The 57,671-nt window shown below is 67.4% G+C and carries 42 protein-coding genes, 1 pseudogene and 1 riboswitch (2 of these 44 cut by a window edge); of the genes and pseudogenes, 21 read left to right on the top strand and 22 right to left on the bottom strand.

Annotated elements, in window-relative coordinates; all coding sequences use genetic code 11:
- On the top strand, positions 1–450 hold the 3' portion of the coding sequence (locus ADE01S_RS05325) for a TetR/AcrR family transcriptional regulator (protein WP_062680427.1). Its footprint begins 180 nt before the window's first position; only the last 450 of its 630 coding nucleotides appear in the window; its start codon lies beyond the left edge, outside the window; it ends in the stop codon at positions 448–450.
- A gap of 14 nt (positions 451–464) precedes the next feature.
- Here ADE01S_RS05325 and ADE01S_RS05330 read toward each other — a convergent pair whose 3' ends face one another.
- The gene (locus ADE01S_RS05330; protein ID WP_306303200.1) at positions 465–662 is read right to left on the bottom strand and encodes a DUF2798 domain-containing protein; all 198 of its coding nucleotides are present in this window, start codon (positions 660–662) and stop codon (positions 465–467) included.
- A 64-nt stretch (positions 663–726) separates the two neighbouring features.
- On the bottom strand, positions 727–1,605 hold the full coding sequence (locus ADE01S_RS05335; RefSeq protein WP_062680429.1) for an NmrA family NAD(P)-binding protein: 879 nt from the start codon (positions 1,603–1,605) through the stop codon (positions 727–729).
- Between the two features lie 125 nt (positions 1,606–1,730).
- Here ADE01S_RS05335 and ADE01S_RS05340 point away from each other — a divergent pair, with 125 nt between their 5' ends.
- Positions 1,731–2,624 carry a LysR family transcriptional regulator gene (locus ADE01S_RS05340; protein ID WP_062680430.1) on the top strand — a complete coding sequence of 298 codons (894 nt, stop codon included), beginning with the start codon at positions 1,731–1,733 and terminating at the stop codon, positions 2,622–2,624.
- Positions 2,625–2,663: 39 nt separating this feature from the next.
- On the opposite strand, the gene ADE01S_RS05345 is transcribed toward ADE01S_RS05340, so the two are convergent.
- The gene (locus ADE01S_RS05345) at positions 2,664–3,581 is read right to left on the bottom strand and encodes a LysR family transcriptional regulator (protein WP_062680431.1); all 918 of its coding nucleotides are present in this window, start codon (positions 3,579–3,581) and stop codon (positions 2,664–2,666) included.
- A gap of 154 nt (positions 3,582–3,735) precedes the next feature.
- Between ADE01S_RS05345 and ADE01S_RS05350 the strand changes: the two genes are divergently transcribed.
- Entirely contained in the window at positions 3,736–6,318 is a 2,583-nt protein-coding gene (locus tag ADE01S_RS05350) for a penicillin G acylase (protein ID WP_062680432.1), read from the top strand.
- Here ADE01S_RS05350 and cydC read toward each other — a convergent pair.
- Positions 6,290–9,901 carry a thiol reductant ABC exporter subunit CydC gene (gene cydC / locus ADE01S_RS05355; protein ID WP_062680433.1) on the bottom strand — a complete coding sequence of 1,204 codons (3,612 nt, stop codon included), beginning with the start codon at positions 9,899–9,901 and terminating at the stop codon, positions 6,290–6,292. The two genes, ADE01S_RS05350 and cydC, sit on opposite strands and share 29 nt — an antisense overlap.
- A 92-nt stretch (positions 9,902–9,993) precedes the next feature.
- Here cydC and ADE01S_RS05360 point away from each other — a divergent pair, with 92 nt between their 5' ends.
- From ADE01S_RS05360 to ADE01S_RS05375, 4 genes are all read left to right on the top strand, one after another.
- The gene (locus tag ADE01S_RS05360) at positions 9,994–10,956 is read left to right on the top strand and encodes a LysR substrate-binding domain-containing protein (protein WP_062680434.1); all 963 of its coding nucleotides are present in this window, start codon (positions 9,994–9,996) and stop codon (positions 10,954–10,956) included.
- Positions 10,957–11,398: 442 nt separating this feature from the next.
- Complete coding sequence (locus ADE01S_RS05365; RefSeq protein ID WP_062680435.1) at positions 11,399–17,722, top strand: coiled-coil domain-containing protein; 6,324 nt, start codon at positions 11,399–11,401, stop codon at positions 17,720–17,722.
- An 11-nt stretch (positions 17,723–17,733) separates the two neighbouring features.
- Positions 17,734–22,659 (top strand): hypothetical protein, encoded by a 4,926-nt coding sequence (locus ADE01S_RS05370; protein WP_062680436.1) that lies wholly within the window; start codon positions 17,734–17,736, stop codon positions 22,657–22,659.
- Positions 22,660–22,694: 35 nt separating this feature from the next.
- The gene (locus tag ADE01S_RS05375; RefSeq protein ID WP_062680437.1) at positions 22,695–23,273 is read left to right on the top strand and encodes a hypothetical protein; all 579 of its coding nucleotides are present in this window, start codon (positions 22,695–22,697) and stop codon (positions 23,271–23,273) included.
- An 8-nt stretch (positions 23,274–23,281) separates the two neighbouring features.
- On the opposite strand, the gene ADE01S_RS05380 is transcribed toward ADE01S_RS05375, so the two are convergent.
- The gene (locus tag ADE01S_RS05380) at positions 23,282–24,247 is read right to left on the bottom strand and encodes a LysR family transcriptional regulator (RefSeq protein ID WP_062680438.1); all 966 of its coding nucleotides are present in this window, start codon (positions 24,245–24,247) and stop codon (positions 23,282–23,284) included.
- A gap of 113 nt (positions 24,248–24,360) precedes the next feature.
- On the opposite strand from ADE01S_RS05380, the gene ADE01S_RS05385 reads away from it, so the two are divergent.
- The 3 genes from ADE01S_RS05385 to ADE01S_RS05395 are packed head-to-tail and all read left to right on the top strand — an operon-like array spanning position 24,361 to position 27,018.
- A complete protein-coding gene (locus ADE01S_RS05385; protein ID WP_062680439.1) occupies positions 24,361–25,341 on the top strand; it encodes a Bug family tripartite tricarboxylate transporter substrate binding protein in 981 nt (326 codons plus the stop codon).
- 9 nt (positions 25,342–25,350) lie between these two features.
- A complete protein-coding gene (locus ADE01S_RS05390; RefSeq protein ID WP_082775709.1) occupies positions 25,351–26,583 on the top strand; it encodes a CaiB/BaiF CoA transferase family protein in 1,233 nt (410 codons plus the stop codon).
- A 12-nt stretch (positions 26,584–26,595) separates the two neighbouring features.
- On the top strand, positions 26,596–27,018 hold the full coding sequence (locus ADE01S_RS05395) for a MaoC/PaaZ C-terminal domain-containing protein (RefSeq protein ID WP_082775710.1): 423 nt from the start codon (positions 26,596–26,598) through the stop codon (positions 27,016–27,018).
- A gap of 12 nt (positions 27,019–27,030) precedes the next feature.
- On the opposite strand, the gene ADE01S_RS05400 is transcribed toward ADE01S_RS05395, so the two are convergent.
- The 11 genes and pseudogenes from ADE01S_RS05400 to ADE01S_RS05450 form a co-directional block, all read right to left on the bottom strand.
- Positions 27,031–27,759 carry a GntR family transcriptional regulator gene (locus ADE01S_RS05400; RefSeq protein WP_062680442.1) on the bottom strand — a complete coding sequence of 243 codons (729 nt, stop codon included), beginning with the start codon at positions 27,757–27,759 and terminating at the stop codon, positions 27,031–27,033.
- A complete protein-coding gene (locus ADE01S_RS05405) occupies positions 27,756–29,285 on the bottom strand; it encodes an AMP-binding protein (RefSeq protein ID WP_062680443.1) in 1,530 nt (509 codons plus the stop codon). The genes ADE01S_RS05400 and ADE01S_RS05405 overlap by 4 nt, the downstream gene beginning before the upstream one ends.
- A gap of 29 nt (positions 29,286–29,314) precedes the next feature.
- Positions 29,315–30,553, bottom strand: a complete 1,239-nt coding sequence (locus tag ADE01S_RS05410; protein WP_062680444.1) for a thiolase family protein — start codon at positions 30,551–30,553, stop codon at positions 29,315–29,317.
- Positions 30,550–31,257, bottom strand: a complete 708-nt coding sequence (locus ADE01S_RS05415; RefSeq protein WP_062680445.1) for an ABC transporter ATP-binding protein — start codon at positions 31,255–31,257, stop codon at positions 30,550–30,552. The genes ADE01S_RS05410 and ADE01S_RS05415 overlap by 4 nt, the downstream gene beginning before the upstream one ends.
- Positions 31,254–32,009 carry an ABC transporter ATP-binding protein gene (locus ADE01S_RS05420; RefSeq protein ID WP_062680446.1) on the bottom strand — a complete coding sequence of 252 codons (756 nt, stop codon included), beginning with the start codon at positions 32,007–32,009 and terminating at the stop codon, positions 31,254–31,256. The genes ADE01S_RS05415 and ADE01S_RS05420 overlap by 4 nt, the downstream gene beginning before the upstream one ends.
- Positions 32,006–33,025 (bottom strand): branched-chain amino acid ABC transporter permease, encoded by a 1,020-nt coding sequence (locus tag ADE01S_RS05425; RefSeq protein ID WP_062680447.1) that lies wholly within the window; start codon positions 33,023–33,025, stop codon positions 32,006–32,008. The genes ADE01S_RS05420 and ADE01S_RS05425 overlap by 4 nt, the downstream gene beginning before the upstream one ends.
- The gene (locus ADE01S_RS05430) at positions 33,022–33,879 is read right to left on the bottom strand and encodes a branched-chain amino acid ABC transporter permease (protein WP_062680448.1); all 858 of its coding nucleotides are present in this window, start codon (positions 33,877–33,879) and stop codon (positions 33,022–33,024) included. The genes ADE01S_RS05425 and ADE01S_RS05430 overlap by 4 nt, the downstream gene beginning before the upstream one ends.
- A gap of 86 nt (positions 33,880–33,965) precedes the next feature.
- Positions 33,966–35,147 carry an ABC transporter substrate-binding protein gene (locus ADE01S_RS05435; RefSeq protein ID WP_087881377.1) on the bottom strand — a complete coding sequence of 394 codons (1,182 nt, stop codon included), beginning with the start codon at positions 35,145–35,147 and terminating at the stop codon, positions 33,966–33,968.
- Positions 35,148–35,361: 214 nt separating this feature from the next.
- Positions 35,362–35,583: pseudogene (locus ADE01S_RS05440) on the bottom strand (ATP-binding protein); the annotation flags it as partial.
- Between the two features lie 50 nt (positions 35,584–35,633).
- Positions 35,634–36,437 carry an N-formylglutamate deformylase gene (hutG, locus tag ADE01S_RS05445; protein ID WP_062680450.1) on the bottom strand — a complete coding sequence of 268 codons (804 nt, stop codon included), beginning with the start codon at positions 36,435–36,437 and terminating at the stop codon, positions 35,634–35,636.
- 105 nt (positions 36,438–36,542) lie between these two features.
- The gene (locus ADE01S_RS05450) at positions 36,543–37,499 is read right to left on the bottom strand and encodes a LysR family transcriptional regulator (protein WP_082775711.1); all 957 of its coding nucleotides are present in this window, start codon (positions 37,497–37,499) and stop codon (positions 36,543–36,545) included.
- Between the two features lie 105 nt (positions 37,500–37,604).
- Here ADE01S_RS05450 and ADE01S_RS05455 point away from each other — a divergent pair, with 105 nt between their 5' ends.
- The gene (locus ADE01S_RS05455) at positions 37,605–38,828 is read left to right on the top strand and encodes an MFS transporter (protein ID WP_062680451.1); all 1,224 of its coding nucleotides are present in this window, start codon (positions 37,605–37,607) and stop codon (positions 38,826–38,828) included.
- On the opposite strand, the gene ADE01S_RS05460 is transcribed toward ADE01S_RS05455, so the two are convergent.
- Entirely contained in the window at positions 38,825–39,463 is a 639-nt protein-coding gene (locus ADE01S_RS05460; RefSeq protein WP_062680452.1) for a TetR/AcrR family transcriptional regulator, read from the bottom strand. The genes ADE01S_RS05455 and ADE01S_RS05460 overlap by 4 nt on opposite strands.
- 146 nt (positions 39,464–39,609) lie before the next feature.
- Between ADE01S_RS05460 and ADE01S_RS05465 the strand changes: the two genes are divergently transcribed.
- Genes ADE01S_RS05465 through ADE01S_RS05475 form a run of 3 tightly spaced genes read left to right on the top strand, consistent with a single transcriptional unit; the run spans position 39,610 to position 43,227 of the window.
- The gene (locus ADE01S_RS05465; RefSeq protein ID WP_062680453.1) at positions 39,610–40,293 is read left to right on the top strand and encodes a MarC family NAAT transporter; all 684 of its coding nucleotides are present in this window, start codon (positions 39,610–39,612) and stop codon (positions 40,291–40,293) included.
- Positions 40,280–41,314, top strand: a complete 1,035-nt coding sequence (locus ADE01S_RS05470; RefSeq protein WP_062680454.1) for an Lnb N-terminal periplasmic domain-containing protein — start codon at positions 40,280–40,282, stop codon at positions 41,312–41,314. Before ADE01S_RS05465 ends, ADE01S_RS05470 begins: the two co-directional genes overlap by 14 nt.
- Entirely contained in the window at positions 41,311–43,227 is a 1,917-nt protein-coding gene (locus ADE01S_RS05475) for an esterase/lipase family protein (RefSeq protein WP_062680455.1), read from the top strand. The genes ADE01S_RS05470 and ADE01S_RS05475 overlap by 4 nt, the downstream gene beginning before the upstream one ends.
- A 128-nt stretch (positions 43,228–43,355) precedes the next feature.
- Here ADE01S_RS05475 and ADE01S_RS05480 read toward each other — a convergent pair whose 3' ends face one another.
- Positions 43,356–44,642, bottom strand: a complete 1,287-nt coding sequence (locus ADE01S_RS05480) for an LLM class flavin-dependent oxidoreductase (protein WP_062680456.1) — start codon at positions 44,640–44,642, stop codon at positions 43,356–43,358.
- 189 nt (positions 44,643–44,831) lie between these two features.
- A riboswitch (TPP riboswitch) is annotated at positions 44,832–44,937 on the top strand.
- A gap of 105 nt (positions 44,938–45,042) precedes the next feature.
- On the opposite strand from ADE01S_RS05480, the gene ADE01S_RS05485 reads away from it, so the two are divergent.
- On the top strand, positions 45,043–46,494 hold the full coding sequence (locus ADE01S_RS05485; RefSeq protein ID WP_062680457.1) for a sodium:solute symporter family protein: 1,452 nt from the start codon (positions 45,043–45,045) through the stop codon (positions 46,492–46,494).
- A 67-nt stretch (positions 46,495–46,561) separates the two neighbouring features.
- On the opposite strand, the gene ADE01S_RS05490 is transcribed toward ADE01S_RS05485, so the two are convergent.
- Positions 46,562–46,990: a VOC family protein gene (locus tag ADE01S_RS05490; protein WP_062680458.1), complete on the bottom strand. Its 429-nt coding sequence runs from the start codon at positions 46,988–46,990 to the stop codon at positions 46,562–46,564.
- A 141-nt stretch (positions 46,991–47,131) separates the two neighbouring features.
- Here ADE01S_RS05490 and ADE01S_RS05495 point away from each other — a divergent pair, with 141 nt between their 5' ends.
- The 3 genes from ADE01S_RS05495 (at position 47,132) to ADE01S_RS05505 (ending at position 51,108) form a co-directional block, all read left to right on the top strand.
- Positions 47,132–47,926 (top strand): hypothetical protein, encoded by a 795-nt coding sequence (locus tag ADE01S_RS05495; protein WP_131828724.1) that lies wholly within the window; start codon positions 47,132–47,134, stop codon positions 47,924–47,926.
- Between the two features lie 97 nt (positions 47,927–48,023).
- Positions 48,024–48,803 carry a M15 family metallopeptidase gene (locus ADE01S_RS05500; RefSeq protein ID WP_075873280.1) on the top strand — a complete coding sequence of 260 codons (780 nt, stop codon included), beginning with the start codon at positions 48,024–48,026 and terminating at the stop codon, positions 48,801–48,803.
- Positions 48,804–48,891: 88 nt separating this feature from the next.
- Positions 48,892–51,108, top strand: a complete 2,217-nt coding sequence (locus ADE01S_RS05505) for an Ig-like domain-containing domain (RefSeq protein ID WP_062680461.1) — start codon at positions 48,892–48,894, stop codon at positions 51,106–51,108.
- On the opposite strand, the gene ADE01S_RS05510 is transcribed toward ADE01S_RS05505, so the two are convergent.
- From ADE01S_RS05510 to hisD, 3 genes are read right to left on the bottom strand one after another with little or no spacing between them, the layout of a single operon-like run.
- Entirely contained in the window at positions 51,105–52,199 is a 1,095-nt protein-coding gene (locus tag ADE01S_RS05510) for a LacI family DNA-binding transcriptional regulator (RefSeq protein ID WP_082775716.1), read from the bottom strand. The genes ADE01S_RS05505 and ADE01S_RS05510 overlap by 4 nt on opposite strands.
- A complete protein-coding gene (locus tag ADE01S_RS05515) occupies positions 52,196–52,963 on the bottom strand; it encodes an SDR family NAD(P)-dependent oxidoreductase (RefSeq protein WP_062680462.1) in 768 nt (255 codons plus the stop codon). Before ADE01S_RS05515 ends, ADE01S_RS05510 begins: the two co-directional genes overlap by 4 nt.
- The gene (gene hisD / locus ADE01S_RS05520) at positions 52,960–54,279 is read right to left on the bottom strand and encodes a histidinol dehydrogenase (protein WP_062680463.1); all 1,320 of its coding nucleotides are present in this window, start codon (positions 54,277–54,279) and stop codon (positions 52,960–52,962) included. The genes ADE01S_RS05515 and hisD overlap by 4 nt, the downstream gene beginning before the upstream one ends.
- 334 nt (positions 54,280–54,613) lie before the next feature.
- Here hisD and ADE01S_RS05525 point away from each other — a divergent pair, with 334 nt between their 5' ends.
- The 3 genes from ADE01S_RS05525 to ADE01S_RS05535 all read left to right on the top strand — a co-directional run.
- Positions 54,614–55,912, top strand: a complete 1,299-nt coding sequence (locus tag ADE01S_RS05525) for an aminotransferase family protein (RefSeq protein WP_242663396.1) — start codon at positions 54,614–54,616, stop codon at positions 55,910–55,912.
- 124 nt (positions 55,913–56,036) lie between these two features.
- Positions 56,037–57,257, top strand: a complete 1,221-nt coding sequence (locus ADE01S_RS05530; protein ID WP_062680465.1) for an ABC transporter substrate-binding protein — start codon at positions 56,037–56,039, stop codon at positions 57,255–57,257.
- Between the two features lie 62 nt (positions 57,258–57,319).
- A protein-coding gene (locus ADE01S_RS05535; RefSeq protein WP_082775713.1) for a branched-chain amino acid ABC transporter permease crosses the window boundary here: on the top strand, positions 57,320–57,671 show its beginning. Its footprint extends 509 nt past the window's final position; only the first 352 of its 861 coding nucleotides appear in the window; it begins with the start codon at positions 57,320–57,322; its stop codon lies beyond the right edge, outside the window.

Below are 57,671 nucleotides of genomic sequence, written 5' to 3' on the forward strand. Positions count from 1 at the left end.
ACCTTCGGTTGCAAGGAGGAGATTTTTCGGGAGGCGGTCGAACTCTACGACCGCGTCGAGGGGAAGGCGACGTCGCAGAGCCTCAAGAAAGCCGGCACGGCCCGGGAGGCCGTCGAATCCATGCTGCGATCGAACGCGCGGGCCTATGTGGTCGAGGAGGGGCCGCGCGGCTGCATGATCGTGTTGTCGTCGTTGCTGGGCGCGCCCGAGAACGACAGCGTGCGCGCGTTTCTGGCCGACAACCGATTGCAGGGAGAAGCGACGCTGAGAGCGCGCTTGGCCCAAGGCATGGCGGAAGGCGATCTTGCCGCGTCGGCGGATCTCGATCAGCTTGCCGCTTTCTATACCACCGTTCTCGAAGGGCTCTCCATCCAGGCCCGCGACGGCGCGTCCATCGAGAAGCTCAATATCATCATCGACGCCGCCATGCTCGCCTGGCCCGCGGGTTAGCGGCAAGCCAGGCCCTAGGGCTGGACGACCATCCAGGCGACGATCCGGCGCACGATGGGCAGCAGGAGCAGCAGGCTGGGAAAGGCGACGATCCAGGAGGCGCCCCAGGCGCTGGGCCAGTTGAGGACGAATTCAGGGCCCAGGCCGACGCTCGTGGCGGTCGCCACCGCCGACACGATGGCCGACATGAAGACGGACAACACCAAGGGCATCAGGTAGCGGGCAGAGCCCTGAGGCAGTTTTCTAAGGACCGATCTGGATGGATGCGCGGGCATTTCAATGCTCCCCGTGGCGGTGGATGGGGCTTTTTTCGGCGATCAGGTCTTTGACGTAGTCGCGCAGCGAGCGCGGTTCCCGGCCCAGCGCGGCGCGCAGCGTCAGGCTGTTTCCGCCCAAGCCGTATGCGCGGTAGTGGTCGAGCACCTTCGACAACAGGGCCAATTGCGGGCCGCTGTAGGGAAGGCGCGCATTGGCCGCCCACTCGCTGACGTCGGGCTCCAGCGCCGCGACCGGATATCCCAGCGCTTCCGACAAGGCGGCCGCGATGTCCAGGCGGCTGTACATGCCGGCGCACAGTTCCAGGGTCGCGTAGGCCAGCCTGTCTTCAGCGAGGGCGATTGCGGCGACTTCCGCCACGTCCCGGTAGTCCACGCGAGCGATGCTTGCCTGCTTCGGGAAGGGCTCCGCGAAGCAGGCGCGGTCCCGGATCGACGGCCAGGCCAAGCCTATGTTCTGCATGAAGTTGGCGGGGTGCAGGATGGTGTATTCCAGCCGCGACGAGTAAAGGGCGTCCTCTACCGGGATCTTGCTGGCGTGGTTGGCCAGGCGCGTGTTCGTCGGCTGGATCACCGACGAGAAGACGAACTTCCGGACACCGTTGCGCTTGGCCGCGTCGACCAGGGCGACGCCCATCGCCGCTTCGTCGGCGGTGAACGCGGGGCCGATATGGAAGATGCCGTCCACGCCCCGCGTTGCCTGGGCAAGGCTGTCGGGATCGCGCAGGTCTCCGATGGCGATTTCGGTTGCGCCGAGCGCGCGGGCGGCGGCGGCGCGAGCGTCGTCGCGCGCGAGCGCCCGGACCGCGACTTTGCGTCGCAGCAATTCAGGAACGACCAGGCTGGCGAATTTGCCGGTCGCCCCGACGACCAAAACCATGCGTTGAGTGCTGCCCACGGGTTTCTCCTCTATGCGGATGAACGAATGAGGGCAGTGTAATTTCTCACTATTGGTGAAACAATGCGTGTGAAAATCCAATCTAAATCACGAAATTCGAGAGAATAATGAGCCGCCTCGAAGACCTGGAAGCCTTTATTCATATTGCCGAAACGGGAAGCCTGACGAAGGCTGCGCGCCTGCTCGATCGCTCGCTGCAGGCCGTCAGCCGTTCGCTTGCGTCGCTGGAAGAGGACGTCGGCGTTCAACTGGTCCACCGCAGCACGCGACATTGCGCGCTCAGCGAAGCTGGCGAGACCTTTTTTCGGCGGGTGAAGCCGGCGATCACGGAGATAGGCGAGGCGCGGCTTGAGGTCGCCGATCGCCGCAACGCGCCGTCAGGCATATTGCGCGTGGGAGCCCCGATACTGTTCGGCCCCGACTTCCTGGTTCCTATCATCGCGGACTACATGCGCGCCTATCCGCAGGTCGAGGTCGATCTGCAACTGACGGATTCGTTTACGGACCTGTCCGGCGAAGGGCTCGACCTGGTGGTGCGTATCGCCGACTTGCCGGATTCGGGCTTGCAGGGAAGGCGGCTGGGCGCGCTGCGGCGGGTCGTATTCGGCGCGCCTTCCTATTTCAGGCAGCATGGCCGCCCCGCGCATCCGACGGAATTGCGCCAGCATGCGTGCATCGTCCGGACCGTGGATCATCGCTCGGGTCCATGGGTTTTCCAGATTGGCGGGAAGCGGCGCACGATAGGCGTTCGCGGCCCGTTCCGAACCAATACGATGGCGGCGATCTACAGCGCCGTCAGCGCCGGGCTGGGTATCGGCTACTCGCCGATGTGGCAGATCCGGCATCTGCTGGAGACGGGGCAGGTGGAGACCATTCTTGAGGATTTCGAACCCAAGCCCGTGCCCATCCATGCGCTGTGGCAGGAGAACAGGCTGCCGCCTGCCAAGGTGCGCGCTTTCGTCGACTGCCTGGCGGCGGGGTTGAAGCTCGATCAGCTCTAGCCGTGACGCGGGCCGGCCGCGTTCGCTTCCGAGCCTGGCCTACGCCCGGAACGACGCGAACCCATCCCAGCATTCCCGCGTGAAGTCGTACAGCGCGTCCTGCGCCGTCAAGGGAGTGCGCCCCGCCAGCCGGGCCAGCGCGTAGTGGCCCTGGCGCTGCGGGTCGGGCGCGATCGGCACTTCGATCAGGTGCCCGGCCTCCTGCTGCCGGCGGGTGACGCAGATCACGCCCAGCAGCAGGGCGTCCGAGCGCAGCGTCAGTTCGACCAGCGCATCCAGGTTCTCGCAGCGGTGGGTGACCATCTGTTCGGGCGCGCCGCCCGGCCCCAGCGTTTCCGCCAGGCGCAGCGAGACTTCGGGGCTGAGCGTGCTGGAGGCCACGGGGTAGCGGCGGATCTGTTCGATGCCGGGGCGCTTGTGGGCCAGGATGGGATGGCCCTTGCGGCAGACCAGGCCGGCCCGCAATGGGGGCAGGGGGCGGGTTTCCAGGTCGGCCGCGTCGTACAGCATGCGGGCGTCGCAGACCATGGCATCCACGCGTTCGGTGCGCAGCATGTCCAGCAGGGCCGCGGTGGCGCCCAGTTCCACGCCGACGCGCACTTGCGGGTGGCGTTCGGCCATGTGGGCCAGGAAGGGCGAGAGCAGCAGGGAGGCGGGCGTGGGGCTCAGGCCGATGCAGAGCGTGCCCGATTCGCCGCTGTGCAGGGTCTTGAGCTCGCGTTGCAGTTCCGCTTCCTCGAAGCGCATGCGGCGCGCGCGTTCCGCCACGCAGGCGCCGTAGGGCGTCAGGCGCACGCGCCGCGTGCCGCGGTCCAGCAGGGGCAGGCCAAGTTCGGCTTCCAGCGCCTGGATGCTGCGGCTGAGCGCGGGCTGCGAGAGGTTGACCGCGTCCGCCGCGCGCGAATACGTGCCATGTTCCACCACGGCGAGCAGGTGCTTGAGTTTCTGGAAATCCATGTTTCCGATGCATAAATACTATGAAATAAATGCATTGGAATTATAAATGGGCTGTTCGTATCATGGTCCGCAGACGGGGCCCGCAAGAGGCGCCGCAACCCGTGCCCGGGACTCGCACCGCGGCGCGGCACGTCAAATACGGAGACAGATTCGAATGAAGCAGCACTTGTTGTCGGCCGCCATCCTGGCGGCCTGCGCGGCCATGGGCGCTCAAGCCCAAGCCCAGGAAATCCAGCAGAAATCCCAGCAGCAGGCCGAGGCCGCGGCGCGCCCGGCAGGCGCCGTCGGCGGCCAGGTCACGATACGGCGCGACGGCTATGGCATGCCGCATGTGTATGCCAACACGGTCTACGGCATCTTCTATGGCTACGGCTACGCCGTGGCGCAGGACCGCCTGTTCCAGATGGAGATGGCGCGGCGCAGCACCCAGGGCCGCGTGGCCGAGGTGCTGGGCCAGTCCATGGTGGCGTTCGACAAGTCCATCCGCGGGAATTTCTCGCCCGAGCGCATCCAGCGCCAGCTGGCCGCGCAGCCGGCGTCCGACCGCCAGATACTGGACGGCTACGCGGCGGGCATGAACGCCTGGATCGCCCGGGTGCGCGCCGAGCCCGGCAGCCTGATGCCCAAGGAATTCAACGACCTGGGGTTCAAGCCGGGCGACTGGACGGCCTACGACGTGGCGATGGTGTTCGTGGGCACCATGGCCAACCGCTTTTCGGATGCCAACAGCGAGATCGACAACCTGGCGCTGCTGACCGCGTTGAAGGATCGCCACGGCGAGGAGCGCGCCATGCAGATCTTCAACCAGTTGCGCTGGATGACCGACAGCCGCGCGCCCGTGACGGTGCCGGAGGAAGAGGGGCGCTACCAGCCCGAGGGCGGGCGGCCGCCGGCCCGGCTGTCCTACGCCTTGCCGCGCTACGACGGCACGCCGCCCATGCTGGAGCGCGTGGCGCGCGATGCGCGCACCCGCGGCGTGGTGGACGAATCTCCGGCCGATGCGCGCAAGCTGCTGCTGGCGCAGTTCGCGGAATCGGGCCAGCCCGGCATCGCCGGGTTCCCCACCACCAGCAACATGTGGATCGTGGGCCGCGAGCACGCCAAGGACGCGCGCTCCATCCTGCTGAACGGGCCGCAGTTCGGCTGGTGGAATCCGGCCTACACCTATGGCATCGGCCTGCATGGCGCGGGCTTCGACGTGGTCGGCAACACGCCGTTCGCCTATCCCAGCATCCTGTTCGGCCACAACGCGCACGTAACCTGGGGCTCCACCGCGGGCTTCGGCGACGACGTGGACATCTATGCCGAAAAGCTGGATCCCGCCGACCGCACCCGCTACTTCCACGACGGGGCCTGGAAAACGATGGAGAAGCGCACGGAGCTCATCGAGGTCAAGGATGCCGAGCCCGTGATGATGGACGTGTACCGCACGGTGCACGGCATCGTCACCAAGTTCGACGAGAAGCAGGGCGTGGCCTACGCCAAGGCGCGCGCGTGGGAAGGCTACGAACTGCAATCGCTGATGGCCTGGACGCACAAGGCGCAGTCGCGCGACTGGAATGAATGGAAGCGGCAGGCGGCGCGCCACGCGCTGACCATCAACTGGTACTACGCGGACGACCGGGGCAACATCGGCTATGCGCACACGGGCTTCTATCCCAAGCGCCGCCCGGGCCACGATCCGCGCCTGCCGGTGCCGGGCACCGGCGAGATGGACTGGGACGGCATGCTGCCGTTCTCGACCAATCCGCAGGTCTACAACCCGCGCCAGGGCTTCATCGCCAACTGGAACAACCAGCCCATGCGCGGCTATCCGTCCACCGACCTGTTCGCCATCGTGTGGGGACAGGCCGACCGCTACGCCGAGATCGAGACGCGCCTGAAGGCCATGACGGCCGATGGCGGCAAGGTCAGCGCGCAGCAGATGTGGGACCTGATCCGAACCACCAGCTACGCCGACGTGAACCGCCGCCATTTCCTGCCCTTCCTGCAGCAGGCGGTGCAAGGTTTGCCGGCCGACGATGCCCGCGCGCGGATGGTGGCGGGGCTGGCGTCCTGGGACGGCATGGGCACCAGCGAGAAGCAGCCCGGCTTTTACGACAACGCCGGCCCGGCCGTGATGGACGCCTGGCTGCGCGCCATGCTCAAGCGCACGCTGGCCGACGAGATGCCGGCCGATTTTTTCAAGTGGTACAGCGCCACCGGCTACCCCACGCCGGCCGCGCCTGCTACGGGCTCGGTCAACCTGACGGTGGGCACCAAGGTGCTGTACAACGCGCTGGCCGGGCGGAACGCCGGCGTGCCGCAGCAATACGACTTCTTCAACGGCCAGCCGCCCCAGGCCGTGACGCTGGCGGCGCTGGACGACGCGCTGGCCGCCTTGCGCGAGGCCTACGGCCAGGATCCCGCCGGCTGGCGCGTGCCCGCGCCGCCGATGGTGTTCGCGCCCAAGAACTTCCTGGGCGTGCCGCAGGCCGACGCCAAGGCGGTGCTGAGCGCGCCGGCCACGCAGAACCGCGGAACCGAGAACAACATGACGGTGTTCGACGCCCGCGGCGTGCGCGCGGTGGACGTGGTGGCGCCGGGGCAGAGCGGTTTCGTGGCCCCGGACGGCACGGCGTCGCCCCACGCCCGAGACCAGTTCGACCTGTATGCCTCCTTCGGCAGCAAGCGGGTCTGGTTCACGGAGGCGGAAGTGCGGGCCAACGCTAAGTCGGTAGAGACGCTGCGCTACTGATCGCGTAGCCGCCCTGGTGGCTGGCCAGGCGCGCATAGACCCCTTGCCGCTTCAGCAACTGGTCGTGCGTGCCGGCCTCGGCCAGCGTGCCGCGGTCCAGCACCAGGATCAGATCGGCATCGCGTATCGTCGACAGGCGGTGCGCGATGACCAGCGTGGTGCGGTGGCGCATCAGCACGTCCAGCGCGCCGCGCACCTGCATCTCGGACAGGGTGTCCAGGTGCGAGGTGGCCTCGTCCAGGATCAGCACCGGCGCATTCTTCAGGAAGGCGCGCGCGATGGAGATGCGCTGGCGCTGGCCGCCGGAGAGCTGCATGCCGCGCTCGCCCACGCGGGTGGCCATGCCTTCGGGCAGGGCGCGCACGAAGTCCACCAGGGCGGCCTGCTCCAGGGCGCGCGCCAGTTCCTCGGGGCTGGCCTCGGGCCGGGCCAGGCGGATATTGCCTTCCAGCGTGTCGTTGAACAGATAGGTGTCCTGCGTGACGAGGGCCACGCGCTCGCGCAGGCCGTCGAGCTGCAGCTGGCGCACGTCCACGCCATCCAGTTTCACCGCGCCCGAGCGCGGATCCCAGAAGCGCAGCAGCAGGCTGGCCACGGTGCTCTTGCCCGCGCCCGACGCGCCCACCACGGCGACCGTGGCGCCGGCCGGCACCTTGAAGCTCAGGTCGCGCAAGGTGTCCTCGCGCTTGCCCGGATAGGCGAAGCTGACGTGCTCGAACGCCAGAGAAAGGCCATTCGCGGCGACGGGCGCGGCCAGCGGGCCGTCGGTGACGGGCTCGGGCTCGTTGGCCACCACGTGCAGGCGGCGGGTGGCGGCGATGGTGTCCGCCAGCTGCCGGCTGACCTGGGAGATTTCCGATACCGGCAGGAAGGTGGCCAGCGCGATCAGCACCAGCAGCGGCAACATGCTGGCCGACAGCGCGCCGGCCGAGACCTGCAGCGCGCCCACCACCGCCACGGCCAGGCCGCCCAGGCCCATCGCCACTTCGAACCAGGCCGTCTGGCTGGACAGGTCGCGCAGGATGGCAAGGCGGCGGACGCGGTAGCGGTCGGCCACTTCCAGGAACTGGTCGCGGCGCCGGCCCGTCGCCTGGAAGGCGGTCAGGTCGGCCAGGCCCTGGATGGTGTCGGTGGCGTGCGCGCTCATTTCTCCGAGGGCCTGCCGGGCCTTGTCGCCCAGCGCGTCGACCTTGCGGCGCCCGCGCACCGGAGACACCAGCGCATAGGCCAGGAAGGGCAGCAGCGCCAGCGCCACGGGCCAGCTGTACACGCCCAGGAAGCCCAGCACCGATAGCGGCACCAGCACCGACACGATGGCCGGCGCGATGGTGTGCGCGTAGAAATACTCCACCATCTCCACGTCCTGCGTGGCCAGCGCCACCAGGTCCCCGGAGCGGCGCTGCAACAGGTAGGCCGGCGCCAGCCGCTCCAGCTTGTCGTAGAGCTTGACCCGCATGTCGGCCAGCAGCTGGTAGGCCATCGCATGGGCCAGCCAGGATTCCAGCCAGTGGAACAGCGCGGCCAGGGGCGCGGTGATCAGCAGGCCGACGACCAGCGCGGACACGTCGCGTCCGTCGCGGATGGCGGCCACGATCAGCGCGCTGAAGACGCCCACGCCGATGAAGGCGGCGACGCGCGCCACGCCCAGCAGGATGGTGGCCGCCAAGGTGCCGCGCCACGGGCGCACCACCGACAGCAGCGTGCCCAGGGTGCCGCGCCAGCCGACCTGGGCCGCGTCGTCGTCCAGCGCCCGCAGCGCCGCCGGACCCTGCGCGCCGGAGCCGCCCTCGGGCGCGGCATCGTTCGGTTCGGGGGCGGCCGACGCGGCCGCCGGGGCCTGGCCCGCGGCCGGGTTCCGGTGCGCTTCCGCCTGTTCGCGCATCAGGCGGTAATACAGGCCGCCCTGCTCCATCAGCGCGGCATGCGCGCCGGCTTCCACGACCCGGCCCTGGTCCAGGACCAGGCAGCGGTCGGCGCCGATCACGCTGGCCAGGCGGTGGGCCAGGATCAGCGTGCTGCGGCCAGCCATCAGCCGGTCGAGCGCCTGCTGGATGAGCGCTTCGTTTTCGGTGTCCACCGAGGACAGCGCTTCGTCCAGGATCAGGATGGGGGCGTCGCGCAGCAGGGCGCGCGCGATGGCCACGCGCTGGCGCTGGCCGCCGGACAGTTGCAGGCCGCGCTCGCCGATGCGGGTGGCGTAGCCGTCGGGCAGCGCCATGATGAAGTCGTCGATGTTGGCCGCGCGGGCCGCGGCCCGCACCTGCTCGGCCGTGGCGTCCGGGCGGCCCAGGCGCAGGTTGTCGTCGATGGTGCCATGGAACAGCGTGATGTCCTGGCTGACGAGCGCGATGTGCGACAGCAGGGCCTGCGTATCCAGTTCGTTCACGTCGCGGCCGCCGACGCGGATGCTGCCGGCCTGCGGCACGCATTCGCGCAGCAGCAGGCGCACGATGGTGGACTTGCCCGCGCCGCTGGGGCCCACCACGCCGACCCGTTCGCCCGCCGCGATGCGGAAGGTCAGGCCCTGGTGGGCGGGGCGTTCGGGCGTGTAGGAGAACGCCACGCCGTCGAATTCGATGGTGGGGGCCAGCCGCGCCGGGGCGTCGCCCGCGGCCCGCGGCGCGGGCGTGAGCGGTTGCGCGTCCATCAGGGCATGGATGCTGACGGCCGCCGATTGGCCCAGCATGCCCCGGTGCAGCACCGAGCGCAGGTCGCGCAGCGGGCGGAAGATTTCGGTGCCGGCCATCAGCACGATCAGCAGCGCCTCCACGCTCATGTCGCCGGCGGCCACGCGCCAGGCGCCGAGCGTCAGGGCCAGCGCCGCGCCCAGGGCCACGCCCAGGTCGCTGATGCCGCGCGTCAGCAGGCTGACCGACAGCACCCAGAAGGTGTTGTCCGACAGGCTGCGGGCGCGGGCGGCCAACCGTTGGCCCCAGGCCTTGCCCTGGCCGTAGGACTTCAGCGTGGGCAGGCCCTGCACCGCGTCGAGGAAGTCTTCGCCGAAGTCGTTCAGCGAACGCGTGCGCGCCAGGCTGGCGCGCCGGTCCAGCATGTGCACGGCCATGGGGCCGAACAACGCGAACAGCGCGGCCGCCAGGAAGACCAGCGCGGTCGGCACGTCCCAGAACGCGATCACGGCGAAGATGGCGAAGGGCGCCGCCGCCGCGATGGCGACCTGGGGCAGGTATTGGCCGAAGAAAGTCTGCAATTGCTCGACGCCGTCCACCACCGTCAGCATCACGCCGCCCGTGCGCTGGTTGGCGAACCAGGCCGGCCCCAGGCTGACGATGCGGTCATAGAGCCGGCCGCGCAGCGCCTGCTGCACCTCGGCCGAGCAGCGGTTGGCCTGCACGGTGCGCCAGTGGTCGAAGCCCGCCCGCAGCAGCACCATGGCCGCCGCGCACAGCGCGGGCGTCAGCCAGTCCTGCCACGGCGCGCCCTCGAAGACCCGGGCCAGCAACTGCCCCAGGAACACATAGCGCGCGATGCCGGCCGCCAGCGCCAGCAGCCCCAGGAAAATACCGCCCGCCATGCCGGCGCGCAGGCCCTCGGTCAGCCGCCAAAGCCGTGAATCGAAATACATTGCAATCTCCTTCCAGAGCTTGCATGGTCCCCGATCCGGAGCGCGGGCGAAAGCGATAGTTTTTCAATCGGGGGTTGAGATAAACTCAACCCATGGCCGACCTTCCCAACCACACTCCGCCGCTCGCCGCGCTGCGCGCCTTCGAGGCCGTGGCCCGCCTGGGCAGCCTGAGCCGCGACGCCGCCGAACTCAACGTTACCAAGAGCGCCGTCAGCCACCAGTTGCGGGCGCTGGAGGCCGACCTGGGCGCCACGCTGCTGCGCCGCGGAGGCACGGCGCGCCGCGCGGAGCCCACCGGCGCGGGCGCCGATCTGCTGGCGTCGGTGCAACAGGCCTTGACCCTGCTGGAAACCGCCTGCCGCAATGTGCGGGCAACGGCCCGCGGCAAGCGGCGCTATACCCTGAACGTCTCCGCCAACCCCTCGCTGGCCGCCCTGTGGCTGGCGCCGCGCATCGGCCGGTTCATCGAACTGCATCCCGACATCGACATCCAGGTCTACCTGCATGCCAGCCAGGATCCGGCCTGGAAGAGCCAGGACATCGACCTGGCCTTTCTGCACGTGCGCGCCATGGGGCCGCACAACGCGGAGCCGGGCGACATCCCGCTCATGACCGAGACGGTGGTGCCGGTGTGCAGCCCGGCGCTGGTCGCGCCGTCCGAGCGCGCCGACCCGCGGGTGTTCACGCGCCACCGTTGGCTGGAGGAGAAGCACATCGACAGCCCCGAGACCGACTGGCGCAACTGGAGCCCGCGCCTCGGGCTGGCGGAGGCGGACTGGCAGGAGCCGATGGTGTTGAGCGGCATGAGCACGGTGGCGGCCGCCGCCGCGGCCGGCGTGGGCATCGCGCTGGGCCGGGCGCCGCTGATCGACGAGGAACTGGCCAGCGGCCGGCTGGTGCCCCTGGTGCCGCAGTTGCGAATGGCGGGGTCCTGGGGGTATGTGATGAGGATCCAGCCGAATCGGCCGATGGATGCATCGCTGCCGGCGTTGGTGGAGTTTTTGCTGGAGGAAGGCAAAAGCAGGGGGGCTTGGCAGGCCGGCGCAACGAGCTGATCTCACCCAGCCCGCGGCCTTGCGGTTTGCTACCGGGGGCGTATTCCCCAAGCAGGGGGCGTAGATACATCAGCCGATTGAGTCTTGTCCCGGCGGCCTTTAGATTTCTGAATTACGATTCGTAAGCGTCCGACGCTGGTGCAGGGGGACGAAGTTTCCGTACAAGGTTCAAGTCGTTATCTGGTCGTTGTTTCTGCTCCCCGGAGAAGTGCAATGAATACTCGGAATACATCGCGGCTGGCCAGTGTTTCTCCCTGCGACTTGAAGCGCAAGCCTCCCGGGCTTGCTGCCCGCACAACGGACGGGCCGCGGTTCTGCTTGGCAAGCCTCGGCACTTCCTGATCTTCCGAATTCGGTTGGAATCCCTTCCATCCGTAGTCGGGAAGCACGGCGTTGCTTCCCGTTCCCAGCCGCAGCCTGGCGAAAAAATCGGGGGATCGCAATGCGCATCGATCTGTCGCTCCTGAAGGGCAATTCCGAACGCGACGCAACGCTGGCAAACCTTGATGTGGCCCTGCTGCGGGAGCAGCGGGAATTCAGCGGTCGGTTTGCCGGTGTCGCGGGCATCGAACCCACGGATGCGCCCGCGTTCGAGCTCGACGGACGCTGGATAGATTACATTGCGCTGGCGCCGGGCGCCGCCCGCTTTGATTTGAAGGTGCCGGCGCCGCTGAAGTTCGAAGGCGTAACCGAGCTTGAGCTTCGATTGTCCTATGCGAAAAGCGCGGGTACCTGGACGGTGGAGTTCCTGTCCGTGGCTTGGTTGAAGTACGGCTACAAAGCCGTAGCGGGTCTGGGCCAGTGGCTGCAGGACGCACAGCGGCATGGGGTTCCCGTTCTGAAGTTGGACGATCAACGTGGTTTTCCCATCGACGAATGGGGGCTTGCGGTCGAGCCGATGAAATGGGCGAAAGCCAGCGAAGCGTACGCGCACGTCATGAACGCCGGCATCTTCGCGGACGCGCGGCAGCGCCACAGCCTGGTGATCGTCCCGGAATCGAACACCCCCTTTATGAAGTTGGCTGCGCCGGGGCTGAACCTCATGGGCCTGCAAGGCGCGGCGCTCGGGTCTCGCGCATCGAACTGGCGGATTGCTCCACTTGCCCTGTCATTCCCGCTGCACCGCGGCGACAGCCCCGCGACATGGCGCGGCCTGGTGTCCTGGGCGCCGGTGCAGACCGAAGAGAACCGGGACGACGACGACCGGCTGAAGATTGCCCCGATCCTGGACCAGCTCTGGAACCGGCCCGTTGAACGCGCGCTGCTCGGCGCCCGCATCGAGCAGGCGGCGCAGCCTGTCGTGCCGCTGCCCCTGTTGACGATCACCGAAACCAAGGCTGGGGACAGCCGCGAGAAGCAGGCGCCCCTGCTGCTCATCGAGGCGCAGCGCGACGCGTCGTCCAACCGGCCGGGAGCCCCCCGCCTGCGGCGAGTGTTTCTGTCGGGTTCAGGGGCGATAACGCTGCGCGCGGATTTCCACCTGCAAGCGAAGTCGGCCAACGAGGCGGAGCCGGTCTGGGCCTCCAACAAGGCGATGATCAGGTTCGAGGGCAATGTCCAAAACCTGCTGCCCTTGATCCCGACCGACGTGACCGGGGCCGGCGCAACGAGGGAGCGCCTGCTCGCGGCGCTTGATGCCGCGCTTGGCCCGGTGGAAGGCTCCGATGGCGATGATCCGCTCCTCGTCTGGCGGGCGGACGGGTCCGTGACGACGCCCGCCGCCACCGACGGCTGGATCGTCTGGGGTTCGCTGCAGTTTCAGGTGCCGGCGGGCGGGATCGGGGCGGAGTTGGAGTGTCGAGTGCGCGGCACGTGGAACGCGCAGGAGTGCGATGCCTACCCGGAAGTGATTCTTGATCTCTTCGGTTGCAGGATACGGCCATCGGCCAATGCCGACTCGGCGGATCGCGACCTGTACGCGGCTTTCGGGGTGCAAAGCGGGTTGGAGGACGAATTGCAGCGCGATTCCGACGTGTTGCGTTTTGCACGCCGCGAGGAGCAGGAATCGCGCCTTTGCGACATTCGCATCCGGCATCGCACTGATCGCGGCCGATTGGCCGTGAGCCGTGTGGAGGTGCGCGCGAGGGACGGTTCGCGCTTCGGCGACGAGTCCGTGGTGCTGCAGCTACGGCCGTTTTCCGTGGCGGTGGTGCAGCCCGTCGACATCGATGCCGAAGCGGGAGACCTGATCGCCGTCTGGTCCAGCAACGACCCCGAAGGCGTGCAATGGCGCGTGCCCGACGCCACCGCTGCGATCACCCTGCCTGCGCAGGCGGTAGGCGAGACGATGGAACGCGGCGCGCGCTTCTGGAAACCCGGCGCTACGAACCAGACGTGGATCGATCCTGCATCACCGATTCCATACCGCTTCTCGCCGCCTACGCAACTCGTCGTCCGGCCTTCCGTGCGCGAGCGGCGCTATAACAAGTCGCCGGCGAATTTCTCGGCGCTCCTGGCCGATGCGAAGGTCGAGTCTTTCGTCACCGAGACTATGTACCCGATCCAGGCGAGCTTCCAGGTCTCGAAGCTGGGGCTGCCGGATATCCGCATACGTGAAACGGGATCGATGTTGGGCCGCCCGGCGGAGAACCTGCCGCCGCGGATGGATCTGCAAGAGGATCTGAAGGACAAGAAGGCCGAGGACCGCTGGTTCAAGAGCATGTTCGCATCCGAAGTCGCCGCCTACGCGGCGACGCTGGGTCTGCCTCGGGATGAAATCATCGGCCTGCGAGGCCGGCAGGCGGCGGCGAAAGCGAGCTTTGCCGCGCGGCTCGCTCAATATCATGTCTACGATCCGTGGGCCGTGGATGGGCGCCTGGGGCTTGCCGAGGGCCTGTCGTTCCGCCTGCGCGACACGACATACGGCGCGCCGCCGCTGCTCAGCCCCTTGCCGCACTGGAAGGTCGAGAACCGGGTGCAGACGCCGCTCGCCAACGAGGATCTGCTGCCCGGACAGAAGCAGGAGATCCATGTCGAGAACCCGACGCGCAGCCCGCGCTTTCTTGGCGAGGGCGGCAAGTGGGCGGACAAAGACGATCCGGACGGCGCGTTCGTGGGCGGCGTTGTCCACACCATGGAGTTTCCGTCCGAGCTGGTTGCGGTTCTGCGCAACCCTATTGGGACGAAAGGTCGCATCGACAGCCTTGCGTTCACCGCGCTGGGCGCCAACGCCCACATGGTCGTGGCCTTCGACGAGGGCCGCACGATCTTCGTGGGCGAGACCTTGCATGGGCAGCTGGCCCGGCTCATCAAGATAAGGATCGGGCGCGTCGCGGTCCTGTGGAACCGCGCGCGCCACGTGATCGTCTACGAGCGCAGCGCCGTGCCTGGTATGCAGTTCGTGGATGAGCAGGAAATCAACGGCAGCGCGACCTCGCGAGGGTGGCCGATACTGCGCAAGGCAGAAGAGTACGTCGAACCGATAGAGCGAGTGCGCGCCTTTGCCGACGAAGCCCAGGTGAAGGACAACCGCGCGGGTTTTATCCGCGCAAGCGAGTTCATCACCCCGCGCGTCTACGTCAACGGCGCCTGGGGCCGGGATATCGGCCACGGCTATGAAATTCCGCTGTGGAACGAGGCGGACGAGAGCGGCTTCTATCCCAAGCCCGCGCTTGCGCTGCAGGCGCATGCCGGTGGCGCGGAGATGGTGCGCTGCCTGCTCGATGAGCCGCAGCATTTGTACTTTTATTCGAACACCGAGCCGGGCAAGGGCGACGACACCGATGCATGGGCGTCCTATCGCGGCGTGGACCAGCCGCTTTCCACCCCACGCCTGAAGGTGGTGACGACGGTGCCCGGCAATTACCCGGATTCGGAAAAGCAGAACAGGATCATCGATGCCCGGCACTTGCCCGCGCCCCGCCTGGGAGGGCTGCGTCGGCCGCGGTTCGACATGAAGGTGGTGCCGGACGGCAAGGTCGATCTGCAACATGCGCGCGGCGAGACCGAAATGCTCGCCGTGATGGACATGGTCACGGTAATGCGCAGCGTCGCCGACGCTGCCGACGCGGAGTGCCTTGAAGGCGTGCCGTCGGGCGAAGGCGAATCAAGTTGGGCGACGGACCTCGACGAGATCAAGCTGCATTCCAATCTTGCCGGCCAGGTCGCCGCCGCGCAGGCGCTGCGCGCCAAGGCACAAGCCTTCATCGAGCAGGCCTGCGAGCGGATCGCGGCCCGCGCCGCATGCGACACCGTCAAGGAAGAACTCGAAAATCGAATCAGCGAGCTTTTTAGCCAGGCCCGCGAGGACCTTGACGCCAGCATGAGGAACCTGCCGGCGCCGCGGGCGCCGACGGGGCTGCTGACCCGTGCCGTGGACGAACTGGAGCGCGAGCTGGTCGGCCTGGAAAGGTCGATGCGCGCGCCGTTCGACAAGATGCTGGCCGACCTGGAGGCGCTGAGAGCGCGCGCGCGGGGCGATGTGGATGAGGTCCAGGTCGCCGTCGCTCAATTCGACAGTGACGTGCTGATCGCCAAGTCGGTCATCGGTGTCGCCCAGAAGGCGGCCAAGGAATGGACCAAACGTCTGAAAGGAGTCGTTTCGACCACGCAGGGCGACGTGGAAGCGCTGCTCGTCCAGGCGAAGCAAGAGGTGGACGAGCTTATCAAGGTTGCGCAGCCAGGTGCCAAAGCCCCGGATATCCAGGTGGTTGTGGACATCTGCGACAAAGCGCTGGCGAGCCTGCGACAGCTGGAGCATCACCGGGTGTACGGCAATGTGCTGGCCCGTTGCGCCGATGCGATTTCCGGTGTGCGCGCCTCGTTCCGCCTGTCGCTGACCGACCAAGCCTGGGCCGAGTTGCAAGGTGGGCTCGCGAGCGCGGCGCAGGGGCTTTCCGAATTGCTGCAAACAGTCATCAATGTTGCGAAGATTGCCGCAAGCCTCGCGCAAGTCATTCTGGACAGGCTGGACGCGATCTCGGCCGAAATCCTGCAGTCGCTGGACGAATCCGCGGAAAAGCTGCGCAAGTCCACTGCGGCAAGCCTGGCTGCCGTGCTTCAGGAAATCAACATCGGGGTCGAGAGGATCCACGCTAATGCCGGGCTTGCCGTCGAGAACGAGCGCGACGATCTGCTTAGGCAGTGGCGTATCCAGGTCGTCATGCCGCAGATGCTGGCTCTGCGAGGGGAGGTGGAAAAGATCGAAGCAGGTTTCGCGGCGGCGATGGCGCCCGTGCTGGCGTTCGCGAAGTTGGCCGCGGAATTGTTGAATGCGGTCGTGTCCAAAGCGGATGACTGGCTGGCGAAGGCCGAGAGGGATCTTCAGAATTTCGTGAAAGCTCTCAACTGTGCGGAGATCGAGGAACTGCGCGCCGAAGTCCATCGTCAGCTCCAGGCCGTCGAGGAACAGATGCGGGATCGCATCACCGGGCTTGCCACGTCGCTCATCGACGAGTCCACCCAGGCGAGATTCCGCGACCTGGAAACCCGGATAAGGGAAAAAATAGCGGAAAGCCAACCCATCGCGGACGACGTCGCCAAGGGAATGAAACTGGTGAAGGCGATCGGGGAGCTGCCGCAGTTGCCGACGCTTACCTTCAACGCGGAACGGGCCGAGTACGTATTCAGCGACCTGCGCCAGCAGATCGAGACCTCGCCCTTTGCCGCCAAACTGCGCGAGATAGACGGTGGCCTGAAGGAGTTGGGCCTGAGCATACCGACCCAGGAGTTGCTGGACCAGATCGTGCCCAACAGCCTGAAGAACGTCGATTTCAACAAGGTGTTCAGGAACCTGGGGGGGATGGACTTTGCGGACTTCTTCAAGCGCTTCCGGCTGCCGGAAATCCACAAGGACCAGCTGCGGGTGACGCACGGCGTGGACAAGCGCACCCGTACGGCATGGGTGAGCACCCGCGTCGACGTGCAATTCAACGAGGAGAAGTCGCTCTTTGAGGTGGCGGGCCTTGCGGTCACGCTCGCCAAGATGGACATGAAGGCTGCCAGCGACCTGAGCGTGGGGCTGGACGGCGAGCAGAGTTCCAGGACCGAGGCGAAGCTCAAGGGCGACTGGGGCCTGCTTTTCTCGGGGGCGCGGCTGGCTACGTTCCGCGATGTGACGGTGCGTTATGACGGTGCCGCGTTCGGATTCGACATCGAGCCGAAAAAGGTGGAGCTGCACCCGGCGCTCAAGTTCGTCGACGAGTTCGCCAAGCGCTTTGCGCCCAAGCTGCCGCCAGCCGTCGAGCTGCTGCGCGACGAGCGCGGTATCCCCATGGGCGCGAAGGCGCAGATGCGCACCGAAGTCGAACTGCCGCCGCTCGGCATCGTCGAGATCGGGCCGATGCTGATCCGTTCGGGCATGTCGCTGAGGCTGACGCCCGCCGGCAAGTTCCAGATGGAGGCGAACGTCTCGGTGGGCTCGCGCGACGCGCCCGTATGGGTGCAAGTGGGTTATCTGGGCGGCGGCATGTGGCTGGAAGCCCAGGCCAACTACGACGAGAAGGTGCGCTACGAGGCGAACGTGGGCCTTGCGCTGGGGAGCGTGAGGGCGGTCAATATCGCGGGGGTGGCGCGTGGCTCGTTCGCCTTCCTGCTTTATGCCTACGCATCGATTTCGGACCAGAACGGAGGCTCGTTCCGGGCCGGCCTGCAGGTGGCCGGCAATGCGCGCATCCTGGGCACCGCCAATGCGTCGGTGCTGTTGCTGCTGGAGGCTGTCCACGACGGCGGCAAGACCGAAGGCCGCGGCGTGCTGGACGTTTCGATAGAAATCTGCTGGTGCTACACGCTGCATGTGCGCAAAGACGTCAACCATAAGATCGACTGAGGCGGGGGGCTATGGACAAGTACGGATGGATTGTTGCGTTGGAACGGGCGCCGCATCTGGACGAGGCGCCGAACAAGATCTTTACGGTCAACCTGGTGCGGCCGTGGTGCGACGAGGAGGTCCCGGCCGAGCCGCGCGGTCCAGGAAAGCCGGGGGCCTTGGACATGACGGGTGATCTGTGGCTGCCTTGGCGCTGGGAAACGCCGATAGACTGGGCGGTCTACGGCCGCTTCGACGATGCGGGGAAGCCGGTCTGGAAGAAGATCGACGCGGCCTCCGTAAAGCTCCCCGAAGCGTCTGCGGGCCTGAAGCAGCACGATGACACCGTCGACGCGATTGATCAAGAAATCCGGAAGGCTACCGCCAACACGCAATACCCTTTCTCGCAGTTGCCGGAAGATTTGCAGACGACCGAGGCGCGCAGCCTCGTGCACGTGCTCGCGCCGCTCACGCACTGGCCCGCGCGACTGTCCGGCGGGGTGCTTCGCCTCACCTGGCTGATGAGCTGCCCGAGCGACGCGTTCGAGAACTGCCAATCGGCGGTCTGCTTTCCGCAGTTCAAAATGCGGCCGGGCACGCTGGTGGCCGGCGCAACACAGGAACCCGACGCCGCGACGCTGGACGACTTCGGCACGTTCTCCGGTAAGCAGGCCGTGAGAGTCGATTATCTGGACCAGCATGTGTCGTTCCTTGCGCTTGCGGCCGACCTTTCGGTAGCGGACAGCTTGCCGGCAGAGGGTAAGCTGCAGCTGGCGCAAGGCTCCGTGTCGCGTAGCGCCCTGGCGGCGTATTTCGTGGAAAACCTGCTGCCTCTGCCCATATTGCGCACCTGGATCGAGAAGGCCTCCGATGCGGGCCCGCTTGCGACCGCGAACGCCCAGTCCTCGCTGGTGCGCGCGCTGTGGGCCGCGTTGGGGTTCGGCCGGGAATACGTGGACGGCACGGCGCGCACGAACATCGTCGAGTTCCTGGTCGATGGGGCTGCGCTTGCCGATGCAAGAACGCTGCGCAGCGCCATCGAACGGGAGGTTGAAAAAATCGATTCCGCGGCTGCGATGGCCCGTTTTCGCGGCGCGGTCGAACAGCTCGCCGCGGCGCCGCTATCCCGCGCATGGGCGGTAGAGCAGCAGAGCACCTGGAAGCTGGTTCAGGAGATGCTGGAGTCGTTCGACACGGCTCCACTGCCGGCGCCGGTGTTTCGCGCCAACTGGATTCAGATCGCGGCCGTGCTCACTTCGGAAGAGGGCCTGCGCGCCGTGATGGGACCCTGGCTGGCCCGCATTCTCGACGGCCTGTTCGTGACGACCGAGGAGCGGAACGCCTGGACGCCGGTAGGGAAGAAGCTCGAACGCGTCGGGGAGTTCCGCGCAGATCTGCTGCTGCGGGCGTGGCCGTACACGGGTCGGCCCGCGCACTGGGAGGCGGCTGGCGAGCTTGCGCGGAAAATGGACGAGGCAGCCACGAAGGAACTGGCGAGAACCACGCTGGAGGCGGCCGGCGCGGTGCTAGGAGGCACTTGGCCAGGGCTCGAAAGCGAACTGGACGCGGCAGTGACCAAGAGGATTCAGCGGTTCGTCCAGCAAGTCGTGGGCGCGTCGAATGCCGATAGGCCGCGCCCGCGCGATCGTGGCCTCAAGCTCGACTTCAGCGCATTGGACGCCAGCAGCGGTCCGGACTCGGATCACAGGCTGCGAGGTTACGCCATCGGTCTGTGTTCCGGCCACATCGCGCGAGGCGGAGGCAAATGGATGGCGGACGACAAGCGCGCCCAATGGCTCACGGATACAGCGGTACAAGTCAGGCAGGCCTGGGCGGAAGACGAAGGCGGCGGAATCGCATGGATGCATGAAGCGGTAGGCGCGACTTCCGCCAACGGTGAAAAGCTGGTTTCCGTGGAATTCGAGGGCACGCCCGTAGCCACGACGCTCGCGGCGGGCGACCAGATTAGCTATGACGATGGCGACCCCGACGGTTTCAAGCAGATCGATTTCGGCTGGAACGACCAGGACAGGCCCCTGCCGCTGCTCGGCTACGGCCTGTACTACGCGGCCTGGGCGACTCCATTGGACAACGTGGGCGCCGTCATCGACGAAAAGATGCGCGGCCGGCACGTGACCGAGCTGAAACCGGCTGGGGAGGTCCAGGCCGCCCACGCGCAGACGCTGCAGTACCTGTCGTCGGAGGCGCCGGGTGCGCCCGATTGCTCGATGCTGGACGAAAATCTCTATGCGTTGTCGGAGGAAACCCAGGCGCATGCCTGGCAGGCGTGGGACATCGCGAAAGCCGCCGACGCGGCCGCGGCTAGCGGGTCGGTTCGCGTTCCCGTCCTTGCGAAAGTGGCGCTGCTTGCCAAACCGCAAATGTTGTCGGATGGGGCCGTCGATCATGTGCTGTTTCCCGAAGCCGAGAGCGAGTGCCGTTTCACGGTGAGGCCGCACGGTACGCATTCGGCCTTCATCAAGCGTTGGCTCGCGACAGATCGGCTGCTGGTGGAGAACGGCGAGGTTCCGTCGGATATGGAGTTGGGCAAGGACGCGGAAGCGATAGCCACGTTTGCCGCCACGTTTCGCGAGCGGCCTGGCGCGCGAACGCAGCGAGCCACGCCCTACCATCCCGCGGTTCGCGCCATTGGCATAGCGCTGGTCCTGCACGGCAAGACGGTACATCGGGAGATCGTCGAGATCGAGCGGGTGAAACGGGACGCGGGCGGCGTACTGGCGGCAGCGCAAGGGACGGCGTGCGTCGAGGTTAGGGTCGTCGCCGTCGACTCGGGCTCGCCCAGGCTAAAGGCGTACCAAAGGTCCGTCACGCTCGATCTGCCGCGCGGCGCGTTCGCCTGCCTGCGGTTCTACGCGCTTGTCGATGACCGGCATTTCACGTCCGGATCGTCGGACCAGCGGTATGCGGAGGGTCTGCGGAATACGACGGAAGCCGGATTCGCTGGCTTTCGTGCATTCTCGCCCTCGGAGCGGTGGTTCGAAACGCTTCCCGAGTGGCCGACCAATGGCCTGCCCGGGGACCCGGTCGTCCTGGGGCTGACGCCGCCCGCCGAAAGCGCGGCGGGCCTGGTGTCTCCGAATCTGCTGGTGGCGGACATCCAGTTTCCGACCGCAACCGGATGGGCGCAGTGGATCAAGGGCGCGTATCTGCAACGGCATGAGTGGCACTGGACAGGCTACCCCGTGGAGTTTCCGGACGCCGCAAGCGAGTTGCCGGCATGGATTCCCAGCCTGGCCGGTGTAGAGTCCTTTCGCGAGGCCATCGAAGCGACGTTTACCACGTCTTTCGACGGCGCAGAATGGAGACTTGGCATCGCTGCCTCGGGCAAGGTCGCGGTTCATCGCTGGCCGCTCGCCGCGGGCGCGCGGCCAGCGCGCTACGTCGCCTACCTGGCGCGCCCGATGCTGCGCTTTCGGCCTTGGCTGAATCCGAAGCTGGGCGAGCAAGGGCCGTACGCGGTCGAGCGGGACATTTACGCGCGCGGCGCGCTCGTTCCCGGGCGTCTGCGGGAGGGACCGTTCGAGCGGCTTGCCACGCCGTCCTTGCGCGAAGGCATCCCGCTTACCGCAACCTATGGCGATACTTTTCGGCGGCGCCAGAACGGAGCGATGCTGGTGTTTGACGACGTGATCCGCCGCACCGACGATCTGGCGCACGTGGGCGGGTTGGGGGATTCCATCGAGATCGACCTGGTCGAAACCCGGTTCGCGGACGTATCGGAGATGGGCAATAACCCGATCTTCCATGGCGTAGGGGGGCAACCGTCGAATTGGGGCTTGTCGGTGGATGGCGCTTTCGGCCTGACCTTCGATACCGGCCCGAATCCGAAGGTGGCGCAAACGGCCATCATCGTGCGTCCGGTGAACGCCGGCGGCCGCTGGGTAATGGCGATGGTGCGTGCGCGGCGTTTCATCCTGCCGGAGACGGAACTCGGGACGATGCTGCGCGCGGGAGGCACGGGGCATCTTGCGATGATTCCGACACGTGTTGCGGGAAAGGACATGGTGCCGCTTGACTTCGTGGTCGACGTGGATGCGCCCCTGCAGCGGCCGTTGCGGCTTTTCGTGGAGAGCCCCGCCCCCAAGGATCTTGAGATCGCAGTGCCGGCGACGGCGCCGTCGGGCGCGAAGTACCGCTACCTGGTGACCTGGCACAAGGGACGGTGGAAGAAGGAGGACGACCCGAAGGACGACGCGACTGACGACGGCCAGACCTGGCGCTGCCAGGTCATGCTGCAAACGCGCCGCGATGCACGGCTTGTCTGGGAAACGCAGCCGGGCACGGTGAGTTGTTTCCAGAATCGGGGCAGCACACTGAAGCCCGGTTCGTCCATCGAGCGCTGGTATCTGGCCGCTGGCCCGGAAGCCAAGGATCCGGAAGTCCGCCGTATTCGCATCAGCGACTACACGGACCCGCGCTGGCTTACTTTCATCGGCTCGTTTGGCAATGAAATGCCGGCCATGGCGGACGACTGCCGTTTCGTCGTGAGAGACGGAAAATTGGATAAGCTGGAAGCGGCGCCGGACAGCAAGGCGCAGTTGCCGACGCTGCGAAACCGCGATGCCTCGCTGACCGGCGATGAGCCCACGTTCCACCTGGCGCTGGTTTTCCGGGAAGTGCCGGATGCGGTGCGGCTGCGCACGGAAAAAGGCACCGGCGAGCTGGTTGCATGCTACTTCGTGGATAGCGGGAAGAAGCCCGTCTTTCTGCCGCGCACCGCGAAGGACAAGGAGCCCGCAAGCTTCAAGGATTGCTATGCGCACATTCTCGCGTTGCAGCGCAGCAATTCGCTGACGAGCCTGGAAAAGGAGGAACTCAAGGCCGGCACCCTGTCAGGCTTGCTGGAGTGTGCCTTCCCGCCGCAAGGCGACACCGCGAAAGAGTGCATTCTGCGTTTCTTGCCCGAACACATCGGGCCAATTCCGATCCGGAATTGAATTTCACCCGTCATTGCTTCGTCTGGAGAAACGTCATGGCCTGGTATGAAGATCAGCCCCTGGTGACCGAAGGCATAGATACGAGCACAGTGATCAATATGCTGCAGGTGTGGCTGCCGATTCAGTTCCGCACGCCCACGGCGTATCCCCCACACCAGGGAAAGCTCTATGCAGAACTCACCGCGCAGCAAAAGCAGCTGTTGGGCAAGTCGACGGAGGAGGTCGTTTTCGCCACGCACACCCTGACCGCCGGCAATCGGGATGCGCTTAGAAGCGCACTGACGAATGTCGCCAACTTCGATGCGGGCGTGTTCTCGGCCGGCGTCGGCGCGGGCATGAAGATCGTACTGCCCTCGGGCTGGGTGGCGAGCGCGGTGAGTCTGGCCGTGAAAACGCTGGTGGGCTATCTGCTGCGTAACGATGAGACCAAGGAGAAAGTGTCGTACCTTTCGGCCAATCTGGCGCAAGGCGGGCTGCTGCGTGAGTGCTGGCATACGGTGGACATGGGCGCCGGCAACGTATTCTTTCACCGCGTGATTCAGTACGAGGTGAATTCAGGCACCGAACTGCGGCAGTTCGTTCTGTACTCGACCAGGTATGCGCTGAAACCGTAGTTCCGCCATTACTCCCCGAACAGCGTCTCCACGCTCTCCCGGACCAGCCCGAACAGCTCCACCGCCAGCGCCGACGGATCGGCGTCGCGCAGCCGAAAAATGGCCACCGGCGGCAACGGAATCCGCGGCCGCACTTCCAGCAGCGATAGGTTCAAGCGCTGCGCCAGATAGGCTGCGGAGTCCGACCGCAGCAGGCCGATGAAACCGGGCTGTTCGGCGACCACGGCGCCGATGAAGGGCGGGCTGGATTCGACGGTGGCGGGCGGGACGGGCAGCTTTTTCTTCAGCAGGGCGGCGCGCAGCGCGCTGCGCACCAGGGAGTCTTTGGACGGCATGACCCAGGAGTGCGGCAGCAGCTCTTCGAGGGCCACGGGCCGGCCAGCCAGGCCCATGTCGCGGTGCGCGATGAAGCGCACTTCGTCGGGATAGAGCACTTCGACGTGGAGCAGGGCGGCTTCTTCGTCGCTCAGGTTGCGGCTGGGCAGGCTGCCGATGACGAAGTCCAGTTCGCCGGCCATCAGCATGTCGAAGAGGCGGTTCGCGATGCCGTCGATGATTTCCACGTGGGCCTGCTGATGCCGGGCCGCGATCAGCGCGACGGGGCGCGACAGCAGCGACATGCCGGTGTATGACGGGGCGCCGGCGCGCAGTGTGCGGATGGGACTGCGTCGCAGTTCGGCCAGCTCGGATTCGAGGCGCGCCAGTTTGTTGACGATGAGGCGGGCGTCGTGCACCAGCGACTGGCCGAACGCGGTCAGGGAAACCCCGTCGCGGTGGCGTTCGAAGACGGCGGCGCCCAGGGTGTCTTCCATTTCGCGGGCCATTTTGCTGATGGCGGGCTGGGACAGCGCCATGCGGTCGGCCAGCTGGCGAAACGAGAGTCCTTCGGAAACGCCCTTGATCAGTTCGAATTGCTTGAGGCGCAGGCGGCTGAGAAGTTTGCCGCTGCCTGCCGCGGCCGTAGCGAGCGCCATGACTTATCCAAAAGTTATCACTTGGTGATTTTATTTCAGTTATCAGTTAATGGGACGGTGCTTATCCTATGGCTGGCAATCAAAGAAAAGCGACAAGGACACCGGAGGAGACCATGCAATCCTGGAACCTGTTTACGCGGCTGGCTGCAATGCTGATGTTGAGCGCGTTTTGCGGCGGCGCGCAGGCCGCGGCCGCCTGGCCGGCGCAGCCGATTACGATCATCGTGCCGTTTCCGCCGGGCGGGGCTACCGACGTGATGGCCCGCTTGTTTGCGCCTCGCATCGAGGCGGCCCTTGGCCAGCCTGTGGTGGTGGAGAACAAATCGGGCGCCGGTGGCACCATAGGAACCCAGCAGGTGGCCCGCGCCCGCAACGATGGCTATACGCTGCTGTGGGGTACGGTGGCCACGCACGGCATTGGGCCGAATATCTACAAGAAACTCTCGTACGACGCCGTCGCCGATTTCGAGCCGGTGGTGCATGTAGTAGACCAGCCTTATGTACTGGTGGCGCATCCGTCCAGGAAGATCTCGTCGGTGGCCGAGCTGCGCAGGCAGGCGCAGGCGCGGCCGGGGCAGATTCCGGTGGCTTCGGCCGGCGTCGGCACGGCGGCGGACATGCTGTTGCGCAAGTTCCAGGCCGACACCGGCTTGTCGTTGCTGGGCGTGCCCTACAAGGGGGCGGGACCGGCGATGGCGGATCTGCTGGGGGGCCAGGTGGACCTGGCTTTCGATGTGATTCTGACCACGGCGCCGTACATCGCGGCGGGCAAGCTGGTGCCGCTGGCGGTGACTAGCGCCCAGCGCTCGCGGACGCTGCCGCAGGTGCCGACCATGGCTGAGGCCGGCGTCGAGGGCTTTGTGGCCGCGGGCTGGAACGGCCTGTTCGCGCCGCGCGGCACGTCGGCGCCGGTGGTCGACAAGATCAACGCCGCCGTGAACCGGGCGCTGCAGGATCCGCAGATCAATCAGCGCCTGCAGTCGGAAGGGTCGATTCCGGTGGGCGGGACGCCGGCGCAATTCTCGCGTTTCATCAAGACGGAGATCCAATCCTGGGGCGAGGTCGCGCGGCAAGCCAATGTTTCGTTGGATTGAGGGGAGATCATGAGTGTCGAGAAGTCGATGGGTGCGCAGACCGACCCATGCCGCGGAACGGGGCCGCTGAGCGGGGTGCGGGTGCTGGATATTTCCACCGTGGTGGCGGGGCCGTTCTCATGTACGCTGATGGCTGACCTGGGCGCGGAGGTGCTGAAGGTTGAGATGCCGGGCGAGGGCGACCACATACGGCAACTGCCGCCGCACAAGAATGGCGTGGCGCTATGGTCGAAAGTGGCCAATCGCAACAAGCGCGGCGTCACGCTGGACCTGCGCCAGCCCGACGGCATTGAGCTCCTGGAGCGGCTGCTGCCGCAGTACGACGTCCTGGTGGAGAATTTCCGCCCCGGCACGCTGGACCGTTGGGGCCTGGGCCTGGCGCGGCTGCGCGCCCTGCGCCCGGACTTGATCGTGCTGCGGGTCACGGGTTTCGGCCAGACCGGGCCATACCGCTCGCGGCCGGGCTTCGCGCGGATTTTCGAGGCGATGTCGGGCTTCGTGAACCTTTGCGGAGAGCAGGATGGGCCGCCGCTGTATCCCGGCTTTCCGGTATCGGACGCGCTGACCGGCGTGTTCGGCGCCTACGCCGTCGCGGCCGCGCTGTTGCACCGGGAAAAGCACGGCGAAGGGCAGGAGATCGACCTGTCGGCCACCGAGGCCATGCTGCGCGTGCTGGACTTCATGCCCATCGAGTACGACCAGCTCGGGGTGGTGCGCACTCGGCAGGGCAATCTCAACGCGTACTCTGCGCCCAGCAGCGTCTACAAGACCCGCGACGACAAGTGGGTGGTGCTGGCGGTCAGCGCGCCCACGGTGTTCCGGCGGCTGGCGATCGCCATTGGCCGCGTCGACCTGCTGGAAGATCCCATGTACAGCAGCAACACCGCGCGCATTCGCAACCGCGAGGGGATCGAAGGCATCATGGAGAACTGGTTCGGTGCGCATACGCTGGCCGAGGCGTCCGACATCCTGATGCGCCACGAAGTCAGCTTCAGTCCCATCTATGACATGGCCGATATCGCCGCCGATCCGCATTTCAGCGCGCGTGAAGTGCTGGTGCGCATCCAGGACGAGGAGTTGGGAGAAGTGAGCATGCAGAACGTGGTGCCGCGGTTTTCCGCGACGCCGGGGCGCATCTGGCGCGCCGGGCCCGGTATCGGCCAGCACAACGACGAGGTCTACGGCGAATTGGGCCTGTCAGCGGCGCAGCAGGCGGCGCTGCGCTCGCGCAACATCATCTAGGAGCAGTCCAGCATGACTGGCTTATCGTTGCCCTTGCAGTTTCGCGGCGGCTTCACGCTGCCGGATGCGCGGCACGGCGCATATCTGCAGGCGGTGGGCGGCGGGCACCCCGTTCACAGCTCGCGCGAACTGGCCCTGCGGGCCGGCTTCACCGATGTGCCGCTGGCCGGCATCCATGTGCTGGGCGCGGCCATGGCCGCTTTCACCGCGCAGTTCGCCGACAATCCCGTTCAGCTGCTCAAGGTGGAAACCAAGTTCCTGCGGCCGGCGTACCCCGGCGAATCGTTCGAGCTGGCATTGGAACGGCTGGACAGCGAGGCTGTGGCGGGCACGTCGTTTGTCGCCGGTCGCTACCGAGGCTATTGCAGCAACGCGCAGGCGCACCAAGTGCTGATGCTGGATTTCAAGATACGGGTGGCGCCGGCCCAGGACTGACCGGCGCGCCGCTCAGTCCGAGCCCCCCTTGCCGCGGGGCGGGGAACTGATGGTGACCGCCGACGTCACGATCAGCTCCATCAGGATGTCCCGCGCCAGGTTCTCGGCGTAGTCGTTGCGGGCTTCGGCCGTGGCGATCGCGCGCTCCACCGAGCCTTCCACGATGGCGTTGATCTGCTGGATGTGCAGTTCGCAGATCTGCACCAGGTCGGGGTGGCGCTTCTGGTGGAAGTACAGGAAGCGGCGCGCCAGGGTCTGGAGCATGGCGTGGAACTCGGCCGCGTAGCTGTTGCGCGAGGCGGCGCCGATCTGGCTGGTCAGCGTGAAGTGCAGGCGCATGTACATGCGCATGTCGTTGACGGCCTTCAGCGCTTCCAGCTCCCGGGCCAGGCGCGCCAGTTCGGCGCGCTCGCCGTCGTCGGCCCATTGGGCGGCCTGGGCGACGATCAGCCGCTCTATCTCCCGCCTGGCCTGGATGATCTTCAGCTGGCCCTGGTAGTCGATCTCCGAAATGAAGATGCCCTGGCGCGGGGCGATCTCCACCAGCCGCTGGAACGCCAGCTTCTGCAGCGCGTCGCGCACCGGCGAGCGGCCGATGCCCACGCGCTCGCTCAGCGTGGTCTCGGACCATTGGCTGCCGGGGGGCAACTCCCCGGTGACGATCATTTCCTCCAGGGCGCAATAGGCCTTTTCGGTCTGGCTGACGGCGGTGCGGCCGAAGAGGGGGGCGGACGAGTTCATGGAGTCGGGAGCGCGCGTTGTTGAAGTTCGCGTTTTAACACTTTGCCCGTGCTGTTTTTCGGCAGCTCGTCCAGGAAGACGTAGCGCTTGGGGCGCTTGAAGCGGGCGATCGACGCCAGGCAAAGCCGGTCCAGGTCTTCGGCCCGCGCTTGCGCGCCGGGCTTGAGCACCACGAAGGCCAGCACCGATTCGCCCCATTCCGGGTCGGGCGAGCCCACCACCGAGACTTCCTGGACGGCGTCGTGGCGCATCAGCGCTTCCTCCACCTCCCGGGGATAGATGTTGGTGCCGCCGCTGATGATGACGTCCTTGGAGCGGTCCTTCAGGTGCAGCAGGCCGCGGGCGTCCAGGATGCCGATGTCGCCGGTATGGAGCCAGCCGCCGGCCAGGGTGTCGGCGGTGGCGCGCGGGTTGTTCCAGTAGCCCAGCATCACCGTCGGCCCCTTGACCGTCACTTCGCCCAGCTCTCCCGGCGCCGCCGGCAGGCCGCCGCCGTCGCGCACTTCCACCTCCATCGAGGCCTGCACGTAGCCCACCGAGCCCAGCAGCGCGTCGTCGTTCCGGGCGACGGCCTCGGCCACCTGGGCCGCCGAGAGCGCGGAGATCGACATGGGGCTTTCCCCCTGGCCGTAGATCTGCGCCACGCGCGGCCCGAAGCAGGCGACCGCGGCCTTGATGTCCTCGACATAGAAGGGCGCGCCGCCCACGATCAGGGCGCGCAGGCCCGGCGGCGGCCCCCCGGCCCGGTCGGCCTGGCGGACCATGCGCTGGACGATGGTGGGGGAGGCGAACAGGCTGACCCTGTCGTAGTGCGTGAGCAGGGCGGCCAGCTCGTCTTCGTCCAGCCCGCCGCTGTCCGGGACGATCTGCAGCCCGCCGTGCAGCCAGTAGGGGATGCTGTAGAGGCCGCCGCCATGCGAGAGCGGCGCCACGTGGACCATGGCGTCGCCGGGCGCCACGGCCTGCACGTCGGCGTAGAAGTTCAGGCACATGCCCACCAGGTTGGCGTGGCTGAGCATGACGCCCTTGGGTTTGCCCGTGGTGCCGCTGGTGTAGAAGAGCCAGGCCAGTTCCTGCGGCGGGCGCCGCTCCAGCGGCAGCGCGGGGCCGGCCGCGCCCGCGGCGTAGGCGGCGGACTCCACGTCCTCCACGCGCACGGATTCCAGGTCGCGGGCGACCGGCGCGAGCGCTTCGCACACTTCGCCTTGGGAGAGGCACAGGCGCGCGTCGCTGTCGCGCAGGATGTACTCCAGTTCCCTGGGGTGCAGCTTGGCATTGACGGGCACGGCGCACAGGCCGGCGTGCCAGATGGCAAGCATGGATTCGATGTAGGAAGGATGGTTGCGCAGCGCCAGCATGACGCGTTGTCCGGGCTCCAGGCCCATGGGGCCGCGCAGCCAGCCGGCCAGGGCCTCGACCCGGGCCTGAAGCCTGGCATAGGTAAGCGGGGGCCGGGTGCCCGCGGCCAGCGCGGGAAGGTCGGCGTGCATGAGGGCGCTGCGGTGAAAGAGAGAGCTGAGATGCATGGCGGTCTCTGGATGGGAAGGGGCGCGGTTCAACGGCCGAGCAGGGTGATGCAGGTGACCGCTTCTTCCACGCCGTTGAATCCGCCGCCGTTCTCGGCGATGGCGAAACGCGCGCCTTCGACCTGGCGGCCGCCCGCCTCGCCGCGCAGCTGGGTCACCATTTCATGGACCTGGGCCAGGCCCGTGGCGCCGATGGGATGACCGCGCGACAGCAGGCCGCCGGACACGTTGATGGGGATGCGCCCGCCCAGGCTGGTGGCGCCGGATTCCGCCATCGGCCCGCCTTCGCCGAAGGCGCAAAAGCCCAGCGCCTCGGTCTGCTGGATTTCCGCGAACGCGGTGGCGTCGTGGACTTCCGCCAGCGACATGTCCTTCGGGCCGACGCCGGCGCGCTCATAGGCTTCCAGCGCCGCAAGGTGGCACAGGTGGCGCTCGTACCGGTCGGCGGGGCGGTCGGTCGCGGTGCGCAGCACGCTGGCGTACAGGCGAACCGCCCGCGACTGCCGCAGCCGCTTGAGGCCCTGGGCGTTGCAGACGATGGCGGCGGCGGCGCCGTCGCTGATGGGCGCGCACATGGGCAGCGTCAGCGGCCAGGAGACGGGCCGCGCGGCCAGCGCCTCGTCTATCGTCAGCGGGTACTGGAACTGGGCCAGCGGATTGCGCGTGGAATGCATGTGGTTCTTGGCCGCCACGGCCGCGAGCTGGCGTTGCGTGGTGCCGAAGGTCTTCATGTGCAGCCGGGCCAGGCTGGCATAGATGTCCATGAACACGCTGCGCTTGCCGGGCTCTTCGAAGCCGGGCGGGGGCGTCACGTCGGGGGCCAGCGCCATCAGGCGCGCCATCTGCGCCGGCGCGTCGTGCACGTCCCAGGCGCCGTCGAAGACCGCGAAGCTCTTGGCCTTGTCCTCCGAAAATAGCTTGTCCACGCCCACGGCCAGGCAGATGTCGCCCGCGCCCGAGGCCACGTACAGGTGCGCGGCGTTGAGCGCCGTGCTGGAGCTGGCGCAGGCGTTCTCCACGTTGGTGACGGGAATGCCGGCGATGCCCATGGCTTTCAGCGCGACCTGGCCGGCCACCATGTATTGCCCTTCGATGGACCCCTGGCCGGCGGTGGCGAAATACGCGGCCTGCAGGCCGGCGGCGTCGCAGCCCGCGTCGGCCAGCGCCTGGGTAACGGCGTCGCGCACCAGGTCCTTGACGGACTTGCCGGGCTGCTTGTCGAAGCGGGTGATGCCCACGCCCGCGATGTAGGTGGTCGGATTGCTCATGATTGGATACCGGTGGTGAGTATGGATTCGATGACGTGGCGGTCGGCCTCGACGTCGGCGGCCGATCCGCTCCAGGCGACTTCGCCGTGGTCCAGCACGTACTGGCGATGCGCGAGGCGGGCGGGCACTTTCAGGTTCTGTTCGACCAGCACGATGCCGGTGCCCTGGCGGTGCACTTCCGCGAACACCTCGATCAGGTCGTTGACGATGCGCGGCGCCAGGCCCTCGGTGGGCTCGTCCAGCAACAGGACGCGGGGGTTGCCCAGCAGGGCGCGCGCGATCGACAGCATCTGCTGTTCGCCGCCCGACAGCTGGTCGCCGTCGAAGCCGATGCGTTCCTGCAGGCGGGGAAAGACCTCCAGCACCCGCTCCGCGGTCCAGTAGCCCGGCCGGTGCGCGAGCGCGCCCATTTTCAGGTTCTCGCGCACGGTCAGGTTGGGAAAGATGCGGCGGGTGTCGGGCACCAGCGCGATGCCGTCGCGGCTGATCTGCTCGACGGCGCGGCGCGTGGCGTCCTGGCCGGCCACGAGGCGGCCTCCGGAGGACAGCGGCAGCAGCCCGATCAGGGTCTTCAGCACGGTGGATTTGCCGGCGCCGTTGCGCCCGACGATGGCGACGATCTCGTCCTGGGCGGCGCGCAGCGTGATGTCCTTGAGCGCCAGCGCCTGGCCGTAGTGCACGCTGGCGTGCTGCAGTTCGATCATGCCGCCACCTCTTCGCCCAGGTACACGGCGCGCACGGTGGCGTCGTCCCGGATCGCCTCGGGCGGGCCTTCCGCCACCTTGCGGCCGTTGGACAGCACGACGATGTGTTCCGAAAGCGCCATGACGACGTCCATATTGTGTTCGATCAGCAGCACGGTGCGGCCGGCGGCCGCATGCCGGATCAGCCGGGTGGCCGCGCCGATCTCGTGGTGGCCGACGCCGGCCAGGGGTTCGTCCAGCAGCAGGATGCGGGGATTCGGCAACAGGGTCAGGCCCAATTCCAGCGCGCGCTGCAGGCCGTAGGACAGGGTGCCGGCGACGGCGTCGCGCCAGGGCGCGAGGTCGGTCAGCTCCAGCATGCCGTCGATGGTGGCGGCCAGCCGGCGGTCGTAGCGCGGCGCCAGCCAGAAAGGCAGCAGCCGAGAGTGGCTGATCTGCGCCGCGATCCTCAGGTTCTCCAGCACCGTCATTTCCGGGAAGATCTTGGTGATCTGGAAACTGCGGCCGATGCCGTGGCGGGCGCGTTCGTAGGCGCGCAGCCGCGAGATGTCGGTGCCGTGGCACAGGATGCTGCCGCCGTGGCCGGGAAGATGCCCGGCCAGCACGTTGAGCAGGGTGGTCTTGCCCGCGCCGTTCGGCCCGATCAGGCCGTAGACGCGGCCGGTCTCGAAGGCGTAGCTGAAGTCCTCGATGGCGCGCAGCGCCCCGAACGTCACGCTGACCTTGTCGCACTGCAAAGCGATGTCGTTCATGACAGGCTCCCTTCGCGCGGCGCCAGCGGCGCGGCGGGCGCGGACGCGTCCTCGTCCCCGGCCGGCGCGGCCGATCGTTCCCGGCCCCAGCGGGCCTGCACGGCGCCCAGCACCCCTTGCGGGAAGTACAGCGTGGCCAGGATGAAGACCAGCCCCAGGATGCCGTACCAATAGGGCGTCCAGCCGCTGAGCCATTCCTTCAGCGCTTCGAACAGCAGCACGCCGGCCACGGGGCCCCAGAGCGTGCCGGCGCCGCCCAGCAGGGTCATGATGATCACGTCGCCGGAGGTGGTCCAGTGCAGCATCTGCGGGTTCATGTACATGAGGACGGCGGCCAGCAGGCCGCCGGCCAGGCCGCCGACGGCGCCGGAAACGAGGAAGGTGATCTGCTTGAGGCGCTGCACGTTGTAGCCCAGCTGGCTGGCGCGGATCTCGTTCTGGCGCACGCCGGCCACCGCGCGGCCGAAGGGCGAGGCGCGCAGCATCGCCATCAGGGCCATCACCAGCGCGAACACCACCGCTACGTACCAGTAGAAATTCACGGTATCGAAGAAATCGATGCCGCCGAGTTCGGGGCGGCCGATGCCGGGCAGGCCGTCGGCGCCGCCGGTCCATTCGCGCAGCTTGCTGTCGGCCAGGATGTACATGAGCTGCGACAGGGCCAGCGTGACCAGCGCGAAGAAGATCCCCGAGACGCGCAGCGCGAATACGCTGAAGATCCAGGCGCAGGCCGCGCCGGCCACGATGGCGAGCCCCAGCCCGGCCTCGAACGGCAGGCCGTAGCGCTGCGTGGCCAGGGCCAGGGCGTAGCCGCCCGAGCCCAGGAAGGCGGCGTGCCCGAAGGACACCATGCCCAGCAGGCCGAAGACGAGGTCGAAGCCCACGGCGAAGATCGACCACACCATGATGAGGATGGTGAGGTTGAGCAGGAAATCGTTGCGGGTGAAGAAGGGCACCGCCACCACCACGGCGGCGGCGCACGCGGCGATCACGGCATTTTGGCGGGAAGTCTTCATGCCAGCCTCGCTTGACGGGAAAACAGTCCTTGCGGACGCGTGAGCAGGGTGGCGATCAGCATGGCGAAGGTGAGGATGTCGACCCAGCTGGGCATGAAGGTGTAGCCCACCGCGCGGACCATGCCGATGAGCAGCGATGCCGCCACCACGCCCCGGATATTGCCCAGCCCGCCCAGGATGACGACGATGAAGCAATCGATGATGGTGTTGGTGGCCATGCCCAGTTCGATTGGGAACAGCGGGGCGGAAATGGCGCCCGCCAGGCCGGCCAGCGCCGCGCCCACGCCGAACACGGCGCTGCGGATGGTGGCGGCCGGCAGGCCCAGGATGCGCACCATCTCGCCGTCGCTGCTGGCGGCGCGGACCAGCATGCCGAAGGTGCTTTTCTCCAGCACGAAGAAGAGCGCGGCGGAAACCAGCAGGCCGAAGGCGATCACGAACAGCCGGTAGACGGGGATGGTGCTGCCGGCCAGCTCGACGGTGCCCGCCAGCGGCGCCGGCATCGGCGTTTCCTGGTAGCCCAGGCCCCAGACGATCTTGACCGCTTCGCTGATGACGAGGATGAAGCCGAAGGTCAGGATCAGCTGGTAGAAGTGGGGGCGGGCGTAGAGCGGGCGCAGGGCCAGGCGCTCCATCGCGACGCCGACCAGGCCGACGCCGACCGTCGCCACGGCCAGGCCGGCCACGAAGGAGCCGGTGCGCAATTGGATGTCGAAGGCGAGATAGGCGCCCAGCATGTACAGCGCGCCGTGGGCGAAATTGATGACGCCCAGCATGCCGAAGATTAGCGTAAGGCCGGACGCCAGCAGGAACAGCAGCATTCCCAGGCTCAGGCCGATGATCACGGTGGACATGGCAGATATCCGTCAGGCGGCGCGCGGGCGCGCCGGGGGAAAGGCCGGCCCCCGCGGGGGCCGGCCGGTGTATCGGGAGCGGGGCGTCAGCCTGCGCAGGCCTCGAAGACCTGGTCGGGCGGGAATACGCGGACGATGTCCATCACGTAGGCGGGCTGCGGCGGCTTGCCGGCTTCCACCACGCCCCACAGGCCGTTCTGCATGGCCTGGTGGTCGCAGGCGCGCATGCTCTTCTTTCCTTCCACGGAGTTCTCGCGCACGCTGCCGGCGAACGCCTCGACCCACTTTTCCCGGTCCCAGGTGCCGGTCTTGTCGACCACGTCCAGCCACCAGCTCATGCCGTCGTAGGCCTCGCCCGCGGCGGCGGAGGGGAACTCGTTGTACTTCTTGCGGAAGGCCTCGACGAAGGCCTTGTTGGCGTCGTTCTCGACCGTGAAGTGGTAGCGCACGCCGGACTGCACGCCCACCGACGTGGGGCCCACGCCGGCCGCCATGGTCTCGTCCGCGATGACGGGGCCGAAGATCTTGCGGGTCTTGCCCAGCTCGATCTGGCCGGCCTGCTTCACCATGGTGACGGCGTCCGAGCCGGTCATGAAGAGCGCCACGCCGTCGGCGTTGGAGCGGGCGATCTTGTCGGCGATCGACGAGTAGTCGCGGTTGCCCAGCGGCGGGAAGTCGGCGCCAACGATTTCGATGCCGGCCTTCTCGGCCTCCCGGCGGTACCACTCCCAGCTGTCGCGCGTGGCCTGGTAGTCGGCCGTGACGCCGTAGATGCGCTTGAGCTTCTGTTCCTTGGTGTAGGCCAGCGCCATCCGTTGTTCCATGCCCAGCGTGTTGGAGGTGCGGAACGTGTAGCGCGAGCCGCCCGGGACCGTGATCTTGTCGTCGGCGGACATGGTGACCAGGTGCGGGATCTTGCGCTGCTTGGCGATGTTCATGATCGCCAGCGTGCTGGCGGAACTGACCGCGCCGAAGATCATCTGCGAACCGTCGGAGATGAGGCGGGTGGTTTTCTGCACGGCGGGCTGCGGCTTGGTTTCGTCGTCTTCCCAGGTGACCTGGATGGGCTTGCCCAGCACTTTGCCGCCGCGCTGCTCGATGGCGATGGTGACGCCCTTGCGCATGTCTTCGCCAAAGATGCCGTAGGTGCCCGACAGCGAAACCACGCCGCCGATCTTGAACGTGTCCGGGTCGGCGGCGCGCGCGCTGGTCGCGAACAGGGCGCAGAGCGCCAGCAGGCCGCTTGCGGCGGAACTCCATGTCTTCATTTTTCGTCTCCACGTATTTTTCATTATGGCTCGTAATGTTTTACGTAGCTCAGTTGATATACTACGGCCGAGCCTGTGATCTAAATAATTGGGGTATACCCGCGATCAGGGAGATGAAAAAGCGCCGCCCCAGGGCCGGAGAGGCGCCTGGGGCGGAATCGGGAGTGGTCAAGAAAGGGTCCTGCGGGGGGCCGGGGCGCTCCGGCCGGGGCCTCTACACGGCCAGCTCCATGCTGCGCGTCACTTCTTCCTGCACGCGTTCCCAGATGGCCCGCTTCAGTTCCACGAAGCGCGGCGACAGTTGCACGTCGGCGCTGCGCGGATGGGGCAGGTCGTTGTGGATGTCCTGCACGATGCGGCCGGGCTTGGAGCCCATGACGGCCATGCGGGTGGACAGGGTCGGCGCCTCGTCGATCGAGTGCGTGACGAAGACGATGAAGCTGTAGCGGTTCATCGCTGGGGGCCGGGCAGCAACGGGGGCGCGATTCAGCGCTGGCGCGCGGCGGTCCGGTCCAGGGCGGCGCGCACCAGCCCTTCCACGACCGGGATCACCTTCTCGGCCAGGTCCTCGCGATAGCCGTAGGGATGCGTTTCGTCCATGTAGGTGGACTGGCACATTTCCAGCTGGATGGCGTGGACGTTGTCTGCCGGCGCGCCGTAGTGGCGCGTGATGTAGCCGCCCTTGAAGCGGCCGTTGACGGCCCAGGTGTAGGCCGAACAGTCGCGCAGGCCGTCCTCGACCGCAGCCAGGATGTCGGGCGCGCAGGCGGCGCCGTCGGCGGTGCCGATGTTCAGGTCGGGCAGCTTGCCTTCGAACAAGCGGGGCAGCACGCTGGCGATCGAATGGGCTTCCCACAGCAGCACCGTGCCGTGCTCGGCCTTGATGCGGTCCAGCTCTTCCCGCAGCTTGGCGTGATAGGGCTGCCAGTAGGTCTGCAGCCGGTGGGCGCGTTCGGCGTCCGTCGGCACGGCGTCGTTCAGGTAGAGGGCGTCGCCGCGGAAGGTCTGCGTCGGGCACAGACCGGTCTTGGTCTGGCCCGGATACAGGCTTTCGTCATTGGGCGGGCGGTTCAGGTCCACCACGTAGCGCGAATAGCGCGCGCCCAGGATCGAGGCGCCCATGGCCTCGGCGTAGCGGTACAGCGTGTCCAGGTGCCAGTCGGTGTCGCCCGACTCCAGGCCGACGGGGGTCATCTGCGCGCGCTGCGCATCGGGGATCTGACTGCCCAGGTGGGGGATGGAAATGAGCAGCGGAGCGGTGCCGCGGCGGAATTGGTAAATATCGCTCAAGAAAGACTCCGGGGGAAAAGACGGGCGCCGCGGGCGGCTTGCGGGGATATGCTAGGCAGCGTCCTTGGGTATCCGGTATTGCATTACGAACTGCAATGCTGATCATCATAAGGGATGATGCAAATCAGAGTCGGCGGCCCACGGCGGGCCCGCGCTCCAGGCGCGCGCGATGCCATCGATCAGGAGGCGCACCTTGGGCGCCAGGTGGCGGCGGTGGGGATAGACGGCGCATACCGGCGCGCCGGCGGGCGCGACGGATTCCAGCACCGCCACCAGGCGGCCGGCCCGCAGGTCCGCGCCGACCAGGAAGGCGCCCAGCTGGGCGATGCCTTCGCCCGCCAGCGCCGCGTCGCGCAAGGCTTCCGTATTGCCCATCCGCAGCCGTCCCGCCACCTGCACCTGGCGTTCCTGTCCGGCGGCCGCGTAGCGCCAGGGCACCAGCGCCCCGGCGTGGGTAAAGGCCAGGGTCTGGTGGCGGGCCAGGTCGTCCGGGGCGGCGGGGGCGCCGTGGCGGTCCAGGTAGCCCGGCGAGGCGCAGGTGATCAGGCGGTGCGGCGCCAGCACCCGCCGCACCAGCCGGCTGTCGGTCTCGCCGCCGATGCGGATCGCCACGTCGACGCCGTCGCGCACCAGGTCGATGTAGTCGTCCGAGAAGCTGACGTCCGCCTCCACGCCGGGCCATTCCCTCAGGTAGTCGCGCAGCAGCGGCATGACGTGCAGCCGGCCCAGCGATACCGGCAGGTCCACGCGCAGCCGTCCCCGCGGCGCCTGCTTGCGGCTGTCCATGGCATCGGCCGCGTTCTCCACTTCGGCCAGGATGCGCAGCGCGTGCTCGTAGAAGACGCGGCCCTCGTCGCTGAGGCTGACGCTGCGGGTACTGCGATGGAGCAGCCGCGCGCCCAGGCCCTGTTCCAGGCGGGCGATGCACTTGCCGATGGCGGACCGGGACAGGCCCAGTTTCTCGGCCGCCGCGGTGAAGCTCTGCGCGTCGGCCACGCGCACGAAGGCCAGCAGGTCTCCGACGTGATCCAGACGGGCGGCGGGCAGCGGAGGATTGCGCACGATTCGTCCCTGATGTTTATCGAATAGCCTACTTTATCAGCTGGCTGGAAACAGTAGAGTGTTCAAGGGTCGGCCCGGCTCGGGCCTTTCCTGGAATCTCTCGACATGACCCGCGGCGCCTTTTCCCCGTCCTCCACGCCCGAACCGCCGCCCGCCTCGGGCGCGCGGCATTCCTGGCTGGCCGTCACGGCCGTCGGCATGGCCACGTTCTGCGTCGTCACGACCGAAATGCTGCCGGTGGGGCTGTTCGTCCCGATCACCGCGGCGCTGGACGTCTCGGTGGGCATGGGCGGCTTCATGCTGTTCGTGCCCGCCATCCTGGCGGCGCTGTTCGCGCCGCTGGTGGTGGTGGGGGCGAAGGGGGCGGACCGGCGCGCCATGCTTTGCGGCCTGCTGGCGCTGCTGGCGGGGGCGAACGCCGCCAGCGCGCTGGCGCCCAGCATGCCGTGGTTCCTGGCGGCGCGCGTGCTGGTGGGTTTCTGCATCGGCGGCGTCTGGGCGATCGCGGGCGGACTGGCGGCTCGGCTGGCCGCGCCTGAGAGAGCGGGGCTGGCGACCGCCATCATTTTCGGCGGCGTGGCGGTGGCTTCCGTGCTGGGCGTGCCGCTGGGCGCGTTCATCGGCGGCCTGGCGGGATGGCGCGCGGCCTTCGGCGCCATGGCGGCGTTGTGCGCGGGCGTGCTGCTGCTGAATCTGCTGAGCCTGCCGCCGCTGCCCGCCGAGCGCAGGCTGAGCGCGCGCCAGCTGGCGTCGCAACTGGCCAATCCCGCCTTGCGGCGGGGCCTGCTCATTACGCTGTGCCTGGTCGCGGGCCATTTCATGGCCTACACCTATGTGCGGCCGCTGCTGCAATCCCAAGCGGGATTCGGGCCGGCCTGGATCGGGCCGCTGCTCTTCGCCTATGGCGCGGCCGGCGTGGCCGGCAATTTCGCCGCCGGGATCGCCGCGGCCCGCCGTCCCGCCGCGACGCTGCGGGCCATCGCGGCCGGGCTTTTCGCGACCTTGCTGCTGCTGGGCGCGCTGGGCGGCCACGGTCCGGCGGCCGTGGTTCTGCTGCTCGCGTGGGGATTGGCGTACGGCGGCGTGTCGGTGGCGTTGCAGACCTGGATGATGCAGGCGGCGCCGCGGGCCGTCGAAGCGGCCACCGCGCTGTTCGTGGCGGTGTTCAACCTGGGCATCGCCGCCGGCTCCCTGCTGGGCGTGCCCAGCGTGGACGCCCTGGGCCTGCAGGCCAATCTGTGGCTGGCCGCCGCGTGCATGCTGGCGCCGCTGGCGATATTGGCCCGGGCAGGGGGGCCTTGCGCCGCGCGGCCGGCCGGGAGCGCCTAGGCGCGGAAGGCGCGCAGCAGGGTGTCCACCCCGTAGCGGCAGGCGGCCAGGTGTTCGGCATCGGGGCCGCCGACGCTGCCGCCGGACAGCCGGGCATGGGAAGCGATGCCGTTGATCAGGTTGCCCAGCGTGAGCGCGGCGCGGCGCGGATCGTCGATGCGCAACTCGCCGCGTTCGCAGGCATCGCGCAGGCAGTGTTCGAGCGGCGCGTGGATCTGGGTTTCCACGGCCTGCCGCAGCGCTTCGGCCAATTGCGGCATGCGATGGCATTCCGATACCAGCAGGCGATACAAGGCCACGGACCTGGGCTGGAGCGCGTAGTCCAGCAGGCGCACGGCCAGTTCGTGCAGCGCGGTGTCGACGGGCGGTTCCAGCACGGTATCCGGGAACACGGCGGCGCGCAGTCCGTCCAGCTCATGCTGCAGCACGGCTGCCAGCAGGCCTTCCTTGTTGCCGAACAATTGATAGGCGGTGGCCGCCGAGCCTCCGGCCTGCTGGAGCACGCGCTGGATCGAGGTCTGCGCATAGCCGTGTTCCAGCAGCGATTGCGCGGCCGCGTCGAGCAGGCGCGCGCGCCGCGCTTCGCCTTTTCCGGTCAGCGGACGCGCCGTCGGACCGTGGGAAACCGTGTTCACTTCGTCCTCCTGCCTCCGGCCCTGCCGGGGCGGTCATGGGGCCGGCCAATCGGGCCAGGCGTGTAATGTATAGTACATTACACCGTTGAGCAATTCATGCGCCGCCGCCGGGCACGGGCCGCGCATCTCGCATAAAGGCGGCCGCGATGACCGACGACCTCGTCCAATTGGGCAAGCTGGTGAGCTTGGGGCTGGCCCTCATGCTGCCGCTGGCCAACCCCCTGACTTCCATGACGCTGCTGCTGTCCCTGGGCCAGCACATTCCCTACAAGGAGCGCGAGCGCCAGGTGACGCAGGCGGCGTTCTATGTGGTCGCCATCATGGTGGTGACCTACTACGCCGGCGCCTGGATCATGCATACCTTCGGCATTTCGATCCCGGGGCTGCGCATCGCGGGCGGGCTGATCGTGGCCAGCATCGGCTTCAGCATGGTGTTCCCGTCCGGCGACACCGGCGCCTCCGAGGCCGACGTGGCCGACGCGCAGGCCAACCGCCAGGTGCCCAATATCGCGTTCGTGCCGCTGGCCCTGCCTGGGACCGCGGGGCCGGGCACCATCGCCATGATCATCAGCGGCGCGGCCTCGGTCGATTCGACGCTGGCGCACGATTACGCCCCGTGGGTGGTGGCGGTGACGCCGGTAATCGTGTTCTCCCTGCTGGGCCTGCTGTTCTGGATCTGCCTGCGATCGGCCGGCCGCATCGTGGCGGTGATCGGCCAAGGCGGGGTGGAGGCCATTTCCCGCATCATGGGCTTCCTGCTGGTGTGCATGGCGGTGCAGTTCGTCATCAACGGCGTGCTGGAAATCGTGCAGCAATATGGCGCGAGCTAGCCGCGCCGCGCCGCGGGCGCTTGCCATCGCAGGGCGCGCCGCGCTCAGTCTGTTGCTGGCATTTTCCGCGCTATGGGGCTGCCTGGCGCTGGGCTACCGGGTGCCCGCGGGCGCGGCCGTCAAGGGCGTGGCCGTGCTCGCCTGGGCCGGGCTGTGCGGGTACGCGGCGGTGGCGCTGTGGCGCGGGGGGCCGCGCCGCGCCCTCTGGGCCTATCTGATCGGGCTGGCCGCGCTGGGCGGCTGGTGGCAGACGCTGGCCCCCTCCAACGACCGGGTGTGGGCCGACGACGTGGCGAGGACGCTGCGGGGCAGCGTCGCGGGGTCGGTCGTCACGCTGGAAAACGTGCGCAACTTCGATTGGCAGCCGGACACCGATGCCCGCTACACGCCGCGCTGGGAAACCGCGCGCTACGACCTCGACCAGCTCGCGTCCGTGGACATGGTCCTGTCGTACTGGGGCAGCCCGGCCATCGCGCACACGCTCGTGTCCTTCGGTTTCCGCGACGGCCGCCAGGTCGTGTTCTCGGTCGAGATCCGCAAGGAACGCGGCGAACAGTTCTCCGAGATCGGCGGCTTCTTCAAACAGTTCGAACTGAGCGTCGTCGCCGCGCAAGAGCGCGACATTCTCTACGTGCGGGCGGGGCCGCGCGCCGAGCGCGTGTATCGCTACCCGGTCGGCATGCCCGTGCCCGCCATGCGCGAACTGTTCCTGTCCTACGTGCGCACCGCCAACGAACTGGCCGATACGCCGCGCTTCTACCATACGGTGACGGCCAACTGCACCACGCTGGTCTACAGCATGGTGCGCGCCATCGTTCCGGGCTTGCCCATGGACTACCGCATCCTGCTGTCGGGCTACTTGCCGGAGTACCTGTACGAGCAGGGCGGGCTGGACCGCGGCCAGCCGTTGGCGGCGCTGCGCGAGCAGGCGTTCATCGGCGCGCCGGCCCGGCCGGGGCCGGACCCGGTCGAGTTTTCCCGCGCCATCCGCCACGCGGCGCCCGCCAGGAGCGCGCCATGATGGCGGTGCCAGGCCGCGGCCAGGCGGCGGGGCTGCGGGGCGTTGCCGTCCTGGCGGCGTTGCTGTGCGCGGGCTGCGCGGGCGTCAAGGTGTCTTCCGTCAGCACGCAGGACTACATCGCCCAGCGGCGTGGCGACGTGCTCACCACCGGCCGGCTCAGCGCGTCGGCGCGCGAGGCCATGGCCGTGCTGGGCCTGAACGCGCAGGCCTGCCTCAAGGACCGCGACGCCTGCACCCGGTCGCTGGCGGAGACGGACGGGCTGGATAGCGAGCGGCGCCTGGCCACGCTGTCCGAAGTCTGGCTGATGGATGCCCTGGCGGCCGAAAAGCAGCGGCCCGCCGGCAAGGCGGAAAAGGATCAGCTGCTGGATGCGTATCTGCAGACCGCGCGGGCCGCCTATGCGTATCTGTTCTTCACGCCGCGCTCGCCCAGCGACCGCGCCTTCGAGGACCGGCAGACCCAGGTGCGCGACTACTACAACTACGCCGTGCAGCAGGCCGTCACGCGCCTGTTCGAGCAGTATCGCGGCCGTCCGCCCGAGCCGGGCCTCGCCGTGGCCGCGGGCCCCTGGCAGGTGCGGGGCGAGATGTCGGAAGTCAAGCTTGCCCGCGGCTTGCGCCTGCCGCTGGACCTGGTGCCCGCTTCCACCCTGACGTTCCAGGGCCTGCGCAGCATGTACCGCCGCGACGGCTTCGGCGCCGAACTGGTGGCGGTCACGGCCCGGCGCGTGAACGACGCCGATACCTTCAAGACGCCGTACAGCGAAACGCCGTTCCCGGCGGTGACGGCCATCCTGAGCTTTCCCGGCGACACGCTGGAACAGGTGATGGCCACGCGGGAGGCCACCCTGACCGGATACGATCCCTACCGGCGCGACGCCGTGCAATTGGGCGGCATCCAGGTGCCCCTGGCCGCGAATTTCACCTCGGGCTACGGCCTGTGGCTCGCGCGTTCCGGCTTCGCCACGCAGGCCCTGCGCAATGTGCTGGGCAGCGAGGAGGGCATCGAGGCGCCGCACGTGTACCTGTTGCAGCCCTACGATCCGGGCCGGCGCATCATCATCATGCTGCATGGCCTGGCGAGCAGCCCGGAGGCCTGGATCAACGTGGCCAATGAGGTGCTGGGCGACGAGACGCTGCGCCAGCATTACCAGATCTGGCAGATCTATTACCCCACCAACGCGCCGCTGGCGGTGAACAACCGCGCCATCCGCGACGCGCTGGGCCAGACCATGGCGCATTTCGACCCCGCCGGCACGGCCCAGTCCTCGCGCGATGCCGTGGTCATCGGCCACAGCATGGGCGGCGTGCTGAGCCGGCTGCTGGTGTCCTCGTCCGGCACGGTGCTGTGGGACGCGCTGCGCGACCAGGGCCGGCTGGACGACGCCCGTCTCCAACAGGCGCATGCCGAGTTCGATCCGTTCCTGAGCTTCGACGCCTTCCCCGGCATCACGCGGGCGGTGTTCATCGCGGCGCCTCACCGGGGCACGCCCTTCGCCGAGAACACGCTGTCGCGCTGGCTGTCCAACCTGATCACGCTGCCGGCCGCGGTGGTCGGGAAGTTCGCCAGGCTCAGCCGCCTGGCCGGCCCGGACGGCGCTCCGCCGCCTGAATCCCCGGTCCGCGTGCCCAACGGCGTGGACAACCTGAGCGAGAACGACCGCTACATCCAGCTGACCGCCGGAATGCCGATTTCGCCGTCGGTGCGCTATCACAGCATCATCGCGAACGACACGCCCGGCGTGCCGCTGGCCGACTCGGACGACGGCCTGGTGCCTTACCGCAGCGCGCACCTGGACGGCGCCGAATCCGAGAAAATCATCCGCTATTCGCACAGCGTGCAAGAGACGCCGCAGGCGATTCTGGAACTGCGCCGCATCCTGAGGCTGCAGTTGGGGCAGGGGGCGCCATGACGTCCTGGCTGATCATCGGCGTCGTGGGCATCGCCGTCGGCGGGCTGGGCGCGGCGTTGCTGCGCCACCCCGGCATCGTGTTCTACGACTGGATCGCGACGCGGGCCGGCGAACGGCGCGCGCGCCGGCTAGCGTCCCGGCCTGTCGAGGCCCAGATGGCCGCGCAGGGTGTCGTGTTCGTATTCCCTGCGGAACAGCCCGCGGCGTTGCAGCACGGGGATCACCTGCTCGACGAAGTCGTCGATGCCTCCGGGCAGCGAGGGCGGCATCAGGTTGAAGCCGTCGGCTCCCTGGTTGCGATACCAGTGCTCCATCCGGTCGGCGATCTGTTCGGGCGTGCCGACCATGGTGCAGTGGCCGCCGCCGGCCGCCAGCCAGCCGAGCAACTGGCGGACGGTGGGCTGCTCGGTCTCGATGATGCGCAGGATGGTCGCGTACCGGCCCTGCGGTCCCTTGAACTCCGATAAGGGGGGCAGGGGCGGCACCGGCGCGTCCAGCTCCCAGCCCGAGCAGTCCTGCAGCACGAACATGCCCAGTTGGCGCAGCGACGCGTCGCTGGGCAGCAGTTCGTCCAGCTCGCGCTGCTTGGCGCGGGCCTCGGCCTCGGTCGAGCCGACATAGGTGACCAGCCCCGGCATGATGGGCACGAAGGCCTCGCGGCCGGCGGCCAGCACCCGCTGCTTGATGTCGCGGTAATAGGCCTGGGCGGCGGGCAAATCGTAGGCGACGGCATAAATGGCCTCGGCGCGTCTGGCGGCTAGGTCGCGGCCCTGGTCGGAGGCGCCGGCCTGGAAGAGCACGGGATGGCCCTGGGGCGGGCGCGGCACGGTCAGGGGGCCGTCGACCAGGAAGTGCTCGCCGTGGTGATCGATCTTGCGCACGCGGTCGGGCACGCCGTAGTTCCCGCCGCGGTCGATGGCCAGGGCGTCGTCGCTCCACGAATCGAACAGCCGAAGCGCGACGTCCACGAATTCTTCGGCGCGCGCATAGCGCCAGTCGTGCCCGGGCATGGACGGGTAGCCGTGGTTGCGCGCCTCGGCGTCGAACATCGAGGTGACCACGTTCCAGCCCATGCGCCCGCCGGATATGTGATCCAGCGAGGCGACCATGCGGGCCGCGTGGAAGGGCGTGAAAAAGGTGCTCGATACCGTGCTGATCAGGCCGATGCGCGTGGTGGCGCGGGCGAGGGCGGCCATGGTGGTCAGCGGCTCCAGGTACCAGCGCGGCCCGTCGCCGATGTTGTCGACCGACTGGCCGTCGGCGAAGAAGATGGCGTCGAGTTTGCCGCGTTCGGCGGTGCGGGCCAGTTCCTCGTAATAGCGGATGTCGCCCAGGCGCTCGACGGGGGAGTCCGGGTGGCGCCAGGCGGCGCGGTGATGGCCGCAAGCGAAAATGAACAGATTCAGGTGCAACATGGCGGTCGGTGTCCGGCGCGGCCGGCGGCTGGGAAGGCTGAAAACGGGGGCGGGCTCGGCGCGCCCGCGGGCGGAGACGCGCAAGGGGTGCCGCAAGCGGGCGAACTTAGCATAAATGCGGGCGGGGGGCGCGCGCCAGCGCGCCTGCGCAAAGGCGTTGACATTGCCGCGCCGCTCTCCTAACCTTGCGGCACTTCCTGGGGGAGCCCTGATGGGCTGAGATTCCGCGCTGCCGCGGTAACCCTTTGAACCTGATCCGGGTAATGCCGGCGAAGGGAAGGACACCGCAAGACTCGCGCGCCCTCCCTAGACTTCCATTCATCTTGCGGCCCCCCTTGGTCGGGCGGGGCCGTCGCGTTGCGCGTCCGGCTGCCCGCCGGAAGCGGGAGGACCGATTCCCATGCTGACCCAATCCGTCGCCCTGATGTGGCTGCTGCTGTTCTCCGGCGGTTTCGCGGTGGCGAGCGTCCTGTACACCCGGCGCAAGCGGGGCACGCTGGAAGACTACATCGTGGCCCGCAACAGCCAGGGGCCGGTCGGCACCATCCTGACGCTGATGGCGTCCACGCTGGGCGCATGGATCCTGTTCTCGCCCGCGCAGGCGGCAACCTGGGGCGGCCTGGCGGCCGTGATCGGCTACGCGCTGGGATCGATGTCGCCGCGGCTGGTGATGATCCCGCTGGGGCGCCGCATGCGCGAACTGATCCCGCACGGGCATACCCTCACCGAATTCCTGATGGCCCGCTACGGCCGCCCCATGTACGGGCTGGCGCTGTTCATCATGCTGTTCTATCTCTTCATCGCGCTGTCGGCCGAGGTCACGGCGATCGCCAAGCTGGTCACCATGCTGGCGCCCGTGCCCTTGTGGGCCACGGCGGCCATCGTGATGGGCACCACCTTGCTCTACACCACCTACGGCGGCCTGCGCTCGTCCATCTTCACCGACCAGGTGCAGATGATGGTGATCGTGCCCTTGCTGGTGATCCTGTGCGTGGTCGGCTGGCAGGCGGCGGGCGGGGCGCTGCCCACCATCGAGGCGCTGCAGGCCAAGGCGCCGCAGCTGCTGGACCTGACCGACCCGGTCGGCGTGAAGGCCGGCCTGACGTTCTTCGTGGCCATCCTGCTGACCGGCATTTTCCACCAGGGCAACTGGCAGCGCATCTATGCCGCGCGCGACGCGCGCTCCATGCGCAACGGCTTCCTGCTGGGCGGCGTGCTGGTCGCGCCCTTCATTTTCCTGATGGGCCTGTTCGGCCTGGCCTTCGTGGGCCTGGCCCCGCAGGGCGACAGCTCCATTGCGCTGTTCAGCGTCATCATGCCGCATGCGCCGGCCTGGTTCGTGATCGCCCTGATCCCGCTGGGCCTGTCGCTGGTCATGAGCACGGCGGATACGGCGATCAGCGCCGTGTCCAGCATCATCGCGGTCGATCTGCGCCGCCTCATGCCCAATGCCGGATCCATGACCATGAAGCGCCTGGCGCGCTGGCTGGTGCTGTTGATGGCCATCCCGGTGATGATCGTGGCCTCGCAGGGCTACAGCGTGCTGTACCTGTTCCTGCTGGCCGACCTGCTGTGCTCGGCGGCGGCATTCCCGGTGTTCTACGGCCTCTTCAGCCGCAAGCACGACGGCCTGACCGCCACCACCGCCACGATCACCGGCCTGCTCGCCGGCCTGTATTACTTCCCGGCGCCTGGCGACAAGCCGACCTTTCTGCTGGAGTCCTTCCTGCTCGCCGCGCTGGTGCCGGTGATCACGACCGTCGTGATGCGCTTCCTGCTGCGCGGCCGCAAGGAGTTCGATTTCGCGACCCTGAGCGCCGCCGTGCGCAGGCTGGATCAGGACACGGTCTGATCCGGACGATCAGGGAAAAAAAGCGGCGCCTCCGGGGCGCCGCTTTTGCATTCCGGCCCGGAGCCGGTCAGCGCGCAATCCGCACCGAATCCGCGCTCCGGACGGATTCGCCGTGGAAGACGGCCTCGATGTTGTTGCCGTCCGGATCCAGCACGAACGCCGCGTAGTAGCCGGGATGGTAGGAACGCTCGCCCGGCGCGCCGTTGTCCCGGCCGCCATGCGCCATCGCGGCCATGTAGAAGGCGTCCACCATCGCCCGGTCGCGCGCCTGGAACGCCAGGTGATGGCGCCCGGTCAAGCGGCCTTCCACTTCGTCGCTGTCGACGGACCCGATGAACAGCTCGTCCGCCCAGAAGTTGTGCTCGTCGGAGCCGCCCACGGGTATGCCCAAGGCCTCGAAGACCGCGCCATAGAACGCCTTGCTGGCGGCCAGGTCGCGGACGACCAGCCCGATGTGGTCTATCAAACGGCCGCGGTGGAGTTCTCGTGTCGCCATGAAACGCTCCCGATGATGAGGGTCGACGGACTGTACCACCGCGCCTTCCTCCGGCGGGCGTACTCACTTTTCGCCGGTGAGCATACTCAATATGAGGTATGCGCCCAGCGGCGCAATGGCATTACATGTGATGGGACCCGGATGACGCTTCCCGTCCACGTCCGCGACAACCCCGGAGCCTGGGCGGTCCCTGCCGGCTGGCGGCTGTTCTCCTTTTCGAGGAAAGGCGAGATGACAAAAGCTCAAGAACGAATTGCCGTTTTCATCTTCGGGGTGGTGTTCGTCATCGCGCTCTTGATCCTGGCCGTCGCGGTCCGGGAGCCGACCCCTCTTCAATATCAGGTCTTCAACGTCGTGCTCGCCCTGGCGGCGGCCGGGGTGGCCGCGATGCTGCCCGGCTTCATCGAGGCCAATCTGCCGAAATGGGCCAGGGCCGGCGGCTCCTTGGCGGTGTTCTTGCTGGTTCTACAGAAGGGGCCTGCCAGCCTGGTCGTGCCTCCTCCTCCGGAGCCTCTCAAGGGCACCGTCATTCTGCGCGACGGATTCAGCTTCTTCGACCAGAGCGGCTATCAGTTCGTGTCCAAGGCCATCGTGGCCTGGAACGCCGGGCTGGCCGACATTCTGGCGGCAAAGCAACCGAAAAGCGCGATAACCGGTTTCTTCCTGCCCTACGACGCCGGAGACTTCAAACATCCCGATTGGGACAAGAACGCGTCGGCCGGCATTCAGGAAATGATGGTTGCGAACCTGGGCGCGGTGAACGAATGCCCTACGGGCGGCTACCAGCACCACTGGTTCCAGCCCAAGAAGGGCGGCATCTACTGTGTCCGGTCCCGGGATGGCAAGCACTATGCGGTCATTCGCGTGGACACCGTCGACAACGATCGCATCGGGTTCGATTTCATTTTCCAGCCGAGCGGGTCCGCCAAATTCTGACGTTTGCAGGACGACCCCGCATGGCATCCGCTATGCGTGGGCATTGGACGTAGCCGTTCCGCGGGGCGGTTTTTTCTTCATGTTCAACGGAGGTTGTATGGTCAAGCTCCTTCAGCGAGGCGCGACGGGTTACTTTGTCACCCAGTGGCAGGTTTTTCTACGAGGCCAGGGCTATCCGCTCAATTCCTCGGAAACCTTCGACGACGATACGGTCGAAGCAACCAGGCAATTCCAGACGAAGCACGGACTGGAACCCGACGGTATCGTCGGCAACAGAACCCTGGGCAAGGCGATGTCCCTGGGCCTGGAGATCGTGGAGTTTGCCGAGACACAGGCCGGATATCCTCCCAGGCCGTCGTTTCGTCCCTTGGTCAACAATGCGGAACGCCAGCAGGTTTTCGGCCCCTTGGCATTCGTGCCCGCGCCCACTCGCGACAATCCGGAGAGAATAAGAATCACGAACGGATGGGACGCCAGCAATATCGTGGATGTCGTGGTTCCGCAGCTTCGAGGAAAGGAGGGGGCAAATGCCCGCGGCGTCGTACAGTTCCATCGAAAGGTCGCGGAGCAGTTGTCGGCGCTATGGAAAGCGTTCGAGGACAGGGGCTTGCTCGATCTGGTGCTGACTTATAGCGGCGCCTATGATCCCCGTTTCGTGAGGGGCAAGGCTGCCGATCAGGTGCTCTCGAACCATGCCTTCGGCACGGCTTTCGACATCAATTACACGTGGAACAAGCTGGGCGCGGAACCCGCGACGGAGGGCGCCCGAGGCAGCGTCTACAAGCTGGTGCCCGTCGCTCATGAGTTTGGCTTCTATTGGGGCGGCCACTTCACCCGCAGGGACGGGATGCACTTCGAAGTCGCCAAGATCCTTTGAGCCGGGGCGGCCAGGATTATTCCGATTCATTAGCGGGTAACAAAATCTGTCTACTCTGCATGGCTTTCCATCAGGAGCCATACGAGCAATGTCCCAGCCGTTCAGCCCCACGGGCACCCGCCGCCGCTTTCCCCGCGCCATCCTGGCCGCCACCCTTGCCGCCAGTCTGCTGGCCGCCTGCGGCGGCGATGACGACGACGACAACAACAGTTCCAGGCCTCCGGAAGCCGGCGTTCCGCCGGTTACGACGCCGCCGGTCACGACCTCGCCCGTCACCGATACGCCGGTCACCGAACGGACGTTCCTGCCCAACGCCGGCACCCTGCATGGCTCGGCCGACGCGTCGACCGCTATCGCGCTGGACGCCAACTGGATGGTCGTCGCCGACGACGAAGCGAACGTGCTGCGCGTCTACCCGCGCCAGGGCGGCGCGGCGGTCCTGGAGTGGGACTTCTCCGTCGAAGGTCCGGCGCTGCCCAAGGAACTGGACGTCGAAGCCAGCACCGTGATCGGCAATCTGGCGTTCTTCCTCGGATCGCACGGCAATAGCAAGGATGGCGGCGACGCGGTCGCCGAGCGCGGCCATATGTTCGCCGTCGAAATCAGCGGCACCGGCAGCGACACCCGGTTCTCCTATGTGGGCATATTCTCGCAACTGGAACAGCAGTTGGTTGCCTGGGATAGCGGCAACCTGCACGGACAGGGCGTCGACTATTTCGGCTTCGCGCGCTCGACCGCCGCGGGCCTGGCGCCGGAACGCGTAGACGGCTTCGCCATCGAAGGCGCCGCCACGGCTCCCGACGGCAAAACGCTGTGGCTGGGTTTCCGCGCTCCGCAAATGGACGGCGACGTCCGCAACCGCGCGCTCATCGTCCCGGTGCTCAACCCGCTGGAACTGGTGACGGGCAAGGCCAGCCAGGCCGGCTTCGGCACGCCCATCGAACTCAACCTGGGCGGGCGCGGCATCCGCTCCATGGCCCGCGGCGCCGACGGGCAGTACCTGATCCTGGCCGGCCCGGCGGGCGCCGCCAGCCGCCAGGCCGCGCGCAACTTCGCGCTGTATGCCTGGAGCGGCATCGCCGCCGACGCGCCGCGTGAAATCGCCAACAACATCGAAGCCATGCGCGCCGCCAGCGGCGGCAGCCTGGAGGCCATCGTCGAAGTGGCCGGCCCGGTCGCGGCGGGGACGCCCGTGCAACTGCTGATGGACAACGGCGATACCGTATTCGCCGGCACGAGTTCCGCGGCCAAGGACCTGCCCGAGGCCGAGCAACGTTTCCTGGGCGTGAGCTTCAACCTGGCCGATCTGCGCGCCACCACTTCGGGCCCGGCGCTGGCGGACAGCACGCCGGCCGACGACCGCCAGGGCGTCAACGTCGATACCCGCCTGCTGTTCCGCTTCGACCAGGGCGTCGCCCTGGGCCAGGGGAGCGTTACCTTGCGCCGCGCGGACGGCTCCCTGGTCGAGCGGTTTTCGGCCCGCGCGACGCCGGCCCGCATCAAGGCCGAATACAACCAGGTCACCATCAAGCCCTCCGTCCCCCTGGACTACAGCACCGGCTACTACGTGGAGATCGATGCGGACGCCATTCTCGGCCACGCCGGCCTGGCCTATCCCGGGCTGCACGGCGGCACCGCGCTCGACTTCCGCACGGCCGGCGTGCCGACGCCGCTGGCCGCGGGCGACGTGCTCTTCGTCGGCGCCAACGCCGAAGCTCCCGACGCCTTCGCCTTCATGCTGATGAAGGCCGTGGACGGCGGCACCCGCGTCCAGTTCACCGACCGCGACCGCGGCAAAGGCGGCATCCAGGAATTCGAAGGCCTGACCAACGAAACCGCCATGGACTGGACGGCCGACCGCTACCTCCCGGCCGGCACCATCGTCACCATCGCCACCGACGTGACGGGCAATCCGGAAACCGACATCGGCTTTACCGTCGGCGCCCCGGGCGGCCTGGGCAAGGAAGAAACCATCTATGCCATGACCGGCGCCGTCATCGACGGCCTGGGCGACGGCACGGCTGGAGAAATCAGCAGCGTGGGCACCTTCCTGGCCAGCATCACGCTGGGCGGCGGCAAGGACAACGTCATCCCGCCGTCGCTGGACGCCGCCGGCACCGCCTTCCGTTTCACCGTCACGCCGACCAACCAGACCAGCGCCATCTATGCGGGGCCGCTGGGCACGCAGGATATCCCGGCGCTTGCCGGGCGCATCAGCGATCCGGCCAACTGGCAGATCCGGTACAAGCCGGAAGCGGGCTTCCCCCTGGTCAACGGCAGCCTGTTCGGCAACCGCGCGCCTTAACCCGGGTCGCCCTCGGGCGATGCGCCGCGCCTGACGCGACGGGTTCCGGTTCCCGGCGGGGAGCCGGAAGCCGTCGGCGCAGCGGGCCTGACCGTCTTGCGCTCGACCAGCACGCACGGCACGACGATGTCGCGCGCCGGGGCCTGGCCGGACATCCGTTCGCGCAGCAGGGTCACCGCGGCGTCCACCATGGGTTCCACGCGCTGGCAGACGGTGGTCAGCTGGTAGGCGCCCCAGGCCGCCTGCGGCACGTCGTCGAAGCCGATCACGCCCACGTCTTCGGGAATGCGCAAGCCCAGCTCCAGCCGCAGCACGTCCATGGCCGCGATCGCCATGTGGTCGTTGGCGACGAAGACGGCGTCCGGCCGGTCGGCGCGGTCGAACAGGCGCCGCACGGCATCCTGCGCGCCCGCGAAGCTGTAGTTGCCCGTGTCGCGACAGGCCGCGCGCGTGCCGAGCTCGGCCAGCGCCTGATTGAAACCCCGCTCGCGCTCCCTGCTGGTGGAGGAATCCTCCAGCCCCGCCAGGAATGCAATGCGCCGGTACCCACGGGCCACCAGCAACTCGGCCGCCATGCGGCCGCCGGCGGCATTGTCGGAGGTGACCGACCCGGTGGCGTAGCGCGCCAGGCCGGCCAGATCCGAAATGCGGTTGAACTGCACCACCGGCACGCCCACGTCCAGGCAGCTTTTCGCCAATGTGGGCGACAGCATGGCCGACGCCAGCACGATCCCGTCGACCTGGTATTGCAGGATGTCGGCCAGCACGCCGTCCGCGCCTTCGTCGATGTTCGCGATGAACATCAGCACGTGGTAGCCCTCTTTCTGCAGTTTCTGCGACAGCTTTTCGATCACCAGCGGATAGAACTGGTTCTCCAGGTAGCTCATGACCAGCGCCACGATCCGGCTCTGGCGCGTGATCAGGCTGCGAGCCAGCGCGTTGGGCCGGTAGCCCAGGCGCTGGGCGGCCGCCAGCACTTTGCGCCGCATTTCCTCGGACACGCTGGCGCCGGGCGTGAAGGTACGGCTGACGGCCGACTGGGACACCTGTGCCAGGTCGGCCACATCCTGTGCGCGGGGGGCGGTTTTCATGCGGCGGTCCAACCTCCGTCCAGCATCAGCGCGCTGCCGGTCATCAGGCTGGACGCATCGCTGGCCAGGAACACGGCGGCGCCCATGATTTCATCGAGCCGGCCCACGCGGCCCAAGGCAATCCGCTCGCAGACCCATTGCCGGAAACCGGGAGCGTCGAACATGGCCGATGTCATGGGGGTTTCGATAAAGGTGGGGCAGATTGTATTCACCCGGACGCCATGGGCGCCCAATTCCCAGGCCAGGGCCTTGGTCATGCCTTCCATGGCATGCTTGCTGGCGCAATACAGCACGCGGCGCGGGCTGCCGACGTGCCCCATCTGCGACGAAACATTGATGAGCGAACCCGGCCGCCGCGCCGCGAGCAGCCGGCGCGCCACCGCGCGGCTGACGTACAGCGCCGCCTTGACGTTCAGGTCGAATATCGCATCGATGTCCTGGTCCGTCTGCTCGACCAGGGGCGCCGGCCGGTTCATGCCCGCGTTATTGACCAGGATATCGTAGGGCGCGGCATCCGCGACGGCGGCGTCCACGTCGGCCGGCCGGGTCACGTCCAGCACGGAAAAGTCGCAAGACACCCGTTCCTGGCGCAGCGCCTTGCAGACGTTCTGCAACTCCGCCTCGCGGCGAGCCGCCACCGTGACGTGGGCGCCGGCCCGGCCCAGCGCGGCGGCAATGGCCAGGCCGATGCCGCCGCTGCCGCCCGTCACCAGCGCGCGTTTCCCGTCCAGCCGGAAACTGGGGCTAGCAGGCAGTTCGATCATGCCCGTTCCTTTACCGGTTCGTACCAGGGCAGGTCGGGGCGGTTGCCATAGCGGCGCACGCGGATATTGGCCTGCTCGCCGTGCCCCGCGAAGTTCTCCATGTGGCACAGGCGAGAGCAGTATTCGCCCATGGCCGCGCTGGCCTCGTCGGTCAGCACGCGCTGGTAGGTGCAGGTCTTCAGGAACTTGCCCACCCACAGGCCGCCGGTGTAGCGCGCGTTGCGGTTGGTGGGAAGCGTGTGGTTGGTGCCGATGACCTTGTCGCCGAAACTGACGTTGGTGCGCGGCCCCAGGAACAGCGCGCCGTAGTTGGTCATGTTGTTCAGGAAATAATCGGGCTCGCGCGTCATGACCTGGACGTGCTCGAACGCCAGTTCGTCGGCCACCCGCAGCATTTCTTCCTGGGTGTCGCACACGATGACTTCGCCGCAGTCCGCCCAGCTTTGCCGGGCGATGGCCGCCGTGGGCAGTATCGTCAGCTGGCGTTCCACTTCGGCCAGCGTGTCCTTGGCCAGTTGTTCGCTATTGGTCAGCAGCACGGCGGGGGAGGTCGGGCCATGTTCCGCCTGGCCGAGCAGGTCGACGGCGCACAATTCGCCGTCGACGCTGTCGTCGGCAATGACCAGCGTTTCGGTGGGGCCGGCGAACAGATCGATCCCCACGCGGCCATACAGCTGGCGCTTGGCCTCGGCGACGAACATATTGCCCGGCCCCACCAGCATGTCCACCGGCGCGACGCTGGAGGTGCCCACGGCCATGGCCACCACGGCCTGCACGCCGCCCAGCACCAGGATTTCATCGGCGCCCGCCATGTCCATCGCCGTGACGATGGCCGGATGCGGCTTGCCTTGATACGGCGGCGCCGTGGACACGATGCGCTTTACGCCGGCCACTTTGGCCGTCAGCACGCTCATGTGGGCCGAGGCCAGCAGGGGATATTTCCCGCCCGGGATGTAGCAACCCACCGCATTCACCGGAATGTGCTTGTGGCCCAGCACCACGCCGGGATAGGTCTCGACTTCCACATCCTGCATCGCATCGCGCTGGATCTGCGCGAAGTTGCGGACCTGCTTCTGCGCGAAAGCGATGTCTTCGATTTCGCGGGCGGACAGCTGCTTGCGCGCCGCCTCGATCTCGCCGCGCGACAGGCGGAAATCGCTGGGATCCCAATTGTCGAACTTGCGGCTGTATTCGCGAACGGCCTCGTCGCCGTCTTTTTCGATGTGGCGGATGATGCCTTCGACCGTGGCTCGCACCTTGGCGTCGTCGTCGGTTTTGACCTCGGCCGTGCGGCCGCGTTTCAGGTATCGGATCATGATGAGGGTGCCCTGCTCAGACAGTGGATGATGGAACGGAGGGGCTCCACAGTCAGAGCTTTGCATGCGTATGCAAATAAGGGAAAACCCCTGATGTCGCGCGCCGCAATCATGCCTGCGCGATCAGCGGGAAAACCCCGATAGAACGAGATGTCGACTTCGATAGAATCCGTATTCACTGTCCAATAAACGTCGTTCGGACATCGCAAACCCCCATTAATCCCCATTTTCTCGCCTTGGTCTTCTGTTTCCAGCGCAGCGAGAGCAAAAAATTATGCCCACAACTGAATACGTATTCAATCCATCTGAAATAGATGTGCTGTTGAAGCAACCCTTGGGTGCGAAGCTTCCCGAAGTCGACCGGGCCGAAGGCGTTTACCTCTACGACACGGACGGCCGCAACTATCTGGATGGCTCCGGCGGCGCCATGACCGTTTCGATCGGCCATGGCGTGCGGCCGGTGCTGGAGGCCATGCGCGAGCAGGCCGAACGCGTGTGTTTCACCTACCGTTCGCACTTCACCAGCGCGGCCGCGGAATCCCTGGCGGCCGCGTTGACGGACCTCGCGCCGCCCGGCGTGACCCACGCTTTCTTCGTCAATAGCGGATCCGAGGCCACCGAGCTGGCGCTGCGCACCGCCCAGCAATACTGGCGCGACCGCGGCCAGCCCGGCAAAACCCACGTGCTGGGCCGGGCCATCAGCTACCACGGCATGACGATGGGCGCGCTGTCCATGTCCGGCCATAACGCCCGCCGGGCCGACTACGGCAACCTGCTGCACACGTTCGCGGTGGCGCCGCCGCCGTATCCCTATCGCTTTCCGCTGGAGGGCAACGATGCCGACGGCCACGGCGCCATGGTGTGGGACCGCATCATCCGCGAATACGGCGCGGAAAAGGTCGCGGCCATCATCGTCGAACCCGTGGTGGGCGCGGCCGGCGGCGCGCTGACGCCGCCCATCGGGTACCTGCGCGCCTTGCGCGACATCTGCGACCGCCACGACATACTGCTGATTTCCGATGAGGTCATCACCGGCATGGGGCGCACCGGGAAATGGTTTGCCTGCGAGCACGACGGCGTGTCGCCGGACATGATCGCCACCGGCAAGGGCATGACCTCGGGCTACACCCCCATGGGCGCGGTGCTGTTCCACGAACGCATCATTTCCGCATTCGCCGCCACCGGCAAGACCGTGCCGTTCGGCCACACGTTCAGCGCAAACCCGCTCAGCGCCGCGACCTGCGGGGCAGTGCTGAAGTACATGCGCGACCAGGACGTGCTGAAAAACGTCGCCGCCCGGGGCAAGCAGCTGGAAGCCGGCCTGCGCCGCCTGGCGCAGCGCTATCCGTGGATGGCCGACGTCCGCGGCCGCGGCCTGCTGTGGGGCTTCGAGTTCGTGACCGATCCGCAATCCCGCACCCCGCCGGATCCGGCGCTGAATGCCAACGCGCTGTTCACCGCGCATTGCTTCCGGGCCGGCCTGATCGTCTACACCGCCGGCATCGCGCCGCTGAACAACGCCACCTTGCTGGCGCCGCCCTTGGTGATCACCGAGGCGGAAATGGACGACCTGCTTGCCCGCCTGGAAGCCGGGATGATCAGTTTCGCCTCTGAAATGGGATTCACCGCATGACCGCCGCCCGCGAGGCGCCCAGCAACCCTCGCGGGCGCATCCGCAACTGAAGCAGCAATACCCACCATCCTGGCCAAGCACATTACACGCCGGGCGGATTGCCCGGCATTTCAAGGGGAACATAATGATTTCAGGCAAAGGTATCGATCGCCGCACCGTACTGAAAGCGGGCGTCGCCGCATTGGGCTCGTCGCTGTCGGGAATTTCCTGGGGCCAGGGGGCCGGCGACAGTTTGACGATGGGCATCATCTCCCAGCAGACGGGCACGTTCGCGTATGCGGGCGATCTGGTGCTGAAGGGCGCGAAGCTGGCCGTCGAAGAACGCGGCGGGAGCATCCTCGGCAACAAGATCAACCTGGTGGTGCGCGATGACGAAGGCAAGCCGGCCGTGGGGGTGCGCCGCCTGACCGAGGCGATCTCGTCGGACAAGCTGCGCTATTTCGCCGGCAACTTCTCAAGCGCGGTCGGACTGGCCGAGCTGGAAGTCGCGCGCCAGGAAAAGGTCTTGCAGTATGCGGCGGGCGGCACCGAGGACATCACGGGATCGCGTTGCAGCCCGTATACGTTCCAGTGGTCGGCCAACGCGTACACGGCGCTGCGCGCCACGCTGGAGTACGTCAGCAAGACCATGCCGGACAAGAAGAAGATCTACACCATCACGGCGGACTACGCGTTTGGCCAATCGCTGCTGCGCTACGCGCAGGTGGCGGCCAAGGAACTCGGCCTGGAACTGGTCGGCAACGACAACCACCCATCGGGCGAGCGCCAATTCACCCAGTACTTCACGAAGGCCCTGTCGACGCGGCCCGACCTGATCTGCCTGCTGACGGCCGGCGCGGACGCCGTCTCGGCGGTTCGCCAGTTCCACAGCTTCGGCGTGAAGACCGTGCAGCTGGTGGGGCCGTGGACGCTGGAGATCGAACAGATGCAGGAGCTGTCGCCCGCGATGCTCAACGGCATGATCCTGGGCTTGAACTACTACCAGGACATCGACACGCCGGTGAACAAGGCCTTCGTCGAGCGCTATCTGAAGGCATACAAGACGGTGCCGTCCTACGCCGCGGCGTATGGCTACGACTCGATGCGCACGCTGTTCCTGGCCATGGAGAAGGCCAACAGCGTCGAGGTGGAGACGGTGATCAAGACGCTGGAAGGCATGCGGTACGACAGCATCTTCGGCCCCACGCATATCGACGCCCGCACGCACCAGACCGTGCGGCCGTACTACGTCGTGAAATGCAAGGCGCCCGATGCCATGAAGAACAAGTTCGACATGGCCGCCATCGTGTCGCAAGGCGAAAGTCCGCAGCCGCCCGAACTGAACCAGTGCAAGCGCACGGTGTGAGTTCGTTTGTGTACGACACCAGGCGCGCGGGCGCCTGGGATTAATCCACATCAAGGCCAACCATGATTTCTTTGTTAGCCGCGCAACTCCTGAACGGGTTGGCGATAGGCATGATCTACGCGCTGACCGCGTTCGGGCTATCCATCATCAAAGGGCTGCTGAATGTGCCCAACTTCGCGCATGGCGCTTTTTACGCCCTGGGCGCCTACATCTGCTTCGCCGCCATGCAGGTCGGCATGCCGTTCGGGCTGGCATTGCTGACCGCCTTCGTGGCGCCCGCGCTGGTCGGCATCGTCGTCGAGAAGCTGGGCGTGGCCCGCCTGATGAGCGGACCTTATCTGTATCAGCTGCTGTTCCTGTTCGGCACGGCCCTCGTCCTGGAGCAACTGATCATCATCATCTGGGGCACGGTCG

Source organism: Achromobacter denitrificans NBRC 15125 (assembly GCF_001571365.1).
Lineage (GTDB): Bacteria > Pseudomonadota > Gammaproteobacteria > Burkholderiales > Burkholderiaceae_B > Achromobacter > Achromobacter denitrificans.

Coding starts and splice junctions, on each gene's coding strand:
- ADE01S_RS05405 (WP_062680443.1), bottom strand. CDS start 29,285: ATGCATCTCAGCTCTCTCTTTCACCGCAGCGCCCTCATGCACGCCGAC.
- ADE01S_RS05430 (WP_062680448.1), bottom strand. CDS start 33,879: ATGTCCACCGTGATCATCGGCCTGAGCCTGGGAATGCTGCTGTTCCTG.
- ADE01S_RS05385 (WP_062680439.1), top strand. CDS start 24,361: ATGCAATCCTGGAACCTGTTTACGCGGCTGGCTGCAATGCTGATGTTG.
- ADE01S_RS05400 (WP_062680442.1), bottom strand. CDS start 27,759: ATGAACTCGTCCGCCCCCCTCTTCGGCCGCACCGCCGTCAGCCAGACC.
- ADE01S_RS05380 (WP_062680438.1), bottom strand. CDS start 24,247: ATGGCGCTCGCTACGGCCGCGGCAGGCAGCGGCAAACTTCTCAGCCGC.
- ADE01S_RS05395 (WP_082775710.1), top strand. CDS start 26,596: ATGACTGGCTTATCGTTGCCCTTGCAGTTTCGCGGCGGCTTCACGCTG.
- cydC (WP_062680433.1), bottom strand. CDS start 9,901: ATGTATTTCGATTCACGGCTTTGGCGGCTGACCGAGGGCCTGCGCGCC.
- ADE01S_RS05515 (WP_062680462.1), bottom strand. CDS start 52,963: ATGATCGAACTGCCTGCTAGCCCCAGTTTCCGGCTGGACGGGAAACGC.
- ADE01S_RS05345 (WP_062680431.1), bottom strand. CDS start 3,581: ATGGATTTCCAGAAACTCAAGCACCTGCTCGCCGTGGTGGAACATGGC.
- ADE01S_RS05500 (WP_075873280.1), top strand. CDS start 48,024: ATGGTCAAGCTCCTTCAGCGAGGCGCGACGGGTTACTTTGTCACCCAG.
- ADE01S_RS05485 (WP_062680457.1), top strand. CDS start 45,043: ATGCTGACCCAATCCGTCGCCCTGATGTGGCTGCTGCTGTTCTCCGGC.
- ADE01S_RS05340 (WP_062680430.1), top strand. CDS start 1,731: ATGAGCCGCCTCGAAGACCTGGAAGCCTTTATTCATATTGCCGAAACG.
- ADE01S_RS05335 (WP_062680429.1), bottom strand. CDS start 1,605: ATGGTTTTGGTCGTCGGGGCGACCGGCAAATTCGCCAGCCTGGTCGTT.
- ADE01S_RS05425 (WP_062680447.1), bottom strand. CDS start 33,025: ATGAAGACTTCCCGCCAAAATGCCGTGATCGCCGCGTGCGCCGCCGCC.
- ADE01S_RS05475 (WP_062680455.1), top strand. CDS start 41,311: ATGATGGCGGTGCCAGGCCGCGGCCAGGCGGCGGGGCTGCGGGGCGTT.
- ADE01S_RS05470 (WP_062680454.1), top strand. CDS start 40,280: ATGGCGCGAGCTAGCCGCGCCGCGCCGCGGGCGCTTGCCATCGCAGGG.
- ADE01S_RS05510 (WP_082775716.1), bottom strand. CDS start 52,199: ATGAAAACCGCCCCCCGCGCACAGGATGTGGCCGACCTGGCACAGGTG.
- ADE01S_RS05370 (WP_062680436.1), top strand. CDS start 17,734: ATGGACAAGTACGGATGGATTGTTGCGTTGGAACGGGCGCCGCATCTG.
- ADE01S_RS05455 (WP_062680451.1), top strand. CDS start 37,605: ATGACCCGCGGCGCCTTTTCCCCGTCCTCCACGCCCGAACCGCCGCCC.
- ADE01S_RS05465 (WP_062680453.1), top strand. CDS start 39,610: ATGACCGACGACCTCGTCCAATTGGGCAAGCTGGTGAGCTTGGGGCTG.
- ADE01S_RS05505 (WP_062680461.1), top strand. CDS start 48,892: ATGTCCCAGCCGTTCAGCCCCACGGGCACCCGCCGCCGCTTTCCCCGC.
- ADE01S_RS05495 (WP_131828724.1), top strand. CDS start 47,132: ATGACGCTTCCCGTCCACGTCCGCGACAACCCCGGAGCCTGGGCGGTC.
- ADE01S_RS05530 (WP_062680465.1), top strand. CDS start 56,037: ATGATTTCAGGCAAAGGTATCGATCGCCGCACCGTACTGAAAGCGGGC.
- ADE01S_RS05365 (WP_062680435.1), top strand. CDS start 11,399: ATGCGCATCGATCTGTCGCTCCTGAAGGGCAATTCCGAACGCGACGCA.
- ADE01S_RS05390 (WP_082775709.1), top strand. CDS start 25,351: ATGAGTGTCGAGAAGTCGATGGGTGCGCAGACCGACCCATGCCGCGGA.
- ADE01S_RS05375 (WP_062680437.1), top strand. CDS start 22,695: ATGGCCTGGTATGAAGATCAGCCCCTGGTGACCGAAGGCATAGATACG.
- ADE01S_RS05490 (WP_062680458.1), bottom strand. CDS start 46,990: ATGGCGACACGAGAACTCCACCGCGGCCGTTTGATAGACCACATCGGG.
- ADE01S_RS05480 (WP_062680456.1), bottom strand. CDS start 44,642: ATGTTGCACCTGAATCTGTTCATTTTCGCTTGCGGCCATCACCGCGCC.
- ADE01S_RS05360 (WP_062680434.1), top strand. CDS start 9,994: ATGGCCGACCTTCCCAACCACACTCCGCCGCTCGCCGCGCTGCGCGCC.
- hisD (WP_062680463.1), bottom strand. CDS start 54,279: ATGATCCGATACCTGAAACGCGGCCGCACGGCCGAGGTCAAAACCGAC.
- ADE01S_RS05420 (WP_062680446.1), bottom strand. CDS start 32,009: ATGAACGACATCGCTTTGCAGTGCGACAAGGTCAGCGTGACGTTCGGG.
- ADE01S_RS05350 (WP_062680432.1), top strand. CDS start 3,736: ATGAAGCAGCACTTGTTGTCGGCCGCCATCCTGGCGGCCTGCGCGGCC.
- ADE01S_RS05415 (WP_062680445.1), bottom strand. CDS start 31,257: ATGATCGAACTGCAGCACGCCAGCGTGCACTACGGCCAGGCGCTGGCG.
- ADE01S_RS05410 (WP_062680444.1), bottom strand. CDS start 30,553: ATGAGCAATCCGACCACCTACATCGCGGGCGTGGGCATCACCCGCTTC.
- ADE01S_RS05435 (WP_087881377.1), bottom strand. CDS start 35,147: ATGAAGACATGGAGTTCCGCCGCAAGCGGCCTGCTGGCGCTCTGCGCC.
- ADE01S_RS05330 (WP_306303200.1), bottom strand. CDS start 662: ATGCCCTTGGTGTTGTCCGTCTTCATGTCGGCCATCGTGTCGGCGGTG.